The sequence below is a fragment of the Dyella sp. RRB7 genome, from assembly GCF_022761115.1.
In the GTDB taxonomy this organism is placed as follows: Bacteria; Pseudomonadota; Gammaproteobacteria; order Xanthomonadales; family Rhodanobacteraceae; genus Dyella.
The window spans coordinates 112761-168565 of sequence record NZ_JAKWJS010000001.1 but is presented as its reverse complement, the minus strand read 5'-3'; the positions used below and the strand labels follow the sequence as shown (position 1 = coordinate 168565).

At 66.7% G+C, this 55805-nt stretch carries 56 protein-coding genes (2 of these 56 cut by a window edge); 16 read left to right on the top strand and 40 right to left on the bottom strand.

Annotated features, from left to right (window positions below; translation table 11 throughout):
- Positions 1-657: the 3' end of a putative sulfate exporter family transporter gene (locus MJ606_RS00785; protein WP_243047470.1), read on the top strand. Its footprint begins 756 nt before the window's first position; the window shows 657 of its 1413 coding nt (coding positions 757-1413); the start codon falls outside the window, past its left edge; its stop codon occupies positions 655-657.
- 7 nt (positions 658-664) lie between these two features.
- On the top strand, positions 665-868 hold the full coding sequence (locus MJ606_RS00780) for a hypothetical protein (RefSeq protein ID WP_243047469.1): 204 nt from the start codon (positions 665-667) through the stop codon (positions 866-868).
- Between the two features lie 91 nt (positions 869-959).
- On the opposite strand, the gene yjgA is transcribed toward MJ606_RS00780, so the two are convergent.
- Both yjgA and MJ606_RS00770 read right to left on the bottom strand, forming a co-directional pair.
- Positions 960-1529, bottom strand: a complete 570-nt coding sequence (gene yjgA, locus MJ606_RS00775) for a ribosome biogenesis factor YjgA (protein ID WP_243047468.1) — start codon at positions 1527-1529, stop codon at positions 960-962.
- A 38-nt stretch (positions 1530-1567) separates the two neighbouring features.
- Positions 1568-1816, bottom strand: coding sequence for a DUF1653 domain-containing protein (locus MJ606_RS00770; RefSeq protein WP_243047466.1), 249 nt, complete (start codon positions 1814-1816; stop codon positions 1568-1570).
- Between the two features lie 109 nt (positions 1817-1925).
- Here MJ606_RS00770 and pmbA point away from each other — a divergent pair, with 109 nt between their 5' ends.
- Together pmbA and MJ606_RS00760 are read left to right on the top strand one after the other, a co-directional pair.
- The gene (gene pmbA / locus MJ606_RS00765) at positions 1926-3278 is read left to right on the top strand and encodes a metalloprotease PmbA (RefSeq protein ID WP_243047465.1); all 1353 of its coding nucleotides are present in this window, start codon (positions 1926-1928) and stop codon (positions 3276-3278) included.
- Between the two features lie 157 nt (positions 3279-3435).
- Positions 3436-3876: a DUF4870 domain-containing protein gene (locus tag MJ606_RS00760; protein WP_279236585.1), complete on the top strand. Its 441-nt coding sequence runs from the start codon at positions 3436-3438 to the stop codon at positions 3874-3876.
- A gap of 85 nt (positions 3877-3961) precedes the next feature.
- Here the strand turns inward: MJ606_RS00760 and MJ606_RS00755 are convergent, their stop codons facing one another.
- From MJ606_RS00755 to MJ606_RS00715, 9 genes are all read right to left on the bottom strand, one after another.
- Positions 3962-4696 carry a hypothetical protein gene (locus MJ606_RS00755; protein WP_243047464.1) on the bottom strand — a complete coding sequence of 245 codons (735 nt, stop codon included), beginning with the start codon at positions 4694-4696 and terminating at the stop codon, positions 3962-3964.
- A gap of 114 nt (positions 4697-4810) precedes the next feature.
- A complete protein-coding gene (gene ispA, locus MJ606_RS00750) occupies positions 4811-5710 on the bottom strand; it encodes a (2E,6E)-farnesyl diphosphate synthase (protein ID WP_279236584.1) in 900 nt (299 codons plus the stop codon).
- The gene (locus MJ606_RS00745) at positions 5694-5951 is read right to left on the bottom strand and encodes an exodeoxyribonuclease VII small subunit (protein WP_243047463.1); all 258 of its coding nucleotides are present in this window, start codon (positions 5949-5951) and stop codon (positions 5694-5696) included. The genes ispA and MJ606_RS00745 overlap by 17 nt, the downstream gene beginning before the upstream one ends.
- A 98-nt stretch (positions 5952-6049) precedes the next feature.
- Positions 6050-7345: a tRNA lysidine(34) synthetase TilS gene (gene tilS / locus MJ606_RS00740; protein ID WP_243047462.1), complete on the bottom strand. Its 1296-nt coding sequence runs from the start codon at positions 7343-7345 to the stop codon at positions 6050-6052.
- Positions 7338-8093, bottom strand: a complete 756-nt coding sequence (locus tag MJ606_RS00735) for an NYN domain-containing protein (protein ID WP_243047461.1) — start codon at positions 8091-8093, stop codon at positions 7338-7340. Before MJ606_RS00735 ends, tilS begins: the two co-directional genes overlap by 8 nt.
- A 49-nt stretch (positions 8094-8142) precedes the next feature.
- Positions 8143-8535, bottom strand: coding sequence for a VOC family protein (locus tag MJ606_RS00730; protein WP_243047459.1), 393 nt, complete (start codon positions 8533-8535; stop codon positions 8143-8145).
- Between the two features lie 5 nt (positions 8536-8540).
- Complete coding sequence (locus MJ606_RS00725; RefSeq protein WP_243047458.1) at positions 8541-9497, bottom strand: acetyl-CoA carboxylase carboxyltransferase subunit alpha; 957 nt, start codon at positions 9495-9497, stop codon at positions 8541-8543.
- A 108-nt stretch (positions 9498-9605) separates the two neighbouring features.
- Positions 9606-13163, bottom strand: a complete 3558-nt coding sequence (gene dnaE / locus MJ606_RS00720) for a DNA polymerase III subunit alpha (protein ID WP_243047457.1) — start codon at positions 13161-13163, stop codon at positions 9606-9608.
- An 82-nt stretch (positions 13164-13245) separates the two neighbouring features.
- Positions 13246-13794 (bottom strand): TlpA disulfide reductase family protein, encoded by a 549-nt coding sequence (locus MJ606_RS00715; RefSeq protein WP_243047456.1) that lies wholly within the window; start codon positions 13792-13794, stop codon positions 13246-13248.
- Between the two features lie 157 nt (positions 13795-13951).
- Between MJ606_RS00715 and MJ606_RS00710 the strand changes: the two genes are divergently transcribed.
- Positions 13952-15394 carry an amino acid permease gene (locus MJ606_RS00710; protein WP_243047455.1) on the top strand — a complete coding sequence of 481 codons (1443 nt, stop codon included), beginning with the start codon at positions 13952-13954 and terminating at the stop codon, positions 15392-15394.
- Positions 15395-15448: 54 nt separating this feature from the next.
- Here MJ606_RS00710 and MJ606_RS00705 read toward each other — a convergent pair whose 3' ends face one another.
- The 15 genes from MJ606_RS00705 to rpsB form a co-directional block, all read right to left on the bottom strand.
- On the bottom strand, positions 15449-15664 hold the full coding sequence (locus MJ606_RS00705) for a hypothetical protein (protein ID WP_243047453.1): 216 nt from the start codon (positions 15662-15664) through the stop codon (positions 15449-15451).
- Between the two features lie 392 nt (positions 15665-16056).
- A complete protein-coding gene (gene rnhB, locus MJ606_RS00700; RefSeq protein WP_243048547.1) occupies positions 16057-16668 on the bottom strand; it encodes a ribonuclease HII in 612 nt (203 codons plus the stop codon).
- A 40-nt stretch (positions 16669-16708) separates the two neighbouring features.
- Positions 16709-17920, bottom strand: a complete 1212-nt coding sequence (gene lpxB, locus MJ606_RS00695) for a lipid-A-disaccharide synthase (RefSeq protein WP_243047452.1) — start codon at positions 17918-17920, stop codon at positions 16709-16711.
- 83 nt (positions 17921-18003) lie between these two features.
- Positions 18004-18777, bottom strand: a complete 774-nt coding sequence (gene lpxA / locus MJ606_RS00690) for an acyl-ACP--UDP-N-acetylglucosamine O-acyltransferase (RefSeq protein ID WP_243047450.1) — start codon at positions 18775-18777, stop codon at positions 18004-18006.
- Complete coding sequence (fabZ, locus tag MJ606_RS00685; protein WP_243047449.1) at positions 18774-19247, bottom strand: 3-hydroxyacyl-ACP dehydratase FabZ; 474 nt, start codon at positions 19245-19247, stop codon at positions 18774-18776. Before fabZ ends, lpxA begins: the two co-directional genes overlap by 4 nt.
- On the bottom strand, positions 19240-20268 hold the full coding sequence (lpxD, locus tag MJ606_RS00680; RefSeq protein ID WP_243047448.1) for a UDP-3-O-(3-hydroxymyristoyl)glucosamine N-acyltransferase: 1029 nt from the start codon (positions 20266-20268) through the stop codon (positions 19240-19242). The genes fabZ and lpxD overlap by 8 nt, the downstream gene beginning before the upstream one ends.
- A 119-nt stretch (positions 20269-20387) precedes the next feature.
- Positions 20388-22883, bottom strand: a complete 2496-nt coding sequence (gene bamA / locus MJ606_RS00675; RefSeq protein ID WP_243047447.1) for an outer membrane protein assembly factor BamA — start codon at positions 22881-22883, stop codon at positions 20388-20390.
- 216 nt (positions 22884-23099) lie between these two features.
- A complete protein-coding gene (gene rseP / locus MJ606_RS00670) occupies positions 23100-24446 on the bottom strand; it encodes an RIP metalloprotease RseP (protein WP_243047446.1) in 1347 nt (448 codons plus the stop codon).
- Positions 24447-24468: 22 nt separating this feature from the next.
- The gene (locus tag MJ606_RS00665; protein WP_243047445.1) at positions 24469-25659 is read right to left on the bottom strand and encodes a 1-deoxy-D-xylulose-5-phosphate reductoisomerase; all 1191 of its coding nucleotides are present in this window, start codon (positions 25657-25659) and stop codon (positions 24469-24471) included.
- Positions 25656-26474, bottom strand: coding sequence for a phosphatidate cytidylyltransferase (locus MJ606_RS00660; protein ID WP_243047444.1), 819 nt, complete (start codon positions 26472-26474; stop codon positions 25656-25658). Before MJ606_RS00660 ends, MJ606_RS00665 begins: the two co-directional genes overlap by 4 nt.
- Before the next feature lie 13 nt (positions 26475-26487).
- The gene (uppS, locus tag MJ606_RS00655; protein WP_243047442.1) at positions 26488-27228 is read right to left on the bottom strand and encodes a polyprenyl diphosphate synthase; all 741 of its coding nucleotides are present in this window, start codon (positions 27226-27228) and stop codon (positions 26488-26490) included.
- A 22-nt stretch (positions 27229-27250) separates the two neighbouring features.
- The gene (gene frr / locus MJ606_RS00650) at positions 27251-27808 is read right to left on the bottom strand and encodes a ribosome recycling factor (RefSeq protein ID WP_243047441.1); all 558 of its coding nucleotides are present in this window, start codon (positions 27806-27808) and stop codon (positions 27251-27253) included.
- Between the two features lie 118 nt (positions 27809-27926).
- Entirely contained in the window at positions 27927-28649 is a 723-nt protein-coding gene (gene pyrH / locus MJ606_RS00645) for a UMP kinase (RefSeq protein ID WP_243047440.1), read from the bottom strand.
- A 240-nt stretch (positions 28650-28889) separates the two neighbouring features.
- Positions 28890-29768 (bottom strand): translation elongation factor Ts, encoded by an 879-nt coding sequence (gene tsf / locus MJ606_RS00640; protein ID WP_243047438.1) that lies wholly within the window; start codon positions 29766-29768, stop codon positions 28890-28892.
- A gap of 58 nt (positions 29769-29826) precedes the next feature.
- Complete coding sequence (rpsB, locus tag MJ606_RS00635; protein ID WP_243047435.1) at positions 29827-30711, bottom strand: 30S ribosomal protein S2; 885 nt, start codon at positions 30709-30711, stop codon at positions 29827-29829.
- A gap of 345 nt (positions 30712-31056) precedes the next feature.
- Between rpsB and map the strand changes: the two genes are divergently transcribed.
- The 6 genes from map to dapE all read left to right on the top strand — a co-directional run bounded on the left by map (position 31057) and on the right by dapE (position 38107).
- Positions 31057-31824: a type I methionyl aminopeptidase gene (gene map / locus MJ606_RS00630; RefSeq protein WP_243047434.1), complete on the top strand. Its 768-nt coding sequence runs from the start codon at positions 31057-31059 to the stop codon at positions 31822-31824.
- Between the two features lie 134 nt (positions 31825-31958).
- The gene (gene glnD, locus MJ606_RS00625) at positions 31959-34607 is read left to right on the top strand and encodes a [protein-PII] uridylyltransferase (protein ID WP_243048546.1); all 2649 of its coding nucleotides are present in this window, start codon (positions 31959-31961) and stop codon (positions 34605-34607) included.
- Between the two features lie 84 nt (positions 34608-34691).
- Complete coding sequence (gene dapD, locus MJ606_RS00620; protein ID WP_243047433.1) at positions 34692-35519, top strand: 2,3,4,5-tetrahydropyridine-2,6-dicarboxylate N-succinyltransferase; 828 nt, start codon at positions 34692-34694, stop codon at positions 35517-35519.
- Positions 35516-35872, top strand: coding sequence for a Spx/MgsR family RNA polymerase-binding regulatory protein (locus tag MJ606_RS00615; RefSeq protein WP_243047432.1), 357 nt, complete (start codon positions 35516-35518; stop codon positions 35870-35872). Before dapD ends, MJ606_RS00615 begins: the two co-directional genes overlap by 4 nt.
- A gap of 1 nt (position 35873) precedes the next feature.
- Entirely contained in the window at positions 35874-36941 is a 1068-nt protein-coding gene (locus MJ606_RS00610; RefSeq protein WP_243047430.1) for a VIT1/CCC1 transporter family protein, read from the top strand.
- A gap of 32 nt (positions 36942-36973) precedes the next feature.
- Complete coding sequence (gene dapE, locus MJ606_RS00605; protein WP_243047429.1) at positions 36974-38107, top strand: succinyl-diaminopimelate desuccinylase; 1134 nt, start codon at positions 36974-36976, stop codon at positions 38105-38107.
- 55 nt (positions 38108-38162) lie between these two features.
- On the opposite strand, the gene MJ606_RS00600 is transcribed toward dapE, so the two are convergent.
- Positions 38163-40583 carry a penicillin acylase family protein gene (locus MJ606_RS00600; RefSeq protein ID WP_243047428.1) on the bottom strand — a complete coding sequence of 807 codons (2421 nt, stop codon included), beginning with the start codon at positions 40581-40583 and terminating at the stop codon, positions 38163-38165.
- 66 nt (positions 40584-40649) lie between these two features.
- Complete coding sequence (locus MJ606_RS00595; protein ID WP_243048545.1) at positions 40650-41402, bottom strand: phosphodiester glycosidase family protein; 753 nt, start codon at positions 41400-41402, stop codon at positions 40650-40652.
- Between the two features lie 158 nt (positions 41403-41560).
- Between MJ606_RS00595 and MJ606_RS00590 the strand changes: the two genes are divergently transcribed.
- Positions 41561-42049: an 8-oxo-dGTP diphosphatase gene (locus tag MJ606_RS00590; RefSeq protein WP_243047427.1), complete on the top strand. Its 489-nt coding sequence runs from the start codon at positions 41561-41563 to the stop codon at positions 42047-42049.
- The gene (locus tag MJ606_RS00585) at positions 42046-42444 is read left to right on the top strand and encodes an NUDIX domain-containing protein (protein ID WP_243047426.1); all 399 of its coding nucleotides are present in this window, start codon (positions 42046-42048) and stop codon (positions 42442-42444) included. Before MJ606_RS00590 ends, MJ606_RS00585 begins: the two co-directional genes overlap by 4 nt.
- 204 nt (positions 42445-42648) lie before the next feature.
- Here the strand turns inward: MJ606_RS00585 and MJ606_RS00580 are convergent, their stop codons facing one another.
- Together MJ606_RS00580 and MJ606_RS00575 are read right to left on the bottom strand one after the other, a co-directional pair.
- Complete coding sequence (locus MJ606_RS00580) at positions 42649-43863, bottom strand: beta-ketoacyl-[acyl-carrier-protein] synthase family protein (RefSeq protein ID WP_243047425.1); 1215 nt, start codon at positions 43861-43863, stop codon at positions 42649-42651.
- 3 nt (positions 43864-43866) lie between these two features.
- A complete protein-coding gene (locus MJ606_RS00575; RefSeq protein ID WP_243047423.1) occupies positions 43867-44118 on the bottom strand; it encodes a phosphopantetheine-binding protein in 252 nt (83 codons plus the stop codon).
- 220 nt (positions 44119-44338) lie between these two features.
- Between MJ606_RS00575 and MJ606_RS00570 the strand changes: the two genes are divergently transcribed.
- The 3 genes from MJ606_RS00570 (at position 44339) to MJ606_RS00560 (ending at position 47181) form a co-directional block, all read left to right on the top strand.
- Positions 44339-45397: a GNAT family N-acetyltransferase gene (locus MJ606_RS00570; RefSeq protein WP_243047421.1), complete on the top strand. Its 1059-nt coding sequence runs from the start codon at positions 44339-44341 to the stop codon at positions 45395-45397.
- Positions 45384-46259, top strand: coding sequence for an arginase family protein (locus MJ606_RS00565; RefSeq protein ID WP_243047419.1), 876 nt, complete (start codon positions 45384-45386; stop codon positions 46257-46259). Before MJ606_RS00570 ends, MJ606_RS00565 begins: the two co-directional genes overlap by 14 nt.
- Positions 46260-46365: 106 nt before the next feature.
- Entirely contained in the window at positions 46366-47181 is an 816-nt protein-coding gene (locus tag MJ606_RS00560) for a type II CAAX endopeptidase family protein (RefSeq protein ID WP_243047418.1), read from the top strand.
- Here the strand turns inward: MJ606_RS00560 and MJ606_RS00555 are convergent.
- The 10 genes from MJ606_RS00555 to crcB all read right to left on the bottom strand — a co-directional run.
- Positions 47178-48380, bottom strand: coding sequence for a DegT/DnrJ/EryC1/StrS family aminotransferase (locus MJ606_RS00555; protein WP_243047417.1), 1203 nt, complete (start codon positions 48378-48380; stop codon positions 47178-47180). The two genes, MJ606_RS00560 and MJ606_RS00555, sit on opposite strands and share 4 nt — an antisense overlap.
- Position 48381: 1 nt before the next feature.
- Positions 48382-48813: an EamA family transporter gene (locus MJ606_RS00550; protein ID WP_243047416.1), complete on the bottom strand. Its 432-nt coding sequence runs from the start codon at positions 48811-48813 to the stop codon at positions 48382-48384.
- A 4-nt stretch (positions 48814-48817) separates the two neighbouring features.
- Positions 48818-49183, bottom strand: a complete 366-nt coding sequence (locus tag MJ606_RS00545; RefSeq protein WP_243047415.1) for an EamA family transporter — start codon at positions 49181-49183, stop codon at positions 48818-48820.
- 9 nt (positions 49184-49192) lie between these two features.
- Entirely contained in the window at positions 49193-50032 is an 840-nt protein-coding gene (locus MJ606_RS00540; protein WP_243047414.1) for an alpha/beta fold hydrolase, read from the bottom strand.
- A 248-nt stretch (positions 50033-50280) separates the two neighbouring features.
- Positions 50281-50796 (bottom strand): hypothetical protein, encoded by a 516-nt coding sequence (locus MJ606_RS00535; RefSeq protein ID WP_243047412.1) that lies wholly within the window; start codon positions 50794-50796, stop codon positions 50281-50283.
- Positions 50797-50944: 148 nt separating this feature from the next.
- Complete coding sequence (gene parC, locus MJ606_RS00530; protein ID WP_243047411.1) at positions 50945-53185, bottom strand: DNA topoisomerase IV subunit A; 2241 nt, start codon at positions 53183-53185, stop codon at positions 50945-50947.
- Between the two features lie 91 nt (positions 53186-53276).
- Positions 53277-54152, bottom strand: a complete 876-nt coding sequence (locus MJ606_RS00525) for a TraB/GumN family protein (RefSeq protein WP_243047410.1) — start codon at positions 54150-54152, stop codon at positions 53277-53279.
- A gap of 118 nt (positions 54153-54270) precedes the next feature.
- Entirely contained in the window at positions 54271-55389 is a 1119-nt protein-coding gene (gene cfa / locus MJ606_RS00520; protein ID WP_243047408.1) for a cyclopropane fatty acyl phospholipid synthase, read from the bottom strand.
- A gap of 42 nt (positions 55390-55431) precedes the next feature.
- On the bottom strand, positions 55432-55770 hold the full coding sequence (locus MJ606_RS00515; protein ID WP_243047407.1) for a DUF190 domain-containing protein: 339 nt from the start codon (positions 55768-55770) through the stop codon (positions 55432-55434).
- 8 nt (positions 55771-55778) lie between these two features.
- Positions 55779-55805 carry the end of a fluoride efflux transporter CrcB gene (gene crcB, locus MJ606_RS00510; RefSeq protein ID WP_243047406.1) on the bottom strand. The gene runs 360 nt beyond the window's last position, so only the last 27 of its 387 coding nucleotides appear in the window; its start codon lies off the right edge, out of view; its stop codon occupies positions 55779-55781.

Below are 55805 nucleotides of genomic sequence, written 5' to 3'. Positions count from 1 at the left end.
CTGGTGGTGGTGTGGGCGATCGTGATGATCTTCGTGCTGCCGTTTGCCGCGCGTGCGCTGGGTTTGTCGACGGCGGTCGCCGGTGCATGGATCGGTACGTCGGAGTTTGCCGATGCCGCTGGTATCGCCGCGGCGCAGGCTTATGGCGACGCCGCGCGCAACGCGGGCGGGGCGATTGCGGGCGCGCCGGATGCCGCCGTGCAGGCCTTTACGCTGATGAAGGTGGTGGGGCGCGATATCTGGATCGGCATCTGGGCCTTCACGCTGGCCTGGGTGGCGACCACGCGCTGGGACACCGGTGCCGATGGCGTGCAGGCCAAGGCCGAGGTGGGCGAGATATGGGCGCGCTTTCCCAAGTTCGTGATCGGCTTTGTGCTGGCCTCGGCGCTGGTCACCTGGATCGCCAGCCATTATTCGCTGGCCGACTATCGAAAGATCGTCACGCCGGACCTGGTGGCGCCGATCAGCACGTTGCGCACCTGGGCTTTCACGTTCTGCTTTCTCAGCATCGGCCTGACCACGCGGTTGCGCTCGCTCAGTGCCACCGGGTGGCGTCCCCTGCTGGCATTCACGGCGGGCGTGGTGGTGAACATCATCATTGGCTACGTGCTGTCGGTGCACGTGTTTGCGGACTACTGGAATGGGCTGGGGGGATGAGCGGGGCATGCCCGCGCGTGACGTGACCGCGTGTTGCGGGCATTGCCGTCACCGGCTGGATGATCGGCGCGCGACAGAGCAGCGCGTGGCGGGGCTGGCGTCGTTCGGCTCCGCCTATGGCGCGAGCATCGCGGCAAGCCGGCTGTGCGGCGTGCGTGACTGCTGGGTGTCGCCACAGGACGGTTGCGCCAGTTTTACGCCGAAAGGCTGACCTGCCCCTCACCGTCATCCCCGCGAAAGCGGGGATGACGGCTCTGTTGAATGGGCGAAACGATGGTGGGAAACGAGGCCCCAGAGGGCGCTCAGGGCGTTTCTTCTTCCAAGCCATCCACGCCGCCCTGTTCGGCGTCCTCGCCCGGCGCCAGCTCCTTGAGCAGCTGGAAAATCTCCCGGTAGGCCCGCGGCGGCTTGTTCGATTCCTTCTCGGCCTTGGCCTGGCGTACCAGCGAGCGCAGGTGCTGGCGGTCGATGGTCGGGAACTGCTCGATCAGCTCACCCATGGCGACATCGGTATCGGCCAGCAGGCGGTCGCGCGTGGCTTCCAGGCGGTGCATGGCCGCGGTTTCCTGGCGCTGGCGTTCGCGGTTTTCGCCGAGTGCGGCGCGCACGCCGTCGAACACGGCCGTGTCGTGACGACGCATCACCTTCGCCAGGAACGCCAGTTGCCGCTTGCGCGCGATGTGCGCGGTGATGCGGCGGGTCTGCGCGATCTCGCGCTGCACGTCCTCGGGCAGGTCCAGCTTGGCCAGCTTGCTCGGCGGCAGTTCGACCAGTTGGTTGGCCAGCGCCAGCACGGCCAGCGCATCGCGACGCTGCTGCGTGCGGGTCGGGCCGTAGTCGTGCTCGGGATTGTCGGTGTAGGTGCGGTTCACAGGGATTTCCAGGAAGTCGGCCCGGGTGGGCCGGGCCTTCAATGCGTGGCGTCGTGTCGGTCGGCAGGCGCCGGCTCGGCCTGTTCCAGCGCGAAGCGCGGAATCGGTTCGCCGTCCAGTTCCACCGTTTCGCAGAACATCGCCGCCGGGCGCACCCACAGGCCGTAGTCGCCATAGAGCGCCTGGTAGACCACCACTTCCTCCATCGTCTCGCTGTGACGGGCGGTGCCCAGCACGCGGTAACGCTGGCCTTTGTAGTGACGGTAGATGCCGGCTGCCGGTGACATGGCGTTCTCCGTGGGACGCTCTTTGCATTTCGGCCGCGCTACCCCCATGTTGGGAAGTTGCGCGGGTCGGACCGCGTATTCTACCCGCCCGCCTGCAGGAAACCCACGCGTGACCGAATTGAGCCCCACCCAGGACCGCAGCCTTGCCGATCTCGACCGACTGGCCCAACTGGCCGAGGACGTGATCCGCCGCGCCCGCGCCGCCGGCGCCAGCCAGGCCGAGGTGGCCGCCAGCATCGACACCGGCCTGAGCGTGAACGTGCGCCTGGGCGAGGTGGAAACGGTGGAGCACACGCGCGACCGCGGGTTCGGGCTCACCGTGTATTTCGGCCAGCGCAAGGGTTCGGCCAGCACGGCCGACCTCAACCCGGACTCGATCCAGGCTACCCTGGACCAGGCCTGCGCCATCGCCCGCTTCACCGAGGAAGACCCCGCCGCCGGCCTGGCCGACGCCTCGCGGATGGCCACCCAGTTCCCCGAGCTGGACCTGTGGCATCCCTGGCACATCGACACCGCGCAGGCCATCGCGCTGGGCAAGGACATCGAGGATGCGGGCCGGTCGCACGCGGGCATCACCAATTCCGACGGCGCCGGCGTGCAGATGGGCGAAAGCCTGGCGGTCTACGCCAACTCGCATGGTTTTCTCGGTCGCGAGCGCGGCACCCGGCACTCGCTGTCGCTGTCGCTGATCGCGGGCGACGAAGAGGGCATGCAGCGCGACTACTGGTACGACAGCGTGCGCGCGGCCAGTGACTTCATGAGCGCCCAGGCGCTGGGCGACAAGGCTGCGCAGCGTACGCTGGCGCGGCTGGGCGCGCAGCGGCTTTCCACGCGCCAGTGCCCGGTGCTGTTCGCCCCGGAAGTCGCCCGTGGCCTGATCGGCCACCTGGTGGGTGCGGTCAGCGGCGGCGCGCTGTATCGCCGCGCCAGTTTCCTGCTGGACCACGTGGGCAAGCAGGTGATGCCGTCGTGGCTCAACATCGTGGAGCGCCCGTTCCTGCTGCGCGGCCAGGGCTCGGGCGCCTTCGATGCCGAGGGCGTAGCCACCCGCGACAGCTCACTGATCGAGAACGGCGTGCTCGCACGCTACGTGCTGGGCAGCTATTCGGCGCGCAAGCTGGGGCTGGAGTCCACCGGCAACGCGGGCGGCATCCACAACCTGATCGTCGAGCCGGGCCAGGACGATTTCGCGGGCATGCTCCGGCGCCTGGGCACCGGCCTGCTGGTGACCGAGGTAATGGGGCAGGGCGTATCCACCGTGACGGGTGACTACTCCCGTGGCGCAGCCGGTTTCTGGGTAGAGAGCGGGCAGATCGCCTACCCGGTGGAGGAAATCACCATCGCGGCCAACCTGCGCGACATGTACGCGGGCATCGTGGCGGTGGGGGCGGATGTCGACCCGCGCTCGTCCATCCTCACCGGTTCCATCCTGCTGGAACAGATGACCATCGCCGGCGAGTAGGACATCGACGCCCTCCCCGATCTGCAGGGGAGGGGCGAGATTGGCGCGACGCGGCGTAGACTTCTGGCATCGGAAAAAGCGGCCGGCACTTGCTAGGATCGGGGGCGTCGGCAATTTGCCGACCAGGAAAAACCAGGCTAACGACCAGGAGATGCGCATGAGCGTTCCGCCCGAGTCCGTCGTACCGCCGCCGTCGAACGATGCCACCGCCACGCCATCCGGCACGCCCTCCACCCAGGAGCGGCAATGGGCCATGTTTACCCACCTTTCCGCCTTGCTTGGCCTCATCCTCACCGGCCATTGGTTTGGCTGGGGATGTTTCCTGGGGCCCTTGATCATCTGGCTGGTGAAGAAAGACGCGATGCCCTTCGTGGACGATCAGGGCAAGGAAGCGCTGAACTTCAACATCACCGTCGCGATCGTGTTCTTTGCGCTGTTCGTGCTCACGCTGATCACCCTGGGATTGGGGGTGGTGATTGCCATACCCATTGGCGTGGTGGTGGGCATAGCGTGGCTGGTGTTCACCATCATCGCCGCGATCCGCGCCAACGAAGGCGTGCGTTATCGCTATCCGTACACGCTGCGCCTGATCAAGTAGGCGCCGCTGCCGTTCGTGGGAGCCGCTTCAGCCGCGACAGCTGCCGACCCCGTTGGTCGTGACTGAAGTCGCTCCCACACCGGCGCTAGTGCAGGCCGACGTAGGTGCGCTTGAACGACACCGGTTCCTGCAGCGTGGGCACCTTCCAGCTGCCGGTGACCACCAGCTGCTGGCCATCGGGGGACATGGCCCAGTTCTGCACGAGCTGGGTACCGTCGGCATAGGCGATGGAGACGACCAGCTGGCCGCCTTCGACGTGGCCTCGCACCATGGCATTGCCGTTGAGCGTCTGGTGGGGCTGGCCGTCCAGCTTGCCGGTGAGCTGGTCGCCATTGTTCAGGTGAATCTGGAAGGTCTTGGCATCCTGCTGTACCAGCAGTACCGAATCGACGTTCAGCAGGGGCGGCATCGGATAGGTGGCCGTGGCCAGTGGGTCTTTGTCGGTACTGGCCGGCTTGCTGTCGCCATGGTCGCCGCCGTGCTTGCCGCCGCCGCGGCCCATGCCTCCACCGCCACCGCCCATGCCGCCGCCGCCGTGATGGCCGCCACCGGCACGGCCGTTGGCCGGCGTCGAGCTGGTCGATGACGAGGCCGGTGCCTGCTGCGTGGTGGCTTCCTGCTCCTTGCGCGCTTCTACGCGCATGGATGCCGTGAGGGTGTCGGGGGTATCGCTGTTGCGGTCATCCAGGCGCCAGGCGCCGCTGAAGTCCACGTTCTGGGGCGGGGCGGCGTGTACCGCGGCGGCGGCCAGCAAGGTGCCGGCCACGGCGGTCAGCAGTGCAGCGCCGCTACGGCGCGCCAGGTAGCGAAGAGGGGACATGGCTTGGCTGACGAATGGCTGACGCATTGGCTATACAAACGCCCGAGTCTTACGGCTGTTGACGCAAGGAGGTGCCGTTGGCTGCGCATGGAGCGCTGCGGCAACCGGGGCCGGTCAGCGCAGCCGCGCCGCGGCGTAGCGGGCGAGTTCTTCCAGCAGCGCACCACGCTCGCCCAGCGGGGCGATGGCGTCGAGCGCATCGGCGGTGAGCCGGGCAAGGTGTTCGCGCGAGGCGTCCATGCCGATGATCGAGGGGAACGTCGGCTTGTCGGCGGCCGCGTCCTTGCCGACGGTCTTGCCGAGCACGGTCGATTCCCCTTCCACATCGAGGATGTCGTCGCGGACCTGGAAGGCCAGGCCCACGGCGTGCGCGTAGCGGTCGAGGGCGGCCAGGGCATCGTCATCGGCGCCGGCGGCCAGGGCGCCCAGGCGCACCGAGGCGCGAATCAGCGCACCGGTCTTGCAGGCATGCATGTGCTCCAGCTCGGCCAGCGACAGCTTGCGGCCGACCGCGGCCAGATCCAGCGCCTGTCCACCGGCCATGCCCTCGGCGCCGCAGGCGCGGCCGAGCACCCGCAACATTTCCACGCAGCGGGTGGGGGACACGCCCGTCTCGATATCGTGGGCCAGCAGCTCGAAGGCCAGCGCCTGCAGGGCATCGCCCGCGAGAATGGCCATCGCTTCGCCGAACACGATGTGGCAGGTGGGCCGGCCGCGACGCATGTCATCGTCGTCCATCGCCGGCAGGTCGTCGTGCACCAGCGAATAGGCGTGGATCAGCTCCACCGCGCAGGCCGGCGCATCCAAGCGCGCGCCGCTCTCGCCAAAGGCGTGGCCGGTGGCGTACACCAGCAGCGGGCGCAGTCGTTTGCCGCCGCCGAGCACGGCATAGTGCATGGCGCGATGCAGTTCGACGGGGGCGCTTTGTTCGGGCGGCAGCGAGCGGATCAGCGACTGGTCGGCGCGCGCGATCAGCGACTTGAGGTCATTGCCGAGTTTAGAGTTCGGGTTCAAACGGTTCGGCAGTGTCGGGAGCGTCGGGATCGAGCAGCAGTCGCACGCGCAGTTCGGCACTTTCCAGTGCCTGCTGGCAATGACGGTACAGGCCGATGCCGCGCTCGAAGGAGGCGAGGGATTCGTCCAGGCTCAGCTCGCCGCCTTCCATACGCGCGACCAGCTGCTCGAGTTCGTCCAGCGAGTGTTCGAAATCGGCGGCGGGAGCCGGACTGGCGGGAGCGGATGCGGACTTGGCCATGGCCCGCAAAGCTAACGCAGGGGACGTGCGGAATCAATGCGCGGGCGGGCAAACGTCGCGCCGAATGTGCGATGGCGCGAACGCCCATCACGCCAAGGTCAGCAGGCGGGCTGCCAGTAGGGGGTAGCGCCGGCTTGCAGGAACAGGGCCTTGCCGTGCTCGGTCAGCCAGCGATCGCCCACGCCGATCAATTCATCGCCGCTATGCAGCAGCGGGCAGGCAGCGCGGCGCCAGGGCGGCATGCCGCTCTGCTGGAACAGGTCGCGCAGCTCGCGGGTGTGCGCGTCGCCGGCGGGGCGGAGGTGTTCACCGCCCTGGCGCAGGCGCACCAGCAGGGGCTCGGCGAGCCGGGCGGGCGGGTCCAGCCGCAAGCTGCCGCCATCGGGCAGGGCCAGGGGTTCGCCATGCCAGCTGGCGTGCCAGTGCGGGTCGATGCTCCGTTGCGGAGGCAACGCCCACAGCCGCCCCTTCCACACATGCAGCTCGGCGCCGGCCCAGCGGATGCACGGCAACTGGCCGTCGCGGGCTGCGCATTGGCGCTCGATCTGCGCGCGTTGCGCCGTGGTCGGCGCGGGCAGGCCGCGAGCATGCAGCCAGTCGTCGAGCAGCGGATGGCGCAGCGCGGGCGACAACGCCAGCCAGCCTGCGGCGTCCAGGCTGCCGGAGCTCGGGTCGAGCAAACGGGCCTGCTCGGCGCGCCACTGCTGTTCCAGCGCATCGCTGGCGGCGCGGCTGAGGCGGGCGCTGTGGGTGATCGACTCCAGCGCCTGCGGCCAGTGCTGGCTCAGGCGAGGCAGGATCTCGTGGCGAAGGAAGTTCCGTGACAGGCGGCTGTCGGCATTGGATGGATCGTCGATGCACGGCAGCCCCTGAACCTGGACGTAGCCACGCAGCACCTCGCGGGGCAGCTCGAGCAGCGGGCGCCACAGCCGGCCCTGCCCCAGCGGGCGCAGCGCACGCATGCCGCCCAGGCCCTCCGGCCCTGCGCCGCGCAGCAGCTTCAGCAGCACGGTTTCGGCCTGGTCGTCGCGATGATGGCCGAGCAGCAGCAGCTCGCCCTTGCGCAAGGACAAGGCGAAGGCGCGGTAGCGTGCTTCCCGCGCGGCGGCCTCCAGCCCGTAGCCACGGGCATGCTCCACGTCCACTCGCAGCACCAGGCAGGGCACGCCCCACTCCTGGGCGAGCTGCCGGCAGTGTTCGGACCATTGCCGGCTGTCCGGATGCAGGCCGTGGTCGATATGCAGCGCGCGCAGGCCGCGTTGCTGCGCTTCGGGCAGTTGCGCAAGCGCATGCAACAGCGCGGTGGAATCCGGTCCGCCGCTGTACGCCACGCACAGCGGGCCCGGCGGCTGCTCGCGCAAGGCTTGTAGCAGGGTCGCGTCGAGCTTACTCACGGGGTGGCGATTTCCGGGTCTTGTTGCGCACGTAGATGACCTTGGGCCGTCCGTCGCCCGGGCTGCGGCGATCCATTTCGAACAGGGTGGTTGCCGCGATCAACTCACTGAGCTTGTTGTAGCCGTAGCTGCGTGCGTCGAAGTTGGGACGCTGCTTGGTGATGATGGAGCCCACGCCGCCCAGCGCGGCCCAGCCGTCGTCGTCGGAAGCCGCCTCCACCGCGTTGCGCAGCAGGTTGACCAGGCTGGTGTCCTGCTTGAGCTGGGCGGCGGTGCGCGGCTTGAGCGGTTGTTCTTCGTCGGGCTTGGCGACCAGGATGTCGGTGTAGACGAACTTGTCGCAGGCGGCCACGAACGGGTCGGGCGTCTTGCGCTCGCCGAAGCCGTACACGATCAGGCCGGACTCGCGGATGCGCGCGGCCAGCCGGGTGAAATCGCTGTCGCTGGAGACGATGCAGAAGCCGTCCAGGCGCCCCGAATACAGTAGGTCCATCGCATCGATGATCATCGCCGAGTCGGTGGCGTTCTTGCCGCTGGTGTAGCCGAATTGCTGGATCGGCTGGATCGACTGGGTGAGCAGTTGCTCTTTCCAGCCTTTCAGGTGCGTGCTGGTCCAGTCGCCATAGGCACGCTTGACGTGCGCGGTGCCGTACTTGGCCACTTCGGCCAGCAGCGCCTCGGCGATGGCCGGCTGTGCGTTGTCGGCGTCGATCAGCACGGCGAGCTTGGTAACGTGTTCGTTGGCCATGGCGCATGTTCCTGGCGGGGATGCGCCGATGGTAGCGCCGCCTGTGTGGTCAGCGCTGGTCGGTGCGGAAATTCAGCTCGATGCCGACACCGGCCGGATCACTCAGGAACAACTGCACCTGGCCCGGCGCATCCACGATCTCGACGCGGTACGGCACGCCGGCCGCATCGAGTCGGGCACGCATGGCCTCCAGGTCGTCACAGGCCAGCGCAACGTGGCTTAGCCAGCCGGTGCGCTGCGGTTGGCCGTCGCCGTCCGCGGCGATCCCCAGGTGGATCAGCGCCCGCTCGCCGGCATACAGCCAATGGCCGCGCGAGCCCGAGCGCGGGGTAGGGCGCGGACCTTCGCGCAGGCCGATGAGGTCGGTATAAAAGCGACGCAGCCGCTCAACGAGGTCGGCGGGTGCGCGCAGGTTCACGTGATCGATCCCGCGCACGCCCATGGTGCTTATTCCTGGTAGGAACCGTAACCGCGCAGGCGCTTGTAGCGCAGTTCGAGCAGGTCGTTGATGGGCAGCGCTTCCAGCTCGTCGAGCTGGTTCAGCAGCACCGCCTTCAGGCGCACCGCCATCGAATGCGGATTGCGATGGGCGCCGCCCAGCGGTTCGCGCACCACCTTGTCGATCAGGCCCAGCTCCAGCAGGCGCGGTGCGGTCAGGCCCAGCGCCTCGGCGGCATCCTTGGCCTTGTCGGCGCTCTTCCACAGGATGGACGCGCAGCCTTCCGGCGAGATCACCGAATACGTGGAGTACTGCAACATGACGGTGCGATCGCCCACACCGATGGCCAGCGCGCCGCCCGAGCCGCCTTCGCCGATCACGGTACACACGATGGGCGTCTTGAGGTCGGCCATTTCCAGCAGGTTGCGGGCGATGGCTTCGCTCTGGCCGCGCTCCTCGGCGCCGACGCCGGGGTAGGCGCCCGGGGTGTCGATCAGGGTGATCAGCGGCAGGCCGAAGCGCTCGGCCATCTTCATCAGGCGCAGCGCCTTGCGGTAACCCTCGGGGCGCGGCATGCCGAAGTTGCGGCGCACCTTGCCCTTGGTGTCGCGTGCCTTCTGGTGGCCGATGATCATCACCGAGCGGCCGTTGATGCGGCCCAGGCCACCCACGATGGCGGCGTCGTCCGCATAGGCGCGGTCGCCGGCCAGCTCGTGGAATTCGTCGCACATCACGCTGATGTAATCGAGCGTGTAGGGGCGCGCGGGATGCCGCGACAGCTGGGTCACCTGCCACGGCGTGAGGTTGCGGAAGATCTCGTTGGTCTTGAGCTTCAGCTTCTCGCGCAGGCGGCCGACTTCTTCGTCGATGTTGAACGCCTGCCCATGGCTGGCGTGGCGAAGCTCTTCAATCTTCGCGTCCAGCTCGGCAATAGGTTGTTCGAAATCGAGGAAGTTAGGGTTCATTCGGTGCTATTCGTGACACGGAAGCGGGCCAGTATACCGATCCGCGAAAAAAGGCGGGAACGGCGGCGTATGGGAAGTGTGAAGGCGGCCGCGGACGCCCCGCTGGCGCTAGTCGCCGCGCGGCCTGTCGTCGGTCTTGACGATGCGCAGCCTGGCCGCCTCTACCCCGGGCACGGCGCGGATGGCGCGCAGCAGCTCGGGGATGGCATCCACCCGCCACTCCTCGCCCAGCTCCAGGTCGGCCTGGGCCACGCGGTTGTGGTAGCCGTACAGCACCACGCTGGCGCGGCCGCCGCGATAGCCGGCCAGGGTGCGACGCAGGTCGTCGACAAAGCCGGGGCCGACCCCATTGAGCTTTAGACGCAGCAGGCGGGCGAAGCGGCGGCAGGCGTCGCCGAGGGTATAGGCGCTGCGGGCACGCAGGGCGAAGCCGCCGCCGGAGAAGTCGTCGATGCGCAGGCCGCCCTCGACCACCAGCAGCGCGTCGCGCGTAAGCATCGGCGCGACCTGCTGGTACAGCTCGCCGAAGAAGCTCACCTCGATGATGCCGGTGCCGTCTTCCAGGCGCACGAAGGCGTCGCTGTCGCCGCGTTTGCGGATGGCGGTGACCATGCCGGCCACCGTCCACGGCGTATCCGGGCCACGGCGGAAACGGTTGTTGTCGCCGTCGTCGTTCTTGCGCGGCTTGGGGGGCTGGTAGCGCTCGGCGATCTCGCCCAGCGGGCAGGTCGACAGCTGGGCCAGCTCGTCCTTCCATGGGTCGGTGGGATGGCCGGAAAGGTAATGGCCAAGCGTGTCGCGCTCGCCTTGCAGGGTTTGTTCCAGCGGCCAGTCGGGCACGATGGGCAGGTCCACCTGCACGACCGGGGCCACGCTCCCCATCATGGCGCCGAACATGTCGTTCTGGCCCGACTGCTTGTCACGCAGGTGCTGCTCGGCCACCTTCATCGCATTGGGCAGCTGGGCCATCAGGCTGGCGCGGTTGGGCGCCAGCGCGTCGAGCGCGCCGGACAGGATCAGCGCTTCCAGCACGCGGCGGTTGAGCTTGCTCGAGTCGACGCGGCGGCAGAAGTCAGGCAGGTCCTTGAACGGGCCGCCACGCTTGCGCTCGTCGGCGATCGCTTCGCAGGCGCCCTGGCCGACGCCCTTGATGGCGCCCAGGCCGTAGCGGATCACCTTGGGTTCGACGGCGACGAACATGAACTCGGAGGCGTTGACGTCCGGCGGCAGCACCGTGAGGCCGATCGCCTTGGACTCGTCGATGAAGGTCACCGCCTTGTCGGTGTTGTCCATGTCCGACGAGATCGTCGCGGCCATGAACTCGGCCGGGTAGTGCGCCTTCAGCCAGGCGGTCTGGTAGGAGACCAGCGCGTAGGCGGCGGCGTGCGACTTGTTGAAGCCGTAGCCGGCGAATTTTTCCATCAGGTCGAAGATGGCATCGGCCTTGTCGCCGCTGAGCCCGTCCTTGGCGGCGCCCTCGCGGAACTTGGCACGCTCCTTCGCCATTTCCTCGACTTTCTTCTTGCCCATCGCGCGGCGCAGCAGGTCGGCGCCGCCGAGCGAATAGCCGCCCACGATCTGCGCCATCTGCATCACCTGCTCCTGGTAGACCATGATGCCGTAGGTCTCTTTCAGGATCGGCTCGACGCGCGGGTCGGGGTATTCCACTTCCTCGCGGCCGTGCTTGCGCGCCACGAAGCTGGGGATCAGGTCCATCGGGCCGGGGCGGTACAGCGCCACCAGCGCGATGATGTCCTCGAAGCGGTCGGGCCTGGCGTCCTTGAGCATGCGCTGCATGCCGGAGGATTCGAGCTGGAACACCGCCACCGTCTGCGCTTTCTTCAGCAGCTCGTAGGTGGGCACGTCGTCCAGCGGCAGCGCGGAAATATCCAGCGCCTCCTCGCCGCTCGCCGCGCGGCGGGCGTTGATGGCCTTCACCGCCCAGTCGATGATGGTGAGCGTGCGCAGGCCAAGGAAGTCGAACTTCACCAGGCCGACGGCTTCCACGTCGTCCTTGTCGTACTGCGTCACCACACCGCCGCCGCCCGGTTCGCAGTACAGCGGGGCGAACTCGGTGAGCGGCCTGGGGCCGATCACCACGCCGCCGGCGTGCTTGCCGACGTTGCGGGTGAGGTTTTCGAGCTTGAGCGCAAGGTCGATCAGCGTGCGCGCTTCCTCGTCCTGCTCGTACAGCTCGCAGAACTCCTTGACGATGCGATCGGGTTCTTTCTTGGCCTTTTCCGAACGGCCGAGCGCGCACGACAGGGTGAGGTCGAGCGGGCGCGCGGGAATCAGCTTGGCGATGCGGTCGACCGCGTTGTAGCCCATGCCCAGCACGCGGCCCGAATCGCGCAGCACCGCCTTGGCGGCCATGGAGCCGTAGGTGATGATCTGGCTGACGTGCTCGCGGCCGTACTTGCGCGCCACGTAGTCGATCACCTCGTCGCGGCGATCCATGCAGAAGTCGATGTCGAAGTCGGGCATCGACACGCGTTCGGGGTTGAGGAAGCGCTCGAACAGCAGCTCGAACTGGATCGGGTCCAGGTCGGTGATCTTCAGCACCCAGGCCACCAGCGAGCCGGCGCCCGAACCACGGCCCGGGCCCACCGGAATGCCGTTCTGCTTACCCCAGTTGATGAAGTCCGCCACGATCAGGAAGTAGCCGGGGAAGCCCATCTTGATGATGACGTCCAGCTCGCGCTCCAGGCGCGCTTCGTATTCTTCCCGCGTGCGGCCCGGCGCCAGCGGCGCGTGGGTAAGGCGTTCCTTCAGGCCTTCGCGCGCGATCTCGCGGATATAGCTGGCCAGGTCGTGGCCTTCGGGCACCGGGAAGTCGGGCAGGTAGTACGTGCCGAAGCTCAGTTCGAGCGTGCAGCGCTTGGCCAGCTCGATGGTGTTTTCCAGCGCCTCGGGCAGGTCGGCGAACAGCGCCGCCATTTCCTCGGGCGTCTTGACGTACTGCTGGTCGCTGTAGTCGCGCGGGCGCTTGGGGTCGGCCAGCACGCGGCCCTGGTTGATGCATACGCGTGCTTCGTGCGCCTCGAAGTCGTCCTGCTTGAGAAAGCGCACGTCGTTGGTGGCGATCACCGGCAGGTCGAGCTCGGCTGCCAGCGCCAGCGCGGCGATGTTCCAGTTTTCCTCGCCATCGCGGCCGCAACGGGTCAGCTCCAGGTAGAGCCGGTCGGCCATCTGCCGCGCGTACGGGCGCAGGCGTGCGGCGGCCGCGTCGATGCCCTGGTTGACCGCGATGCGGCCCGCCTCGCTTTCGCGGCCGAGCATGGCGATCAACCCGCTCGTCGCCTCGGGCGTGAGCCAGCTGGCATCGACCAGGGCGCGGCCGCTGTGCTGGCCGTCGCGCCAGGCGCGCGACACCAGGCGCGACAGGTTGAGATAACCCTCGTGGTTCTGGCAGAACACGGTGAGACGCCACGGGCGCGGATCGTCCGGCGCGCTGACCCACAGGTCGCAACCGCCAATCGGCTTGATACCGGCCGCGCTGCACGCCTTGTAGAACTTCACCAGGGCGAACATGTTGCTGTCGTCGGTCAGCGCTACCGCGGGCACGCCCTGGCGCACGCAGGCCTCGACCAGCGCCTTGATGCGGATGGTCGAATCGACCAGCGAATATTCGCTGTGCAGATGAAGGTGGGCGAAGCGGACGGACATGGCGCACGCGCAGAATGGAGCATCAGCCTACCGGTGCGGCGTGGGGCGGGCAAGAATTGACATTGCCGCCGAGGCCGCGCCTTCAGCTGGCTGGCGTGGCGGGCGCAGGTGCGGCGGGGGCCGGAGCGGGCTGGTCGAGCAGTTCGTCGACTTCATCGAGGATCTGGCCCACCATGTCCTCGCCATAACCGACGTGCACATGGGCGATGCGCCCGTCGCGGCCGATCATCACCATATGGGGGATCCCGTCGACCGCATAGGGATTGGCGATGCGATGGTCGCCCGCATCGTAGGTGAGGATGACGTCCAGGTTCTTCCAGCGACTCCGGATCTTGCGGAAGGTATCCAGGTTGTCGTCGTGGCTGACACCGATCACCTGCAGATCGGCAGGCCCCTTCATTTTCTGGAGAGCAGCCAGTGTCGGCAATTCTTTCATGCAGTAGCTGCACCACGACGCCCAGAAAGAGACAATCACCACCTTGCCGCGCAGCGCCGAGACACGAACGTCATGGCCATCGCGATCACGCCCCAGGTAATCCGGCGGCACATCGCCCACGCCGGGGCGGGCATGGCCGATGGATGCAGCGGCCAGTGCAAGAACGGCCAGCGTATGCCGGATAGAGCGTTTCATGGTGGTTCCCCCTGGACGGCAGGTTAGCGCAAGCGGATGTTGCCGTCAGTCCCGGGCAGCCATCTTGTGGCGGTTGCGGGGATGGGCGATGACTGGCATGGTCGGGCGCTTTACCTGACTCGCACGGCCGCCGCGTCGCGCTGCCCGGATACCGCCCATGTCCCTGATCCGTTCGTTGTTCTCCCTCAAGCCCATCGAATCGTCGCTTTCCGCCGGTGATGCGCTACGCCGCACGCTGGGCCTGAAGGATTTGATTGTGCTGGGCGTGGGAGCGGTGATTGGCGCCGGTATTTTCGTCATCACCGGCCAGGCGGCGGCCGAGCACGCGGGTCCGGCGCTGACTCTTTCTTTCGTGCTGGCAGGTTTGGCGGCGGCGCTGGCGGCGCTCAGCTATGCCGAGTTCGCGGCCATGTTGCCGGTATCGGGCAGTGCCTATGTGTATGCCTATGCCACTTTCGGCGAACTGCTGGCCTGGTTTATCGGCTGGAACGTGGTGGCCGAGTACTTGCTGGCGGTGTCGTCGGTGGCGGTGGGCTGGTCGGGCTACGGCGTGGGGCTGTTGCATAGCCTGGGCATCGATGTGCCTGCCGTGTTGGCGAATGCGCCGCTGAGTTTCCGCGACGGCCATTTCGTGGCCACCGGCGCCTGGATCAATCTGCCGGCGTTGCTGGTGGTGGCGGCGATCACGGCGTTGCTCTATTCGGGCACGCGCCAGTCCACGCTGTTTGCCAGCGTGGTGGTGGCGCTCAAGGTGCTGGTGGTGATCCTGTTCGTGGTGTTCGGCCTGCAGTATCTCGATACCTCGCTGTGGCATCCCTACGTGCCGGCCAGCCAGGGCGGCGACCACTACGGCTGGAGCGGTGTGTTCCGTGCGGCCACCAGCGTGTTCTACGCCTATATCGGTTTCGATGCGGTGGCGACGGCGGCGCAGGAAACGCGCAATCCGCAGCAGAACGTGCCGGCGGGCATTCTCATTTCGCTGGCGATCTGCACGGTGCTCTACATCATCGTGGCGGCGGTACTCACCGGCCTGGTGCCGTATCCGCAGCTGGCCACCGCCGAGCCGGTGGCCACCGCGCTGGCGGCCCATCCGGGGCTGGCGTGGCTGAAGCTGCTGACCCAGGTCGGTGCGGTGGCGGGCCTTACCTCGGTGATCCTGGTGATGCACATGGGGCTGGCGCGCATTCTCTACAGCATGGCGGGCGATGGCTTGTTGCCGTGCCTGTTCGGCGCCGTGCACGAGCGGTTTCGCACGCCGCATCGCACCACCTTGCTGGTGGGCATCGTGGGCGGCGTGCTGGCGGCGGTGTTTCCGCTGAGCCTGCTGGGCGATCTGCTTTCGATGGGCACGCTGCTGGCTTTTGCCACGGTCTGCATCGGCGTGCTGGTATTGCGTCGCACGCGCCCCGAGCTGCCGCGTGGCTTTCGCGTGCCGGCGGCGCCCTTCGTGTGCACGCTGGGCGTGATCGTGTGCCTGTTCCTGCTGGCGCAGATGAACGCGGCGAACTGGGCCTTGCTGGCGGGGTGGACCGCCCTGGGCATGCTGATCTACGCCGGTTACGGCTATCGGCATAGCCGCTTGCGCGAAGGCGCCCGATAGCTGCCCTCCTGCGACGACGGATGGGTGTTCCCGTCGTCGCTAACGCTCATGTCGTCATGAGATATGGAATCGCTCGTCACCTGGCGGTGCGTCGATGTAGTGATCGAGCCCCTGCACCTTGAGCGGGTGCCGGTCGTAATCGACGTGCTGGTATTCCGCGTCGACGATGGTGTTCAGCTCCTCGGGGGGCAGGAGCGGCGCTGGCGACACGGTGGCCTGGCCGGTACGGCCAGATGGCGTGGCGTTCTGCGGGCGGTGGCGAAGCGTCATGACACGACTCCTGCGGTCGAATGCGCGCGTGGGCGTCTCAGGGCCGCATGATCGATGGGATCACACGGGATGGCTCGTGCGTCCATGCCTTTGCTTGAAGCACACCGCGCCGTGGCATCGGGCGTTTCGGTGGTTTGGCGTGGGCGGGGTGGCCCGGCGACTTCGCTTCCTGTATCTGTTCAGATGCAGCGGTATCGGAAATGGTTGCCTCGACGAAAAATCCATGCGCCCATGGCGATAACGGGATCTCTCGTGGCTGCTGCATTCTAGTCCCACGATTGCTAAGTGAGCGTGGGTCATTGGGCATGCACGGACGCGCCGCCGTTGGCCCCTTTGATGCTAGGGGCGGTGGCCCAGCGGTGTTGATATGGACGTCTATCCGATCGCTGCGATCAGAACAGTACGCCCTGGTCCACCAGCAACTTCACCGGCGCAAAACTGCGCCGGTGGTGGGAGCAGGGGCCGAGCTGGCGCAGAGCCTCCAGGTGCCCGGGCGTGCCGTAGCCCTTGTGTTCGGCGAAGCCATAGCCCGGGTGCTCGCGGTCGAGCGCGACCATCCAGCGGTCGCGGGTGACCTTGGCGAGGATCGATGCCGCGCTGATGGCCGGCTCCAGCGCGTCGCCACCGACGATGGCGCGGCCCGCGCATGGCAGCTCGCGCGGCAGGGCATTGCCGTCGATCCAGGCTTCATGCGCCGCGGGGTTGAGGCCCGCAAGGGCCCGGCACATGCCGGTCATGGTGGCTTGGAAGATGTTGATGCGATCGATCTCGTCCGGCATCACCAGCACCACGCAATGGGCCAGGGCGAATTCGATGATCTGCGGATAGAGCGCCTCGCGGCGCGCCTCGCTCAGCTTCTTGGAATCATTGAGGCCCGCGATGGGGCGTGCCGGATCGAGGATCACCGCGGCGACCGCCACCGGGCCGGCCAGCGGCCCGCGTCCGGCCTCGTCGACGCCTGCGATAAGCACGTGGGCAGGGTTTCCCTCGCGTGTCGCCAGCAGGGACGGCGATGCGCGTCGAGGGCGCGTCGGGGCCTTCCTGTCAGCCACGCCCGACCTCCACCAGTTCGGCCACCGCGGCGGCGGCGAGGTCGCCCGCATGGCCTTCCAGGTCGCCACGCAGCGCCATGTGCAACTGCTCGAACGCACCCACGATGGCGCCGCGCCGTTCGCTGTCCTGGAACAGGGCCAGGGTGGCGGCGGCAAGCTTGTCGACGGTGAAATCGTCCTGCATCAGCTCGGGAACCAGCACGATGTCGTCACCCATGCCGCCCGCGCGGGCGAGGATGTTGGGCAGCGAATAGACGTCCGTCTTGAGCATGTTCAACGCGCGCGCAATGCGATAGCTCACCGGCGAGACGCGATAGCCCACCACCATCGGTCGCTTGGCCAGCATCGCCTCCAGCGTGGCCGTGCCGGAGGCCAGCAGCACCACATCGGCGGCGAGCATGGCCTCGTGCGCATGGCCATGCAGCAGCAGTGGCGCATCATCGCCCCTGGCTTCACCAAGGATGGCCTGCAGGCTGGCGTGTACGCGCTCGTTGGCCGCGGGGATCACGATGCGCAGGCCCGGCAGGCTCGCGGCGACCTTGCGGGCGGCCTCGATAAAGGTCCGTCCCAGCATGGACAGTTCCGACCCGCGGCTGCCCGGCAGCACGGCCAGCACCGGTACGTTTTGCGGCAGCTGCAGGAATTCGCGCGCGCCGGCGCGATCGGATACCAGCGCAAACCGATCGGCCAAGGGGTGCCCCACGAAACGCGCATCGATGCCGTGCCTGGCATAGATGGCCGGCTCCATGGGAAACAGGCACAGCACGCGGTCGGCGCTGCGGCCGATCTTTTCCGCACGCTTCTCCCGCCAGGCCCATACCGACGGACTCACGTAGTGCACGGTGCGGATGCCAGCCTCGCGCAGTCGCTTCTCCATGCCCAGGTTGAAGTCGGGTGCATCGATGCCAACCACGACCGCGGGCTTGGCGGCGATCAGCCGTGCGACGAGTGCCTTGCGCAAGCGCAACAGGCGCGGCAGGTGCGACACCACTTCGGCGAAGCCGAACAGCGAAAGCTCCTTGATGTCGTACCAGGAGTCGAAGCCTGCCGCCTGCATGCGGGCGCCGCCGATGCCGACGAAGCGGGCCTCGGGATAGCGCCTGCGCAGTGCGCCGATCAGATCGGCACCGAGCTGATCGCCGGAATCTTCGCCGGCGATCAGGGCGATCAGGGGAGCCTGGTTTGTCGCTTCGGTCTGAGGCATGGTTGTGGGTTACCGACGCCAGCAAAGGCAAGAGCGAGCGTTTGATTCGCCGATAGGAGCGAAGCCCCTATCGGCGGTGCATGTCAACGCGCCAGCGATCGCTCGCTGCGATCGAGGAACTCCAGCATGGCGCGCACGTCTTCACTGCCCTCAGCCTGTGCCGTCAGTTGCTCGCGTGCGTCAGCCAGGGTAAGGCCCGCCATGTACAGCGTGCGATACGCGCGCTTGATCGCCGAGATCCGCGCGGTATCGAAGCCGCGACGCTTGAGGCCCTCGCTGTTGATGCCGCGTGGACGCCCGCGCTGCTCGTTGGCCATCGTCACGAACGGCGGCACATCCGAACCCAGCAGGCAGCCCATGCCGATAAAGGCATGCGCGCCGATCTTGCAGAACTGGTGCGCACCGGAGAACCCTGCCATCACCACCCAGTCGCCGACTTCCACGTGGCCGGCCAGCGCCGAGTAGTTGGAGAACACGGTGTTGTTGCCGATATGGCAATCATGGGCCACATGCACGTAGGCCAGCAGCCAGTTGTCGTTGCCGATGCGGGTGGCGCCGCCGCCGTCGCCGGTGCCGCGGTTGATGGTGACGAACTCGCGGATATGGTTGCGGTCGCCGATGATCAGCTCGGTGCGCTCGCCGGCGAACTTCTTGTCCTGCGGCGCGCCGCCCAGCGAGGCGAACTGGCTGATGCGATTGTCACGGCCGATACGCGTGGGACCTTCGATCACCACGTGAGGGCCCACCACCGTGCCGTCGCCAATCTGCACCTCGGCACCGATCACGCTGAAGGCGCCGATGCTGACGTTGTCGCCGATAACGGCAGAAGGATCGATCTGCGCGGTGGGATGGATCATTTGTCGGACCTCGCGGCGCACATCAGTTCGCAGCTGGCCACTTCCTTGCCGTCGACCATGGTGCGAGCCTCGAACAGGCCCATGCTGCGCAGCAGGCGCTTGAGCGTCACTTCCAGGCGCAGCTGGTCGCCCGGCACCACCGGCGCATTGAAGCGCGCGTTGTCGACCTTGGCCAGATAGAACAGCGGGCTGCCGGTGTTGCCCTGCAGGCGGCTGGAGATCTGCGTCAGCAGGCCTGCGGTCTGCGCCATGGCCTCGACGATCAGCACGCCGGGCATCACCGGATGGCCGGGGAAGTGACCCTGGAAGAACGGCTCGTTGATGGTCACGTTCTTCAGCGCCACCACGCTTTTGCCGGGATCCAGTTCGATGACGCGGTCGACCAGCAGAAACGGGTAGCGATGCGGCAACAGCTGCTGGATGTGTTCCACGGTCACCGGAAGGTGGAAGGGCACGGTGAGGTCACTCATTATTGCGGTCCTTCTCCAGCGCCGAGAGTCGGCGCGCGTATTCGTCGAGATGTTTGAAGCGGGCTGCGTTGCGCCGCCACAGGCGGTTCTCCTGCAACGGCACGCCCGAGGAATATTCGCCGGGCTCGCGTATGGAGTGCGTGACCAGGCTCTTGGCGGTAATGGTAACCCGGTCGGCCACTTCCAGATGGCCCAGCACGCCCGCGTTGCCGCCGATCATGCAGTAACGGCCGATCTTGGCGCTGCCGGCCACCGCGGCGCAGCCTGCCAGGGCCGTGTGCGCGCCGATATGGACGTTGTGCGCGATCTGGATCTGGTTGTCCAGCCGCACATCCTCTTCCAGCACCGTGTCGTCGAGTGCGCCACGGTCGATGGTGGTGTTGGCGCCGATCTCGCAGTCGTCCCCGATGCGCACGCCGCCGAGCTGGGGCAGCTTGATCCAGTGGTCGCGGTCGAAGGCGAGGCCGAAGCCATCCGAGCCGATCACGGCGCCCGGATGCACCAGCACGCGCTTGCCCAAAGTGACGCGGGTGACCAGGGTCACGCGTGCCACCAGGCGGCACTGCGCACCCACGACACAGCCCTCGCCGATGATGCAGTGGGGGCCTAGCACCGCGCCGTCCTCGATGGTCGCGCCGTCCTCGATGACGCAGCCAGGGCCAATGCTGGCGGTCGGCGCTACACGTGCGCCGGCAGCCACCACGGCGCTGGCATGGACGCCATGGGGCGCGGCGGGCAGGCGTTCGAACAGGGCGGCGATCTTCGCGTAGGCCACATAGGGGTCTCGCGCGACGAGTGCCGTCACGGGGCTGTCCGCCACGTTCTCCTCGCGCATCACCACCACGCCGGCTTGCGTGCCGCTCAATTGCGAGGCGTACTTGCTGTTGGACAGGAAGCTCAGCTGGCTCGGGCCAGCGCCTGCCAGCGTGCCGACGCCATCGATGACGCGAGTGCCATCGCCATGGAAGGAAAGGGCGAACCGCTCGGCGAGTTCGGCCACCGTGATTTGGAAAGCGCTCATGCCTGGCTCCCTAGCCATCGGGCCATTGTAGGACGTGTATCTCTTGCGGGTATCCGGAAAAAGAAAGCGCGGCATCGCCGCGCCCTCTCCTTGCCTTCAACCCTTTGCTATTCAACGCATCAGAACTGGCTGCCGAAGGTGAACTGGATGCGTTCTTCGTAATGGCCGTCATCCGCCTGGGTACGCAGCGGAATGGCGAAGTTGATGATCAGCGGACCGATCGGCGCCTGCCAGTGCAGCGAAATACCGGTCGACACGCGCAGCGTGCTGGCGGTGAAGGCCGAGTAGCTCGAGTACGCGTTGCCGACGTCGACGAACCACGACACGCGAGCCGTGTTGATGTCCTTCAGGAACGGCAGCGGCAGGTACAGCTCGGCCGTGCCCAGCACCTTGAACGCACCACCCAGCGGCTGCGCGTAGCTGTACACGCTGCCGGTACAGGTGCCATCCGGGTTCGGCGTGATCGGCACCACCTTGCCCGCGGCATTGGTCGTGGTGCCTACGCAGACGCGGGGACCCAGGGTGTTGTCCTGGAAGCCACGCACGTCGCGCACACCACCGGAGTAGTAGTTTTCCCAGAACGGGAACGGGATCTTCTGGCCGGCCTGGTAGAGGCCATCGTCGCTGCTGTTGTCGAAGGTCTGGCCGTAGGTCTTGCCGTAGCCGACCTGGCCGTCCACGTACAGCACGAAGCCCTTGCCGATCGGCCAGTAGTGGTTGGCCTCGCCGAAGATCTTGTAGTACTGCACGGTGGAGCCGGGCAGGGCGATATCGGTCGACAGCGAGATCAGGCCGCCGCGGGTCGGCGCCCAGTAGCCGTTGCGGGTGTCGTGGTTCCAGCCCAGCGTGGCGTCCCAGGTGTGGATGGTCTCGTGGCCAAGCGCGTTCTGATAATCGATCAGCACCTGCGGCGAGTAGTTGACCGTCTGGGTTTCGGTGTTGCCGTTGGCGTCGATGACGGGGTTGCCGTTCTCGTCCAGAACGGCTTGCTGGTAGCTGAGATTGATCTTGTTGCTGCTCAGGCCCAGGCCGGTGCGGATGTTGTCCGTTTCCGAAATCGGGAAGCTGAGGAAGGCGGAGAACGACTTCATGCTGCTTTCGTAGTTCACGAAGTCGCTGTTGGTATCGCCGTAATTGCTCTTGGTGAAGCCCGCGTTGTAGCCGATGCCCACGCCGCTGTCGGTCAGGTACGGGTTGAAGTAGCTGGCATTGATCGCCGTGGAGTAATCGCTGCGCGACGCGCCCACGGTGAAGCTGTCACCCGTGCCCATGAAGTTGTTCTGCGACACCGACGCGGACAGGATGATGCCCGAGTACTGCGAGTAGCCCACGCCGAACATCAGGCTGCCGGCGGACTGCTCTTCCACCTTCACGGTCAGGTCGACCTGGTCCTCGGTGCCGGGCACCAGGGCCTTGTCGATATTGACGGTCTTGAAGTAGCCCAGGCGCTGCAGGCGGATCTTGGAGCGGTCGATCGCCGGCTGCGAGAACCAGCTGCCTTCCAGCTGGCGCATTTCGCGGCGCATCACGTCGTCTTCCGTGCGGGTGTTGCCCTGGAAGATCACGCGGCGCACGTACACGCGCTTGCCCGGCTCGATGTAGAGCGTCAGGTCGACCGTGCGCTTGTCCTTGTCCAGCTTCGGCACCGGTGTCACCTTGGCGAACGCGTAGCCGATGCTGGCCAGGATGCTCTTGATCGAGTTCGAGCTTGCTTCGATGGCCTTGCGGTTGAAGGTGTCGCCCTTCTTCACGTACACCAGCTGCCTGAGCGAATCCTCGGGGAGGATCAGCTCGCCGAGCAGATGCACGTCGGAGATGGTGTAGATGTCGCCTTCCTTGACGCTGGCGGCGATGTACATGGAGCGCTTGTCCGGCGCGATCGTCACCTGGGTGGAGTCGACGCCGAAGTCCGCATAGCCACGGTCCATGTAGTACGACTGCAGCTTTTCCAGGTCGCCGCTGAGCTTCTCGCGCGAGTACTGGTCGTCCTTGGAGTACCAGGACAGCCAGTTGGACGTGCTCGACTCGAAGCCCTTGCGGATCTCCTTGTCGGTGAACGCCGTGTTGCCGACGATGTTGATTTCCTTGATCTTGGCAACCTTGCCTTCGCGGATCTCAATGTCGATGGCCACGCGGTTGCGATCGAGGTTGGTCACATGCGGGTCGACCGAGACGTTGTACTTGCCGCGGTTGTAGTACTGGCGGATCAGTTCCTGCTGCACGCGGTCCAGCGACAGGCGGTCGAAGGTCTCGCCCTCGGACAGGCCGATCTCCTTCAGGCCCTTGCGCAGGTCGTCTTCCTTGATGTCCTTGTTGCCGCGCAGCGACAGCTTGGCGATCGACGGACGCTCGACCACCTTGATGACCATGATGTCACCCTCGCGATCGATCTCCACGTCACTGAAGAACTTGGTCTGGTACAGGGCACGGATGGCGCGCTGGGCAGCATCGTTGGTCAGGCGGTCGCCCTTGTTGATGGGCAGGTAGTTGAGCACCGTGCCAGTGGAAATACGGCTGAGGCCATCGATACGGATGTCGGAAACGACGAACGGCTCGAATGCAAGTGCATTGGCGGACAGGGAGGCAAGCAGGATCAGGGCGGCGATACGCTTCATCGTCGATTCCGTTGGTTTATTCCGATGAGGCGGCCGAAACCGCCCCGATCAATACGTGAAGCCAGGACAAGCCCAGCCTTGAAAGGGTGCTTGCATCTTCCCCAGATGCGTCGGGTAAACCACCGCCGTGTCCGACGGGCTTGCGCATCGATGCGCAAGCCCTGGACAGGCCATTACCCCCGGACACCGTGCGACTTTCGGCAAAGTCAGCACGTATCACGAGGGCAAGAAGCGATGGATGTCGTTGTAGAAAGCCAATCCCATCAACGTGAACAGCAGCACCAGGCCGACATACTGACCGGCCATCATGGTGCGTTCGCTGACAGGGCTGCCCTTGACCAACTCAATAAGGTAATACAGCAGGTAACCCCCGTCCAAGACGGGGATGGGCATCAGGTTGAGAATCGCAAGACTGAGCGAGACCATGGCCAGGAAGCTCAGGAACCAACCGGCGCCCATATGGGCGGACGCGTTGGCGACCTGGGCGATGCCGATAACGCCGGACAGATTCTTGGTGGAAGCCTGTCCGGTCAACATCTTGCCGATCATGTTGAAGGTCGAGGCGGCCGTGTTCCAGGTGGTCTGCAACGAGGCGCTGGCGGCCTTCAACGGGCCGTAGCGCAGCACGGCGGGTTCGCGTTCCAGCGGCGAGACGCCGATGATCCACGTGGTGGGCTGACCTTCCAGCGACTCCATGCGCGCGGTGATCGTCAGCGGCAGCGTCTTGCCGTCGCGCTCGACCACCACATCCAGGGCGGGCGACTTGGCCGCGTCGAGCGGGATCGCGTGCTGGAAGTCGTCATAGCTGCTCATGGCCTGGCCATTGATGGTCAGGATCCGGTCGCCACCCTTCATGCCGGCCTCGGCGGCCGGCTTGCCCGGCAGCACCGTCGCGGCGACGGGGGGCAGGGGAGCCAGCTTCAGGCCCAGCTTGTCGAGGTACTGCCCGATGTCTTCACCGGCAGGGAGCTGATTGAGCGGCAACACCAGCTTGCGCTCGGCGCCATCGGTGCCGCGCACTTCGACCGGCAGCGGGTCGCGGCCGAGCATCGCGTTGACCACGGCATCCATGGCGTCGCTCCAGGTCGCCACCGGGCTGCCGTCGATGGCCAGGATGCGGTCGCCGGTGCGGACGCCAGCCTCGGCCGCGATGCTCTGCGGCACGGCGGCGATCACCGGGGCGACGTCCGGCTTGCCCACCATGAACATCGCCCAGAACGCCACGAGGGTGAAGATCAGGTTGAAGCCCGGGCCCGCTGCGACGATGGCGATGCGCTGCCACACCGGCTTGCCGGTGAATTCCTGGTTGACCAATGCAGGGTCGACCTCGCCTTCGCGGGCGTCCAGCATCTTCACGTAGCCACCGAGCGGGATCATGGCCACCTGGTATTCGGTGCCGTCCTTGCCGATGCGCTTCCAGATCGCGCGGCCAAAGCCCACGGAGAAGCGCAGCACCTTGACGCCGCAGCGTCGCGCTACCCAGTAGTGGCCGAATTCGTGAAAGGTCACCAGCACGCCAAGCGTAACCAGCAACCAGAACACGGAACCGAAGAGACTATTCATCTGTAAGAGCTTATCAGGCTTGTCAGCACGCGTTGCGGAGGAGGCGTCGGGCGGCGTCGCGGGCTGTCCGGTCGCGTTCATTCAGGGTCTGGACATCGACCACAGCTTGCGGCGGCAGTTCCGTAAGTACGCTCTCGACCAGATCGGCGATGCCGAGGAAGGGCAGGCCGCCCGTGAGAAACGCTTCCACCGCCACTTCGTTCGCGGCGTTGAGGATGGCCGGCGCATCCCCGCCGGCGCGCAGGGCCTGGAAGGCCAGCGCGAGGCAGCGGAAGGTGGCCAGGTCGGGCGACTCGAACGCCAGCGGTGCCGAGGCGGCCAGGTCGAGCGGCGACACGCCGGCTTCGATGCGGGTGGGCCAGGCCAGCGCGTGGGCGATCGCCGTGCGCATGTCCGGATTGCCCAGCTGGGCCAGCACCGAGCCGTCCACGTATTCCACCAGCGAGTGCACCAGGCTTTGCGGATGGACCAGCACGTCGATGACGTCGGGTGATGCGCCGAACAGATGATGCGCCTCGATCACTTCGAGGCCCTTGTTCATCAGCGTGGCCGAATCCACCGAGATCTTGCGCCCCATCACCCAGTTGGGGTGCTTGCAGGCCTGCTCCGGCGTCACGCCCGCCAGTTCGGCGCGGCTGCGCCCGCGGAACGGGCCGCCGGAGGCGGTGAGTATCAGGCGTCGCACACCGCTGCTGGCCAGCGCGGGGCGCCCGCCTGGCAGGCACTGGAAGATTGCGTTGTGCTCGGAGTCCACCGGAATCAGCTCGCCGCCACCCTCGGCCAGCGCGGCCAGCAACAGCGGGCCGGCCATCACGATGGATTCCTTGTTGGCCAGCAGCAGGCGCTTGCCGGTGCGCGCGGCGGCCAGGGTGGAGTCGAGTCCGGCGGCGCCGACGATGGCGGCGACCACGGTGTCGCAGAACGTGCCCGCCACGGCCGCCGTGATGGCGTCGTGGCCGCTGGCGACCTCGCAACGGACGCCCGCGGCAGCCAGCCGACGGGCCAGTTCACCTTCCAGCGCGGGATCGGCGATGACGGCCAGCTCGGGCCGATGACGGACACACAAATCGGCCAATGCCGCCACGTTGCTATGCGCGGTAAGCACGCTGGCGCGGAAGCGCGCGGGGTGACGGGCAATGACGTCGAGCGTGCTGCCGCCGATGGAGCCGGTGGCCCCCAGGACGGCGACATGGCGGAGGGTCGACGTGCTCATAGGCCCAGCAGCAGCTTGCCGATGGCAAACACGGGCAGGGCGGCGAACACGCTGTCGAGGCGATCGAGCAGGCCGCCATGTCCCGGGAACAGGCTGCCCGAGTCCTTTACGGCGGCATGCCGCTTCATCAGGCTCTCCAGCAGGTCGCCGACGATAGAGGCGACCACCGTCACCACGGACAGCACCAGCAGGCCTGCCAGCTGGCCGCCGTGCACGCCCAGCAGCAGGCCGCCGCCCAGCGCCACGGCGGCGCCGGCCACGAACGCGCCATAGACGCCGGCCCAGGTCTTGCCCGGGCTGATGGTGGGGGCAAGCTTGCGCCGGCCGAACTGGCGACCGCTGAAATAGGCGCCGATATCCGCCGCCCACACGATGAACAGGGCCAGCAGGGTCCACCAGTGGCCGTATGCGCCCGAGCCGTGGATGGCCACGGCCGCCACCCAGGCCGGCACGATCACCAGCAGGCCGGCACCCAGCTTGAACAGGAGGTTCTCACGCGTCGGCGCGGCAGCAAAGGCGAAGTGGCGCAGCCACTGGCCGGCCGCGACCCACCAGAGCACGCCCAGGCCGATCAGCGCCGGCCACCACGCGGTATCGCGCACCCACCAGCACAGCGCCAGCAGCACGGCCGTGAAGACCAGCAGGGCACCGCGTACCGCCAGGTCCTGCAGGCCCGACAGGCGGGTCCATTCCCACATGGCGGCCAGGAAGGCGATGGCGATGATCGGTGCGAACAGCCAGGTCGGCGTCAGCAGGATCAGGCCGATCACCAACGGAGCAAGTAGCAGAGCGGTGAGGGTGCGCTGGAGCAGCATGCAGATCCTTGGGTTACGCCTTTTGGGCGACCTGTTCGCCGGTGCGCCCATAGCGGCGCTCACGGCGGGCGTAGTCCTCGATCGCGCTCTTCAGGCACGCGTGGTCGAAGTCAGGCCAGAGGGTATCGGTGAAATGCAGCTCGGCATAGGCCAGCTGCCAAAGCAGGAAATTGCTGACACGGCACTCGCCACCGGTGCGGATGAACAGATCCAGCGGCGGCAGGTCGGACAGGCACATCCAGTGACCCAGCAGTTGCTCGTCGATCTCCTCGGCACGCAGTTCGCCGCGCGCGACCGCCTCGGCCGCCTTGCGCGCCGCCTGCACGATGTCCCAGCGGCCGCCGTAGTTCACCGCCACGTTAAGGTGCAGGGCATCGTTGCCGGCCGTACGCGCCATGGCGGCGAGCATGCGTTGACGCAGGCCGGCATCGAACGCATTCAGGTCTCCGACGAAGCGAATGCGCACGCCGTTGCCATGCAGCTCGTCCACTTCCTTGTCCAGCGCACGCAGGAACAGCTCCATCAGCGCGCTGACCTCGTCCTCGGGACGCCGCCAGTTTTCACTGGAAAAGGCGAACAGGGTGAGCACCTTCACGCCTTCGCGCAGGCAGCTTTCGACCACGGCGCGAACCGCCTTGCGTCCGGCGTTGTGGCCAAACGTGCGCGGGCGGTGACGAAGTTTTGCCCAACGGCCGTTGCCATCCATCACGATGGCGATGTGGCGCGGCAGCCGCGCGATATCGGCGCTGGTCATGGAACAGGCTCTCTGATGGCGCTTAGAGCGCCATCAGCTCCTCTTCCTTGTGCTTGACCACGCTGTCGACGTCCTTGACGAAGCGATCGGTGAGCTTCTGGATTTCATCCTCGGCCCGGCGCTCGTCGTCTTCGGTGATCAGCTTTTCCTTGAGCAGGTCCTTGACCTGCTGCAGGGCGTCACGACGCACGTTGCGGATGGCGACCTTGGCGTTCTCGCCTTCATGGGCCACGTGCTTGGCCAGCTCACGGCGGCGCTCTTCGGTGAGCGGCGGCATGTTCAGGCGAATCACGACGCCGGCGGTGGTCGGCGTGATGCCGACGTCCGAGGCCATGATGGCCTTTTCGATCGGGCCGATCAGGCTCTTCTCGAACGGCGTGATGATGATGGAGCGCGAATCGCCCAGCGCGATCGTGGCGACCTGGTTCAGCGGCATGTCCGAACCGTAGTAGGGCACCTTGATGCCTTCCACCAGGGCGGTGCTGGCGCGGCCGGTGCGCAGGCGGGTCAGGTCGTGCTTGAGCGAGTCGATGCTCTTGCCCATGCGGGTCTGGGCATCGTTCTTGATGTCATTGAGCATGGGTACTCCCCGTAATCCGTGCAAGCCGGCGAGTATAGCAGGGGGTGGTGTGGGCGCGGGATGGGCGGCGGTGCTTCCTCTCCCCCGCGGGTCATTCGAGGGGAGGGGAAGTAACGGCTCAGTGGTCCGACACCAGCGTACCGATGTGCTCGCCGCCCATGATGCGCATGAGGTTGCCGGCCACGGTCATATCGTAGATGCGCAGCGGCATGCGGTGGTCGCGGCAAAGCGCGATGGCGGCGGTGTCCATCACGGCCAGCTTGCGCTCGATCACTTCGTCGTAGGTGAGGTGGTCGTAGCGCGTGGCGTCGCTGTGGCGGGCCGGGTCGGCGGTGTACACGCCGTCGACCTTGGTGGCCTTGAGCAGCAGGTCGGCGCCCACTTCCACGGCGCGCAGCGCGGCGGCGGAGTCGGTGGTGAAGAACGGGTTGCCGGTGCCGGCCGCGAACAGCACGATGCGGCCCTTTTCGATATGGCGGATGGCGCGGCGGCGGATGAAATCCTCGGCCACGTCGTGGATCTGGATCGCGCTCATCACGCGGGCGTAGCCGCCCTTGCGTTCGATGGCGTCCTGCATGGCCAGCGCGTTCATCACGGTGGCGAGCATGCCCATGTGGTCGCCGGTGACGCGATCCATGCCGGCGGCGGCGAGGCCGGCGCCGCGGAAGATGTTGCCGCCGCCGATGACCACGCCGACCTGGATGCCGGCGCGCTGTACTTCGATGATTTCGTCGGCGAGGCGGCCGATGACCTTGGGATCGATGCCGTAATCGGCCTCGCCCATCAGGGCTTCACCGGAGAGCTTGAGCAGGATACGGCGGTAATTAAACGGTGCGCTCATGGGGTCTCCGGATTGTGTGGGGCAAAACGTGCGCATTGTAACGACAGCGACGCGAGCGGGTAAGGGTTTTATGCCGTGGTGGCAGGGGAAAAGCGCCGCTTGGTCGAGGGGGCGCCGACATCCGGCGCACGGTCGCGACCCGCTTCGCAAGGAGGCGGGTTGGGCCGGAACAGGGCTTTCATAAAACAAAAGAGCCGCGGTCTCCCGCGGCTCTTTGGGCGTACGAGGACGGCGAGGTGGTTAGACCTGCATCGCCTTCTGCACTTCGGCCAGATAGTCTTCCTGCACCTTCTCGATGCCTTCGCCCACGACCAGGCGAGCCACGGCCACCACGTCCGCGCCTTCCTTCTTCAGCGCGTCGCCGACGGTGACGTTGGTGTCCAGCACGTACGGCTGGCCGACCAGGGTCACTTCCGAGACGATCTTGTTGATCTTGCCGGAGATGATCTTTTCCAGGATTTCGGCCGGCTTGGCCTTGTCCTTGTCGGTCATCTGGCTCAGCGCGATGTCCTTTTCCTTCGCGATGAACTCGGCCGGGACGTCTTCCGGCTTGATGTGCGGCGGGTTCATGGCCGCCACGTGCATGGCGATGCCTTTGGCCAGCTCTTCCGAGCCGCCCTTGAGCGCCACGATCACGCCGATGCGGCCGCCGTGCAGGTAGGTGGCCAGCGGGCCGTCGTTGGCGATGCGCACCATGCGACGAACCTGGATGTTCTCGCCGATGGTGGCGATCTGGGCCTTGGTAGCCTCTTCGACCGAGCCGCCGGCCGGGTGGGCGGCGGCCTTCAGCGCGTCGACGTCGGCAGCGCCGGACTTCAGCGCCACGTCGGCGACGGAGTCGGCGAATTCCTTGAAGTTCGGGGCCTTGGCCACGAAGTCGGTTTCGCTGTTGATCTCGACCAGCACGGCCTGGCCGTTGGCCGAAGCGGCGGCGATCAGGCCTTCGGCGGCGACGCGGCTGGCCTTCTTGTCGGCCTTGGCCAGGCCGGTCTTGCGCAGGTACTCGACAGCGGCTTCGATGTCGCCGTTGTTCTCGACCAGGGCCTTCTTGCAATCCATCATGCCGGCGCCCGAACGCTCGCGCAGTTCGCTAACCAGTTTTGCGGTAATGGCAGTCATCTGGGTTCCTCAGAATCTTTGAAGCGCCCCGGCCGGTGAAGGCCGGGGCGGGTAAGGCTTACTCGCCGTCCGACGAAGACTCGTCGGCGCGACCGCGGCCGCCACGGCCGCCGTCACGACGCGGTGCGCCGGCACCCTTCTTGGCCGGACCGCGGTTGTCGCGGCGCGGCGGGGCAGCCTTGCGCTCGTCCTTGGCCACCGGGTTGCCTTCTTCGTCCAGCTCGACGAACTCGTTGGCGTCGCCCTGGGCGGCAGCCGGGGCAGCGGCCTTGCCTTCGAGGATGGCGTCAGCGGCAGCGCGGGCGTACAGCTGGATGGCGCGGATGGCGTCGTCGTTGCCCGGGATGGCGTAGTCGACCAGTTCCGGGTTGTAGTTGGTGTCGACCACCGCGATGACCGGGATGCCGAGCTTCTTGGCTTCCTGCACGGCGATGTCTTCGTGGCCGATGTCGATGATGAACAGCGCGTCGGGCAGACGGTTCATGTCCTTGATGCCGCCCAGCGAGTTCTCGAGCTTGTCGCGCTCACGGCGACGGGCCAGCACTTCGTGCTTGACCAGCTTCTCGAAGCTGCCGTCGGTCTCGGCGGCTTCCAGCTCCTTCAGGCGGGCCACGGACTGCTTGACCGTGCGGAAGTTGGTCAGCATGCCGCCGAGCCAGCGGGCGGTGACGAACGGCATGCCGGCGCGTGCGGCTTCCTCGGCCAGCGGCTCACGGGCGGAGCGCTTGGTGCCGACGAACAGCACGGTGCCGCGCTTCTGCGCGATCGCCGAGAGGAAGTTCATCGCGTCGGTGAACAGCGGCAGGGTCTTCTCGAGGTTGATGATGTGGATCTTGCCGCGGGCGCCGAAGATGTACGGGGCCATCTTCGGGTTCCAGTAACGGGTCTGGTGACCGAAATGGACGCCAGCTTCGAGCATCTGGCGCATGGTGACTTGAGCCATGGGGTAACTCCGATTTAAATGGGCCTATTGAAGACCCGGGGGTTGGGACCTCCACGCATCCCCGGCTTCGACCGTGGCAGCCCTTATCATGTGGTGGGCGTACCACGGCACCCCGAAGGCGGTGCCGATGCGTGTGTGGCGTTTAAGTGTCCAATCAAGGACTTGGGGGCTTGTACCGCAACGCGGTTACAATCTCCTCCGCTTTGCGACTACCGGTGGAATCGATCAAATCGGGCACAGGTGGTCAGCAAAACTTCGAAATTGTAGCCGGTACGCCGGCGACGCGGCAAGTTGCCTGGGATTTCACGTTGAACCCGGCCAATTTGTCGCCATGTGAGTGGAACTATGGCAGTCACCCTGAAAACCCCCCAAGACATCCAGGCCATGCGCGAGGCCGGCAAGCTGGCGGCTGAAGTGCTGGCCATGCTCAAGGAGCACGTCAAGCCCGGCGTCACCACCGAGGACCTGGACCGGCTCGCCTACGAGCACATCGTCAACGTGCAGAAGGCGATTCCCGCCAACGTGGGCTACAACGGCTTCCCCAAGACGCTGTGCACCTCGGTCAACCATGTGATCTGCCACGGCATTCCCAGCCCGGGCAAGGTGCTCAAGGACGGCGACATCATCAATCTCGACGTCACCGTCATCAAGGACGGCTGGCACGGCGACACCAGCCGCATGTATTTCGTCGGCACCCCGTCGGTGCTGGCCAAGCGCCTGGTGGACACCACCTACGAGGCGATGATGCGCGGCATCGAGGCGGTGCGTCCCGGCGCCACCCTCGGCGACATCGGCGCGGCCATCCAGAAGCACGCCGAGGCGGCGGGTTTCTCGGTGGTGCGCGAGTACTGCGGCCACGGCATCGGCAAGGTCTATCACGACGAACCGCAGGTGCTGCACTACGGCCGGCCGAGTACCGGGCTGGAACTGAAGAAGGGCATGACCTTCACGGTCGAGCCGATGGTCAATGCCGGCAAGCCGCAGACCAAGCAGTTGCCCGATGGCTGGACGGTGGTCACCAAGGACCATTCGCTCTCGGCACAGTGGGAGCACACCATCGCGGTGACCGACGATGGCTTCGAGATCCTGACGCCCTGGCCTGACGCGGCCTGAGGCGCGTTGCCGTGGTGGTGCTGGGGCTGTTCGAGTCCTGGCGTCAGCACGTGGTTGTCCTTGAGGGCCCCGTGGGACCCTGATACGGCGCGCGCATGGCAGACTTGTCATGTCGCCCCAAGCGCTTCCAGCCCATGCCTGTCGCCCCCATCGTGCTTCCCCCCTTGCCGCGCCTGCCGCCGGTGGTGCCGCGCTCGGGCGTGTCTAGCGATGCGCGGCGGGCGCTGCGGCAATTGCTGGGCGACGTCGATCGCGCGTTGGCCACGGCCTTTCGCGACGGCGCTGACGCCACCGCGCTGGCGCGTCGTCGCAGCGAGTCGGTGCAGCGCGTCGTGGTGCACGTGTGGACGGCCTGCCTCGGCGAGGTCAGCGACGCGGCATTGTTCGCTGTGGGCGGCTTCGGCCGTGGCCTGCTGTTTCCGTATTCGGACGTCGACCTGCTGGCGCTGGTGGGGCCGTCCGAACCGGCGCGCCTGCGCGCGCTGGAACAGTGTTTCGCCACCCTGTGGGATATCGGCCTGAAGGTCGGCCATGCGGTGCGCGACCTCGCGCAGTGCCGCGCGCTGGCGGCGCAGGACGCCAGCGTGTTCACCAGTCTGCTCGATGCGCGGCGGCTGGTGGGCGATGCGGCGCTGGAGCAAGGCCTCAAGGCGATCATCGACGACCCCGCACTATGGCCGCCGGCCGCGTACCTGGCGGCGCGCCTGGCCGAACGCGATGCGCGCCATGCGCGCTACAACGACACCGCCTACAACCTGGAGCCCAACCTGAAGGACGGCCCCGGTGGTCTGCGCACGCTCGATTCATTGCGCTGGCTCGGTCGTCGCCTGGCGCATGCCGACGACTTCGAGGACATGGTGGGCGAGGGTCTGCTCGATCCGGCCGAGAAGGACAGCCTGGAACAATCCGAGGCTACCCTGCGCCGTTACCGTTTCGCCTTGCACCTGGAGGCCGGCCGGCCCGAGGAACGGCTGCTGTTCGACTACCAGCGCGCGCTGGCCGCCCGGCTGGGCTTCCAGGACGAGCACGCGAAGAATCTCGGCGTCGAGCAGTTCATGCAGGGCTATTACCGCGCGGCCAGCCAGGTGGAACGACTGGGCGTGCAGATTGCCGAGCGCTTCGAGGAAATGCTCGAAACGCCGACTGCCGCGCAACCGGTAGGCGAGGATTTCATCCGCTACGGCCACCGTCTTGCCGTGCGCGATGGCGAGCTCTTCATGCGCCACCCGGCGGCGCTGGTGGAGGCGTTTATCGTGCGCCTGGGCGAACCGGGCATCACCGGTTTCACCGCCGACACCATGCGGCGCATTCACCAGGCCACCGCGGCGCTGGGGCCCACGCTGGCCGACGATGCCGAGGTGCTGGCCGCCTTCCTGCGCCTGCTGCGGCTGGGCGCGCCCGCGGTGGAGGCATTGTGGCGCATGAATCGCCATGGCTTGCTCGCCGCCATCCTGCCGGCGTTCGGCAAGGTGTTCGGTCGCATGCAGTACGACCTGTTCCATGTCTACACGGTGGACGAACACACGCTACGGGTGCTGCGCAACGTGGCCCGCTTCGCCGAGCCGGCCGCGGCCGCCGAATTTCCCATCGCCTGCGAGATCTGGCCCACGCTGGCCAAGCCCGAGCTGTTGCTGCTCGCTGCGTTGTTCCACGACATCGCCAAGGGGCGTGGTGGCGATCACTCCGTGCTCGGCGAGGAGGAGGCGCTGGCCTTCGGTCATCGACTGGGCCTGCCCGAGCAAGACACGCAACTGATCGCCTGGCTGGTGCGCTGGCACCTGTTGATGAGCACCACAGCGCAGCGCCAGGACATCACCGATCCCGACGTGGTGCAGCGTTTTGCCGAAACCGTGGGCGAGGCCGAGCGGCTGGACCTGCTCTACCTGCTGACCATCGCCGACATCATCGGTACCAGCCCCAAGCTATGGAACGGCTGGAAGGATCGCCTGCTGGCGGACCTCTACACCGCCACGCGCTACGCGCTGCGCAGCGAGGACCAGTTGCCCGCGGACGCCGAGGCGCGCGTGCGTGCCTGTCGTGAAAAGGCACTGGCGCTGCTGCAAGTGGACGGCTATACGGCGGACGACTGCCGGCGCATCTGGCGTGGTTTTCCGGAGTCGAGTTTCCTGCGCCATCATCCCGAGCAGATCGCCTGGCAGACCGCGGCGATCCTGCATGCGCGCGGCGCCACGCCGTTGGTGGAAGTGCACCCCAAGTCGGTGCGCGGCACCACCGAGCTGTTCGTCTACGCGCCGGATCGCGACGGCCTGTTCGCGGCGGTGACGGCCATGCTGGACCGCTTGCACTTCTCGGTGATGGAAGCACGCGTGCTCAGTTCATCCACCGGCATGGCGCTGGATACGTTCCTGTTGCTGGAATCGGACACCCAGCAGCCGGCCAGCGCCGAGCGCGCGGACGAACTCAAGCAACGCCTGCATCGCGCGCTGTCGCAGCCCGGGCATGCGCACCAGCCGTCGCGGCGCAGCATGTCGCGCCATCTCAAGCATTTCCAGGCGGCGCCCAAGATCGCCTTCAGCACGGTGGGCGGACGCACGCGCCTGGCGCTGGTGTGCAGCGATCGCCCGGGCCTGCTGGCGGCGGTCGCGCAGGCCATGATGGATGCCGGCGTGCGCGTGCACGACGCGCGCATCGCCACCTTCGGCGAGCGCGTGGAAGATTTCTTCCTCATCACCGACCGCCACGACGCGCCGCTGGGCGTGGAGCAGCAGGACCGCCTGCTGCACGCCCTGCTGGACCGGCTGGGGACGGCCAGACGGGCTTAGGCGCGGGCAGGCGCGTGATGCCTCGCCCTGAATACGCCGGTTCCGTTAGCATGCGTGGCTGTTATCCCCTCGCATCCCAACGCCATGCAAAGCATCGAATCCCTCATCAATGACGCCTTCGAGCGTCGCAACGAGTTGACCCAGGCCGAGATCGAAACCCATCTGCGTCCCGCCGTGGAACAGGTCATCGACCTGCTGGAATCGGGCGAGCGCCGCGTGGCCGAGCCCGATGGCAACGGCGGCTGGACGGTCAACCAGTGGATCAAGAAGGCCGTGCTGCTGTATTTCCGCATCAACGGCAATCGCGTAGTCGATGGCGGCCCGGCGCTGGCGTTCGACAAGGTGCCGCTGCGCTTCGCCCATGGCAACGACGCCGAGCTGCAGGGCCTGGGCGCGCGCGTGGTGCCTGGCGCGCTGGTGCGCCGTGGCGCGCACGTGGCGAAAGACGCCGTGCTGATGCCCAGCTACGTGAACATCGGCGCCCATGTGGGCGCGGGCAGCATGATCGACACCTGGGCCACGGTGGGGTCGTGCGCGCAGATCGGCGCGGGCGTGCATCTTTCCGGTGGCGTCGGCATCGGCGGCGTGCTGGAACCGCTGCAGGCCAACCCCACCATCATCGAGGACCACTGCTTTATCGGCGCACGCTCGGAAGTGGTCGAGGGCGTGATCGTGGAGAAGGGCAGCGTGATCGGCATGGGCGTGTTCCTGGGCCAGTCCACCCGCATCTACAACCGCGCCACCGGCGAGATCAGCTACGGCCGAGTGCCGGCCGGCAGCGTGGTGGTGGCCGGCAGCCTGCCGTCCAAGGACGGCACGCACAGCTTGTACGCCGCGATCATCGTCAAGCAGGTGGACGAGAAGACGCGCAGCAAGACCGGCATCAACGAACTGCTGCGGAGCGCCGAATGAGCGTGACGCTGTACGGCCTCACCACCTGCGATACCTGCCGCAAGGCGCGCAACTGGCTGGATCGCTTCGAGGTGCCGTTTACCTTTGTCGACTATCGCGCGAACCCCGTGCCGGCCGCGACCTTGAAGGTATGGGCGCAGCAGCTGGGCGGTTGGGAGAAGCTGGTCAACAAGGCTTCCACCACCTGGCGCGGCTTGCTGCCGCAGCGCAAGAACCCGGGCAGTGATCCGGAGTGGACGTTGCTGCTCAAGGAATACCCGGCCCTGATCCGCCGCCCGGTAGTACTGCAGGAGGATGGAGCGGTCAGCGTGGGTTTCAGCGACAACGGCTTCAAGAAGCTGTTCGGCAAGTGACATGAGCAAGCCACGCTCGGCCAGACACTATCGCGGCAACCTGCGCATCGAGCGCGACAACGCCGCGCTCTACGACAACCTGGCCGAGCTGGCGTCGGACGAGCGCCTCAGTCGCGCCTATCGCCGCATTGCCGATGGCGAGCGCGCCAATGCGCTGTTCTGGGAAGCAAGGCTCAAGCAGATGGGAGCGGCCGTGCCGCCACCGCGAGCCGGTGCGCGCGTGCGCGTGCTGACCTGGTTTGCGCGCCAGTTCGGCACTGAGTTCGTGATGCCCACGGTGGTGCGGCTGGAGCATGCCGATCATCTGCCGACGCCGGTGGACCGCAGCGGCCATCGCGATCATTTCCTCGAACCCCAGGCGCCGACCACGCGCAGTGGCCGCCATCGCACGCAAAGCGGCAATACGCTGCGTGCCGCGGTGCTGGGAGCGAACGATGGGCTGGTTTCCAACGCCAGTCTGGTGATGGGCATGGTCGGCGCCGCCTCGGGTGACCATGCCATTCTGCTGGCGGGTTTCGCCGGACTGGTTGCGGGGGCGTGTTCGATGGCGTTGGGCGAGTGGCTGTCGGTGAACAGTTCGCGCGAGTTCTATCAGGCGCAGATTGCCGCGCGCGCCGAACGCCTGGCGGTGGCGCCGGAAGACGGCACGCGCAGCATCGCCGGCATCTATCGCGAGAAGGGCATGGAGCCCGGCACGGCGGAAGCCTTGGCGGAGCAGATTTCCGAGCGCCCCCGTACGGCGCTCGACACCCTGGTGCGCGAGGATCTGGGTATCGATCCAGAAGAGCTGGGTGGTTCCGCCTATGGCGCCGCCATCTCGTCGTTCTGCCTGTTCGCGCTGGGCGCGTTCTTTCCGGTGGTGCCGTACCTGTTCCTGCACGGCCATGCCGCGTTCCTGGCCAGCATGGGTTCCACCACCGCCGGGCTGGTGCTGATCGGCATGGGCACGGCCTTGTTCACCGGGCGTAGCATGGCGTTTTCCATCGCGCGTCAACTTGGCATCACCGTGTCCGCCGCCGCGATTACCTATGCCGTGGGTCATGTATTGGGTGCGGCGCTGGTCGGGTGACGGCGCGCCGTTCGCTTATCTGAGGAAAACCGATGTCCGCCGTATTCGATCTCGCCTGTGAACTGATCAGCCGCCGCTCGGTAACGCCCGATGATGCGGGTTGCCAGGCTTTGATCGCGGCGCGACTGACCCAGGCCGGGTTCCGTTGCGAGCACTTGCGCTTCGGCGAGGTGGACAATCTCTGGGCCACGCATGGCAGCGGTGGCCCGTTGCTGGTGTTCCTGGGGCATACCGACGTGGTGCCCAGCGGCCCGGTGGAAAACTGGCAGGGCGACCCGTTCGAGCCGGTCGTTCGCGATGGACGTCTATATGGCCGTGGCGCGGCCGACATGAAAAGTGGCGTGGCCGCGATGGTGGTGGCGCTGGAAGCGTTCGTGACGAGGCATCCGCATCATCGGGGGCGTGTGGGCCTGCTGCTGACCAGCGACGAGGAAGGCCCTGCCAACCTCGACGGCGTGCGCCGCGTGGCGGAGCATTTCCGCAGCACTGGCGAGCGCATCGACTGGTGCGTGGTGGGTGAACCGTCGTCGAAGGAACGCCTGGGCGACCTGATCCGCGTCGGACGTCGCGGCTCGTTGTCGGGCACGCTCGTCGTGCGCGGCGTGCAGGGGCATGTGGCGTATCCGGAGAAGGCCAGGAACCCCATCCACGCCTTCGCGCCCGCGCTGGCCGAACTCGCCGCCGAACGCTGGGACGAGGGCAACCAGGATTTCCCGCCCACTTCGTTCCAGGTGTCCAACCTCAACGCGGGCACCGGCGCCAACAACGTCATCCCCGGCACGCTGACCGCGCTGATCAATTTCCGCTACAGCACAGCCAGCAGCGCGCAGGACTTGCGTGCGCGCACCGAAGCCATCCTCGACCGGCACGGGCTGGACTGGCAGGTCGACTGGTCGTTGTCCGGCGAGCCGTTCCTCACGCCGCCGGGCGGTGCCGTGCGCGAGGCGGTGGTCGCGGCCTGCCGCGAGCTATGCGGCATCGCGCCGGAAGAAAGCACCGGCGGCGGCACTTCCGATGGCCGCTTTATCGCCCCGCTGGGTGCGGAGGTGGTGGAGCTGGGGCCGGTCAACGCCACCATCCACAAGGTGGATGAATGCGTGGCGGTGGATGATCTGGAAAAGCTGCCGTCGCTGTACCTGGCGGTGTGCGAGCGGCTGCTGGGCTGACCTTTTCGGCAGGGACCGGAAGCCGGTCGGGCTTCCGGTCCGCAGCGATGCCGGCTCAAGGGGCGGCCGGCACCAACGTCAGCGTGTGCTGCTCCGGTCCCGGCAACAGCGGGGTGGGGCGGCCATTGACCCAGTCTTCCTCGCCGGCGCCGTGATAGGGCGACAGCGGGTTGTCGCTCTGGCCTCCGGGCATGTGCAGGATGCTTTGCGCCTCGTGGCCGGGCATGGCGTCCAGACGTTCGGAGGCGCCGAAGCCCGGCGAGACGACGCGCGGCATGTTGTGGTCGCCGGCCACCGCTTCGTCAGGCATGTCGAGGAAGCGGGCGACGAAGGGCGGCAGTGCACGCGACAACGGATCCCGGATGCCTGTGCGATTGATCTCGCCCCAGTTGCGTGCGGCCAGGCCACCCGGCTGCTTGCCCAGTTCGTCGACCACCTGGCGCGCGCTGGCCAGCAGCAGGGCATTCCAGTTGTCGTACTTCGCATCGAGCAACTGGATCGGGCGGTCGCGCACCAGGGTCCATACGGCGGCTTCGGCGTCGATCATGCCGGGCCAGCTGAAATCGTCGTATTTCTGCTTCACCCGCGCCACGAACGGTGACAGCACGTTCTCCTTCACCTTGTCGCGGAAGGCGCGCACCAGCCGGTAGTCGACGCTGCTGGGGTCGGCGCGTCCGGTCCAGCTGGCGGTGAGCTGGCGCAACTGTTCCAGTGCGGGATCGTTGGTGCCGGCCAGGGTGTCCTGCAACAGGCGTTGCCAGCGGGTGAGCAGCACCGCGCGATCGTCCAGTTGCACGTCGAGCAGGTTGCCGGGCGTGAAGCTGCCGCGGGCGCGCAGGTCGTCGCGGATCTGCTGGGCGCGTGCGCCCAGGTCGTGGCCGCCATTGCCCAGCAGGGCAAGGTCGTCGCCATCGACGGTGCGATTGTTGGCGGTCCACAGGCGGCCATCGGCGGGATCTTCGATGCGCGGATACTGCGAGGCATCGGCGCAGCCCACCCAGCCGGTGTCCGCGCTGGACCAGTCGGCCGGCAGCTGCGGATCGAAGCCCTTGCGCAGCGGAATGCAGTCGCCGGTGACGGTCCAGCCGATATGGCCGGCGCTGTCGGCCGCCAGCAGGTTTTGCGGCGGCATGCCCATGGTGTGCGCCAGGTCCAGCGCGGCGTGGGCGCTATCGGCATGTTCCAGCTGCATCACGCCCAGGTTGTAGCCCTGCGCACGATCGCCGATCCACGCCAGCGCCATCGGCGTGCCGTCGGTGTCCTTGCCCATGATCGGGCCCCAGCGCGTGTCTTCGACCTTCAGCGTGTGGCTGGGGGCGTCCTTGATGCGGATGACCTCGTCGTGCGATTCGATGCTGGCCCAGCCTTCCGGCACCTTGTAGCGGCTCGGGTCGTTCGGGTCGCGCAGCACGCGCACCCAGTCCAGCCAGTCGCCGTAGCTGTTGGTGAAACCCCAGGCCACCTGGCCATTGGAGCCGACCACCAGGGCCGGCGTGCCGGGCAGGGAGACACCACTGGCATCGCGCTGGCCCGCCGGGGCGGTGGGATCGGGATAGCGCAGGCGCACGCGGAACCAGATGTTGGGCACGCGCAGGCCCAGGTGCATGTCGTTGGCGAGAATGGCCGCGCCGTTTTCGGTAAGGCTGCCAGCCACCGCGAAGTTGTTGCTGCCAGGGCGCGCCTCGTCCAGCGCGGGCAACAGGGCCGCGGTGAGGGCGCTGCTGTCCGTGGCTGTCGACGGTTGCGCCTGGCGCAGGTTGAGCACGTCGGGCCCGGGGATCACCGGCGGATGCGAAAGATCGCCTTTCAACGGCGCTTCCCAGTTGGGATCGGGCGACAGCAGGAAATCCGCCACCGGCGCCGGCAAGGCGGAGCGCAGCTCGGCGATATGCAGCTCGCGCTCGTTGCGGCCGTCGCCGTTGAGGTCCAGGTACATCGCGGCGATCACCAGGAAGCTGTCTTCGGGGCGCCACGGCTGCGGCTTCTCGTTGAGCAGCAGGTATTCCCACGGTTTCACGTGCAGATCGGCCAGGCCGGCGTTGACGCCCGCGGCATACAGATCGAGCGCGTGCTTTTGCGCCGGCGCCAGCTGCGCATAAGCGGCTTCGGCCACGCTGCGCAGGCGATGGCGACGATGGTTGATGTCGGTATCCAGCGCCTTGGCGCCCACCAGTTCGGACAGCTCGCCGGCCGGCAGGCGGCGCATCAGGTCCATCGCGAAGAAGCGTTCCTGGCCGTGCACGTAACCCAGCGCGAAGCTCACGTCGTCGCGGCTTTGCCCCTTCAAGGTCACCGTACCCAGCGCGTCGCGGGTGATCGACACGGCGTCCTTGAGGCCGGCCAGGCGCACCTCGCCGTCGAGTTGCGCGCGACTGCCGGCGATCAGGTACCAGCCGGCGAGCAGCACGCCGACCACCAGTATCAGCAGCGTGCCGATGAGATAACGAAGCCAGCGAAAACGTCGTGCTTGGGTCATGGCGTGCGGAACCAGGTTCGTCGATGGAGGTGGAAGATCAAGACCGGCCGCATGAGCGCGTCGGCCTTATGGCGTGGGTTGGGCGAATACCGCGAAAATGCCGGCGTAGGGTTTCACCATGAACGTGGGCGCGCCGGCGTAGCCTTCGCCATCCACATAGAACTGCGAGATGGTGCCATCCAGGTACAGCGCGTCGCGGCAGCCCAGTTCCTCCTTGAACAGCCGCGCGAAGGTATGGAAGTTCACCGGCGCCTCGCTCACCGCGAACACCACCTGGTGCGGCGTCTTGGCGCAGACGCCGCTGCGCCACTTGAGGCTGTTGGAGTCGTCGATGAACTGTTCGTTGAGCTTGCCATCGATCACCAGCATCGGTCCCGACTGGCTGGCCCATTGCACGGGCTTGCCCTCCGCCTTGAAGGCGGCGCTGGTACGCACGGCCGCATGGCCATCGGGATAGATGGCGAAGACACCGTTGGGCAGCAGCGAGAAATTGCCCGAGGCCGGGTTGCCATGGGCAAGATTGAGCGGGACCACCGTTTTGCCGCCTTCCACGTACAGCCCCAGTGGCGCGAACTGGCGGTCATAGATGCCCGCGTTGGCGGCAAACAGCATGCGTCGGCCGTGCGACATGCCCCACTGGCGCAGCGCATTGATGGTGCCGTAGGGCTCGCCGCTCTGCGGGTCCTTCCAGTGCAGGCTCAGCGTCTCGCGCTTGAGGTCGATGCTGACCACGCGGAAGTTCTGGTTCTCGAACACCCGCTCGCTGCTGTCCACGGGCGGCGCCTGCCGCGCGCAACCGCTCATGCCGCCCAGCAGCATCAGCAGCGCTAGCAGTGGCCATGTCAGGCGGCGCAACGGCGAATGTCGGTTCGAAGACGTGGACATGCCCCCGATGGTCGCCGGGTCGGTGTGATCTGCGCAAGCCCGGCCGCAGCATGTCTTAAACTCGCGGTTTTCCCCTCAGGTGTCACGGACCCATGCCCTACACACCCATTGTCGCCACGCTCGGCTACGTGTTGTCGCCCGATCGCCGGCAGGTATTGATGATCCATCGCAACTCCCGCCCGGACGACCTGCACCTGGGCAAGTACAACGGCCTGGGCGGCAAGATGGAGCCGGGCGAGGACATTGCCGCCTGCATGCGCCGCGAAATCCTCGAGGAGGCGGGCATCACCTGCGAGTCGATGAGCATGCGCGGCACGCTCAACTGGCCCGGTTTCGGCAAGCAGGGCGAGGACTGGCTGGGCTTCATCTTCGTGATCGACCGCTTCAGTGGCACACCGCTGACCGCCAACCCCGAGGGCACGCTGGAGTGGGTGCCGCTGGACCGGCTGATGGAACTGCCCATGTGGGAAGGCGACCGCCATTTCCTGCCGCTGGTATTCGACGACGATCCGCGCCCGTTCCACGGCGTGATGCCGTACAAGGACGGGCGCATGCAGTCCTGGGCGTTCTCGCGGCTGTGAGTGACGCGCAATACATCCGCATCGTCGCGGCGGTGATCCGCGACGCGCAGGGATGCGTGCTGATGGTGCGCAAGCGCGGTGCCGTCGTGTGGCAGCAGCCGGGCGGCAAGCGTGACGCGGGCGATGCGGATGATCTGCATACGCTGTCGCGCGAACTGGCCGAGGAGCTCGGTTGCCGCATGCATCGCGAAGGCGCGCGCTGGCTGGGATGCTTCCGTGCGCCGGCGGCCAATGAGCCTGGCCATGTAGTGGAGGCGGAGGTCTATGAGGTGGCCGCTGAGGGGCCTTTTGAGGCGAAGGCGGAAATCGAAGAGGTGTGCTGGATCGATCCGGCGGCGCCGGGTGATGTGGCTATCGCGCGGCTGAGTCGCCAGCAGATATTGCCGAGGCTCTAGCTTTCTCTCCCGGTTGGGACGGAAGGCGCTCTTATTAGTCATCCCTGCGGAGGCGGCACCCTGGCGACCACGCCAACAAAAGCGACAGTCCCCGGGTCCTCACTTTTGCAGGGATGACGAACCAAAACCAACGCCGCCTATCGAATCGCGCCACTGCCCAAACAACATCCTGGCGAAGCCATCGCCACCCGGCGCGAGCAAACCCTACGGCCCCCGCCGAATCGCCACCACCGCATTGAGCCCGCCAAACGCAAACGAATTGCTGATGGCCGCATGCACGTTGATTTCGCGCGCCACATTGGGCACATAGTCCAGGTCGCAGGCCGGGTCGGGGCCCAGGTAGTTGAGCGTGGGCGGCACGATGCCGTCACGGATCGCACCGATGGCGGCTACCAGTTCCAGTGCGCCGCCCGCGCCCAGGGCGTGGCCATGCATGGGCTTGGTCGAGGTGACCACCAGCTCGCGCGCATGCGCGCCGAACACGCGATGGATCGCGCGCGTCTCCGTGCTGTCATTGGCGACGGTGCCGGTGCCGTGGGCGTTGATGTAATCCACCTCGTCGGGGGACATGCCGGCATCGCGCAAGGCCATGTTCATGGCGGCGGCGGCGCCGATGTCGGAGGGCGCGGCGATATCGCCTGCGTCCGAACTCATGCCGGTGCCGGCCAGCTCGCACAGGATGTTAGCGCCGCGTGCCTGGGCGGACTCCAGCGTTTCCAGCACGTACATGCCGGCGCCTTCGCCGAGTACGAGTCCTCGACGACCGGCGCTGAAGGGGCGGCAGGTATCCGGGGCCAGCACACGCATGGCTTCCCATGCACGCAAGGTACCCAGCGTGATGCAGGCTTCGGTGCCGCCCACCACGGCGGCGTCGACCATGCCCGAGCGGATCATCATGGCGGCCTGGGCAAAGGCATGGTTGGACGAGGCGCAGGCACTGGCCACCACGAAGGCGGGACCGGTGATGCCATGCACGATGCTCACCTGGCTGGCGGGCGCATTCGTCATCATGCGCACGATGCCCAGTGGGTGGAAACGACCCTGGTGTTCGCCGTAGAGGCGCTGGTACATCTCATCGCGGGTGTTTTCGCCGCCGGCGCCGGTGCCGATCACCACCGCGGTGCGCGCAGCGGCCTCGCCGGCGAAGCTGATGCCGGACTGGCGGATCGCCTCGTTGGCCGCGATCAGCGCGTACTCGCTGAACGGATCGAGCAAGGCGCGACGCGCTTCATCGAAGAAGCTGGCCGGATCGTAGTCGGTGATTTCGGCGGCGATGCCGCCATTGCGCAACTGGCCGGGCTGGATGTGATGGATCGGACCGATGCCGGAACGGCCCTCGGTCATCGCCTTCCACACGGACGGCGCGTCATGGCCCAGGGCGCAGATGGCGCCCATGCCGGTGATGACGATGCGACGCATGGCTTATTCGCTGGTCTTCTGGGCGAGTTGGCGCTCGATGGCTTCGACGAGCTGGCCCACCGTGCCGTTTTCCAGGTCGGTGTCCTCGTTGGGGAGGTTGATGTTGAAGTGCTCTTCGATGTCGAAGATCACTTCGATGGCATCCAGCGAGGCAATGCCCAGGTCCTTCAAGGTGGATTCCGGCTTGATCGTATCGAGCTCGATCTTGGCCTGTTTGGCGATGATGTCGAAGGTTTCCTGTTGCACTGTGCTCATGTTTGCTTTCCTGGATGCCATGGCGCCGGAGTGACAGGCATCCACCTGATGCCCTTGAGCAAGACTGACGAACGATCGTTGCAATGTCCAGAATGCCGGCGCTTGCCGAGCGTGCGCCCGATCGTCCGCCGGCTGCCTTTCATCCAGCTTATCGACTCAGGATGCACCGGCGGACCGTGCGGGGTCGTATCCTATGCACTTGTATCCAGTGGAGTGCGGTGTGCGGTACCTGAACCAGCTTGAGCCGGATGCGCTGATCGCCCGGTTCGCGGAGCATCCCCCCATCGATTTCCGTGTGCTGGAGGCTGCCGGCACCCCGGCGTTCGTGGCGCCCTTCGATCTGCTGACCACGGCGGACGCCGAGGTGAGGGATAAGGTCGTGCACGCTCCCGGCTACCGTTGGTGGGGGCGCCTGTTGCGTTGGCGCACCGCGTTCGTGGGCACCACCGTGTCGGAATACGCGCTGTTTCCGCGCGGCGCGGAGCCTGCACCATTGGCGACGGCGCTGCGCGACCAGTTGGGGCGTGGTCAACGCCTGTTGATCGTCAAGGACATCCCGCAGGCTTCGCCGCTGTTCGACGCGGCGACGGGCGAATGGTGCAAGCGCTTTGCCGAGGCCTGCGATGCGGCCGGCTTCCTGCTGTTGGAAGGACAGGCGCTGGCCTATGTGCCGATCGACTTTGCCAGCGAGGACGACTACCTGGCGCGGCTCTCGTCCGGCCGACGCAAGGACATCCGCCGCAAGCTGCGCAAGCGCGATGAGGTGGCGGTCGAATCGGTGCGTTGCGGCGACGCCTCGTTTGCCGATGACGCAGTGGTGGATGCGTACTACGCGCTCTACGAGAACGTGTATGCGCAAAGCGAAATCCATTTCGACAAGCTCAGTCGCGGCTTCTTTGCCGCCGTGCTGCGTGATGCCGGCAATGGCGGCGTGGTGTTCGTCTACCGTCATCAGGGTGACATGATCGGCTGGAACCTGTGCTTTGCGGTGGATGGCAAGCTGATCGACAAGTACGTGGGCTTTGCCTACCCGCAGGCACGCGAGCAGAACCTTTATTTCACCAGCTGGTTCCACAATCTGGCGTGGGCGCGCGAGCACGGCCTTACCCATTACGTGGCCGGCTGGACCGATCCGCAGATCAAGGCCTATCTGGGTGCACAATTCACCCTGACCCGGCACGCCATCTACCTGCGCAATCCGTTGCTGCGGATGCTGGCGAGACGGTTGGGCAAATTCTTCGAAAGCGACAGCCAATGGGCGGCGCATGAGCAAGCGTGAAGCGTTGATTCTGGATTTCGACGACTCGGTAGGCCAGATACCGGGCGCCACCACGCTGGCCCTGTCCGACTGGCAGGAGGCCATCCGTTTCGGCTGCACGCTGCGCACGTTCAACCGGCTGCGCAATTATCTCGATGCGCAGATGCCGTCCAGCTATGGCACCGTGCTGATGGGCTCGGGCGACTATCACCACCTGACCTGGCCGCTGGTGGAGCGCCAGCGCGCGCGTGGGCCTTTCCAGCTGGTGGTGTTCGACAATCATCCGGACAACATGCGTTTTCCCTGGGGCATCCATTGCGGCTCGTGGGTGCGACGCGTCGCCATGCTGCCCTATGTCAGCCATGTGCACGTGGTCGGCATCACCTCCGGCGACATCGGCGCCAGGCACGCCTGGGAGAATTACCTGCGTCCGCTGCAGGCCGGCAAGCTCAGCTATTGGTGCATGGACGTGGACGTGGGCTGGGCCAACCGGCTCGGACTGGCCGATGCCTTCCGTCGTTTCGACGATCCCGACGCGCTCACCACGGCCTTCGTCGCGCAACTGCGCCAGGCGCCGCAGGCCACCTACCTGTCGATCGACAAGGACGCCTTCAGCGTGGATACCGCGCGTACCAACTGGGACCAGGGCCGGCTGGAAGAAGTGCACGCCATGGCCATCATCGAGGCGCTGCGTGGCCGTATCGTGGCCAGCGACATCAACGGCGAGGTTTCCGCGTACCGGTACCGTACCTGGTGGAAGCGCCTGCTGAGCGGCATGGATGGCCAGCAGCCGATCCCGCAAAGCGAACTGGATGCCTGGCAGGCGCAGCAGCGTGCATTCAATACACGCCTGCTGGCGGCCATCGCGGCCAGCAGCACATAGGCGACCCATCCGTGGCAAGGTGCCGGCGGGATGCCGGTACGGATGGAGGCGAGTGAGGCAAGAGTGCCGGCTCGTTCCGGCGATCGTCAGAGTTGATGCCATCGTCATGACCACTGCCTTTCCCAGCAGCCGTCGCGTGCTTATTTTCCTGGCCGCTGCCTTCGCCATCACCTGGGTCGCCTGGGGCACGCTGATCGTGCTGGCCCGCGCGCAGGCCACGGCCTACGGTCAATGGCCGTACATGACGCTGTACGTGCTGGGCGGCCTGGGGCCGACCATCGCCGCCTATCTCGCCGTATGTCTCACCACCGCCCAGGCGCCGCTGGCCGAATTCCACCAGCGGCTGCTGCGGTGGCGCGTGCCATTGCCCTGGTATGCGCTGGCGCTGGGCCTGCCGATCATGCTGGCCTTCATGGCCCTTGGCGTGGCGGTGGCGCTGCGTCCCACCCTGTCGGGCCTGGTGGCGATCAAGCCGTGGTCGGCGTTTCCCTTGCTGTTCGCCATGACGATCGTCGGCGGCGGCCTGGAGGAGCTGGGCTGGCGCGGCATCGCCCAGGAAGAGTGGGGGCACGCCATTGGCCAGGGCCGCGCCGCGCTGCTGATCGGGCCGATCTGGGCGGTGTGGCATCTGCCGCTGTTCTTCCTGCCGGGCGTCAGCCAATACCATGCGCATTTCCCGCTGTTCCTGCTGGGCGTGATCAGCAACGCATTGCTGTTCGGTTGGCTCTACAGCCGCACGCGCAGCATCCTGCTATGCGTCTTCATGCATGCCGCAACCAATGCGGTCATCGTCATGGGCGTGATGATTCCCGCCCGGCAGGGGCTTTCGCTGATCGCGCCATGCCTGTCCCTGGGCGTGGGTGCGCTGCTGTTTCTTTCCAGCGGAAAGCGCGGGGTTCAGGCCGATTCGGCGATGCATTAGGCGCCGGCGGCGCGCTCCAGCACCGTGCAGATCGACGCGAAGGTCGCCTCATCCAGCCACAGGCTGTTGCTGATGGTGAGCGAGCGTGCGGCGAAGTCGCGCGCGTTGGGCAGCGGCGTGTCGGGCACGATGCCGCGCAGGTAGGCGTAGTCGGGCAGGGCGTGGATAAACAGCCGGCTGACGCCGACACCAGCGGTCCACAAGCTGCGCAGCGCGTCATCGCGAGCGGCTTCGCTGGGCAGCGTCAGCAGCAGGAACGGCCACACGCCGCGCTGGCGCGGGGCATCGTCGAACACCGTGACGCCGGGGATTCGGCACAGTCGCGCCACGCGCGCCAGCGCCTGGGTCCGCGTGGCATCCAGAAAGGCCGGCAGGCGCTTCAGGGCGCGACTGCCCACCGCCTGGCGCCAGGGGCTGACGGTATGCAGGGGAATATCCGGCCCGAAATCGTCGCCCACGGCGGCGACCGGATCATTGGCCGCCAGCGCCTTGCGCAGTGGACGCCCATAGGCGAGCGACAACAGCGAAGGGCGATAGGCCAGCGTATAGCCGATCAATTCCAGTGCGCGTTGCCAGTCCATGCGTGCATCGGGTCGGATGGTGGCGTCATGGCTGACGGCGAAGGCGTCGCGCAACACCGGGTCGCGAGTGAGCAGCAGGCCACCTTCGAACAGGGTGAGGCCCTTGCCCACCGCCAGGCTGAAGAAGCCGGCATCGCCGAGCAGGCCCACGCTGCGCCCGTCCTGCTGCGCGCCCAGCGCTTGCGCGGCGTCTTCCAGCACATAGGCGCCCACGCGATGGGCCACATCGAGCACCAGGTTGACGTCGGCGATGCGGCCGGCCAGATGCGTCGGCACGATGGCCAGCGTGCGCTCTCCCGCCAGCGCGCCAAGCTGGGCGGCGTCCATGTCGAAATGGTTGGGAGTGAGATCGCACAGCCGCGGCTTGAGGCCGGCGCGATGAATCGCCAGCGCCACCAGCGGGCACGTCCACGCCGGCACGATCACTTCATCACGCTGGGGACGCAGGCGGTGCATGGCGCGCAGTGCCACCACCATCGCGGCGGTGCCGGAGCATTCCAGTTGCAGCGGGTCGACGCCCAGCCACTGCGCCACGCGCTCGGCGAACGCTGCGCGACCGGGCCAGAGATCGGTCAGGCGAAGCGGCAGTCCTGCGGTGGGCGGCAGCTCGCGGGCCATGTCAGTCGCCCGCGGCGACGCCCAGCGCGCCCTTGGCTTCGGTGGGCGCGTCGTGTTCCGGATGCGCGCCGCTTTCGGCAAAGGCAAGGCAGATGATGCCGGCCACGATGGTGGTCGCGCCCAGCACGCGCGGCCAGGTCAGCGGTTCCTGGAACAGCCACGCCGAGAACAGCATCACGCTGACCACTTCCAGATGGGTCACCGCGAACGCGGGGCCGATCGGGGCGTGCTTGAGCAAGGTCATCCAGGTGAAGAAGTTGCCGACATAGCCGACCACCGCGAAATAGATCCACGGATGGCCAAACACGCGCACGATCCACGCCCAGTTGGCTTCGGGCGGAAACGCGTGGTTGCCGGCGTACTTGAAGCTCAGCTGCACAATGGTGTCGAACAGCACCAGGATGGTGAAGCCGAAGAAGTAAAAACGTTTCATCCGATCAACCTCCGCCCGCGATGCCGACCATGGCCACGCCAGCGGTAACCAGCAAAATGCCGGTCACGCGCAGTGGCGTGAGCTTCTCGCGGAACAGGATGCGCCCGGCGATCATGATGACGACGATATTGATCGAGCCCAGCAGCACGCCTTCGGAGAGATCCACCAGCGACAGGAAGGCGATCCACACCAGGAACTCGGCGACGTAGGAGACGATGCCGATCCAGATCCATGGCCGCGCCGCCATGTACTTCCAGCGCGCCAGGCCGTCACCCGCGCGCGGATCGCCGGCCGCGGCCTTGAAGGCAAGCTGGCCGACGGTATCCAGGGTGACGTTGAGCAGCCACAGCGTGACGACCAGGGGACTCATGGCGAGTCCTCAGGCCGCAGCGCGTGCAGCGGGCTCGTAGGCGGCGGCAACCTTGCGGAAGAATTCCGCCGAGCGATCCGTCAGCAGGCGGCGCTGGCGGTCCACCGTGATCATGTGGTAGCTGTCTTCCAGCCACAGCGTTTCCACCGGACCGGATACCGAACGCTGCACCAGGTAGGCATTCTCGAGGCTGGCGACGTCGTCTTCGGTGGCGTGGGCGATCAGGCACGGCGCGTTGACCTTGGGCAGTTCGCGCTTCACCACGGCGGCCATGTTGTACATCTCCGCCAGCGATGGCCACGGGTTGCCGGGCAGGCCCGCCGCCGCGCTGTCGCCGCCCAGCATGGCCGAGCTGATCTGCGCGCGCAGGCGCTCGTCGCGAATGCCATAGGGCTCGCTCTCGTGCACCATGCGGTGCTTGCCAATGCCGAACTTGTGCAGGAACGGCAGCAGGAAAGAGAACTTGCCGAACCACGGAATCGCCCAGCCGTCGTACTGGAAGGTGGCGCCGTACACGCCCACGCCCTTGATCCAGTCCGGATGGTCGGCGGCCAGCTTCAGCGCCAGCACGGCGCCCATCGACAGGCCGGCGACGAACAGATGATCCACTTCGTGGCGGTACTGCTCGGCCGCCGCTTCCACGCTGGCGTACCAGTCGCGCCAGCCGGTCTTCAGCAGGTCGTCGACATCGCCGCAATGCCCTGCCAATTGCATGCCATAGACGCTATAGCCGGCGCGGTTGAGGCCCTTGCCGAGCAGACGCATCTCGGTGGGGGTGCCGGTCAGGCCATGAATAAGCAGCACGCCACTGCGGCCGCCCTCGTAGCGGAACTCAACGTTCTGAATCACTCGGAAGCTCCGGTACAGCGGGCGGAATGCGGAAAATGGCGCGGCAGGCGCAGGGAAAGAGTGCAGTAAACCATGCTGCCAGTGTGGCCGCTGACCCTTTCCAAGAACTTTCGACCTTTTCGAGGTGGGGACCTATAGGCTCCCTCCCTTGCTTGTTGGGGAGGGTTGGGGAGGGGTAAAGCTCTTGCCCGTATGAAGAGCCCCCACCCCCATCCAGCCTCCCCCTGCAAGCAGGGGGAGGAGACAAGTCAGCGCCCGAAATGGCCCTGGGTACCGCCTACCGAGATGCTCATGCCGCCGGTGGGATGCTCACAGCTGCCAAAGGCCTGGCTGAGGGTGACGCCGCCGCCGGTATAGCCGCCACTGAAGTGATTGCCGGACACCACGCCGGTCGTCACCGAGCCGTGCACCTGGGGCTGGTTGTAGGTGGCGTCATCACAGGTGACCACGGGCTGGCTCACCGCGGCCTGCGTGTCGCCCAGGGCGCCGCTGGTATCGCCGTAGTAGGTACCCGGCGGGTCCTTGGAGCCATTGGCATTGGCAGGGGCGGTGCTGGCCGTCGCGCCCTGGCTGGGCGGCGTGGCGGCTTGGCCCGTCGTGCTGGCCGGCTTGGTGTCGGTGGTGGCCGGCGCGGCGCTGCTGGCGCTGGCGGCCGGTACATTGGCGGGGAGTTTGAGATTGAGTGGCTGGCCGCTGTCCTGCGCCCAAACCGGCGCAGTCAGCAGGCAGGCGGCCATGAGGCTGGTGATGCGGATGATCTTCATGGAAAACTCCGGGGACATGCTGCCTAGAACGCGCGACCGTCGCCGGTGTGCACATGTTTCCATTCGATGCCTGCCAGGGCAGGGAAGTTCCCTGCAGCCTCAACCGTAGGCGCGCAGCCCAAGGATACGCGCCTGCAGCTTTCTTCGTTCAGCCGGTGGTCTCGATGCGCTCCACCCGGCGCAGGCCGCGCGGCAGCACGCCGCCGCGAGTGGCGCGGTTGCCACCGTACTCGACCAGGTCGGACCACTTGAGCGTGAGCTTGCGCTGGCCGGCATAGAGCGTCACCTCGCCCTTGCCTTCGGCGACCACCGCCACGCCGACCACGCGCTCCTCGCCGGAGGTTAGCTTGGCCTTGGGCACGTCGATCAGCTTGTTGCCCTTGCCCTTGTCCAGCTCCGGCAGCTCAGCCACCGAGAACATCAGCAGATGGCCTTCGGTGGTGACCACCACGATGCGGTCGCGGGCCGGATCGGCGCTGACCTGCGGCGCCAGCACCTTGGCGCCGTCGCCCAGCGTGATGATCTGCTTGCCGGCCTTGTTGCGCCCGGTGAGCGCCTCGAAGCGGGTGACGAAGCCATAGCCGTGGTCGGTGGCAAGGATCAGCCGCGTGTCGTTGTCGCCCGCGGCCAGCGCGTCGAAGCTGGCGCCCGATGGCGGGCTGAAGCGGCCCGTCAGCGGCTCGCCATTGCCGCGCGCCGAGGGCAGTGTATGCGCCGGCGTGGAATAGCTGCGGCCGGTGGAATCGATGATCGCCACCTGTTGCGTGGTGCGTGCCTTCACCGAGGCGAGCAGGCTGTCGCCATCGCGGTAGTTCAGCCCTTCGGCGTCGACGTCGTGGCCCTTGGCGGCACGGATCCAGCCCTTGGCGCTGAGCACCACGGTCACCGGCTCGCTGGCCACCAGCGCGCTTTCGTCCAGCGCCTGAGCCGCGCCGCGCTGCACCAGCGGCGAACGGCGGTCGTCGCCGAACTTGGCGGCGTCGGCGCGCAGTTCTTCCTTGATCAGGCCCTTGAGCTTGGCCGGCGACTTCAGCAGCACGTTGATGCGCGCGCGTTCTTCCTCGAGCTGGTCGCGCTCGGCGTTGATCTTCATTTCCTCGAGGCGGGCCAGCTGGCGCAGCTTGGTCTCGAGGATGTAGTCGGTCTGCTCCTCGCTCAACTTGAAGCGTGCCATCAGCACCGGTTTGGGCTCGTCCTCGGTGCGGACGATGCGGATCACCTCGTCCAGGTTGAGGTAGGCGATGCGCAGGCCTTCCAACAGGTGCAGGCGACGCTCGACCTTGGCCAGGCGATGCTCCAGGCGGCGGGTGACCGTGGTGGTGCGGAAGCTCAACCATTCGGTGAGGATGCGCTTGAGGTCCTTCACCTGCGGCCGGCCGTCCAGGCCGATCATGTTGAGGTTGATGCGGAAGCTCTTTTCCAGATCCGTGGTGGCGAACAGGTGCTGCATCACTTCATCCGCATCGACGCGGTTGGAGCGCGGCACCACCACCAGGCGGATCGGGTTTTCGTGATCGGACTCGTCGCGCAGGTCCTCGATCATCGGCAGCTTCTTGGCGCGCATCTGCGCGGCGATCTGCTCGAGGATCTTGGACGGGCTCACCTGGTGCGGCAGCGCGGTGATGACGATGTTGCCCTCGTCCATGTGATACACGGCGCGCGCGCGCAGCGAGCCGGTGCCGCCCTGGTACATCGCCAGCAGTTCCTGGCGCGAGGTGATGATCTCCGCCTCGGTCGGGTAGTCCGGACCCTGGATGTGCTCGCACAGGTCCGCCACGGTGGCGTCGGGATCGTCCAGCAGGCGGATGCAGGCGCTGGCCACCTCGCGCAGGTTATGCGGCGGAATGTCGGTGGCCATGCCCACGGCGATGCCCATGGAACCGTTGAGCAGCACGTGCGGCACGCGGGCGGGCAGCCAGCTGGGCTCGTCCATGGTGCCGTCGAAGTTCGGCACCCAGTCCACCGTGCCCTGGCCCAGCTCGCCGAGCAGGGCTTCGGCGATCGGGCTGAGCTTGGACTCGGTGTAGCGCATCGCCGCGAAGCTCTTGGGGTCGTCCGGCGAGCCGAAGTTGCCCTGGCCGTCGACCAGCGGGTAGCGGTACGAGAACGGCTGCGCCATCAGCACCATCGCCTCGTAGCACGAGGTGTCGCCGTGCGGATGGAATTTGCCGATGACGTCGCCGATGGTGCGCGCGGATTTCTTGGGCTTGGCGCTTGCGGCCAGGCCCAGCTCGCTCATGGCGTAGATGATGCGCCGCTGCACCGGCTTGAGCCCGTCGCCCACGAAGGGCAGGGCGCGGTCCAGCACCACGTACATCGAATAATCGAGGTAAGCCCGCTCGGCATATTCCTTGAGCGGGATCTGTTCAAAATTGGCTTGCAGATTCATGCGGTTACGTCGATGGGGTGCGCGCGGGGCGGCGCGCTTAGCCGGGCGATGGTGCCAGAAAGCAGGGGTGGCGGGCGAGCCCGGCGCTGCCTCAGTCCTTCACTTGCGTGGTTTCCACGCCCAGCTTGCGCAGTTGCGCCTGCACGCTGTCCGGCCCGGCCAGGTGGCCGGCACCCACCGCGATAAAGCTCACCCCTGGCTGCTGCATGCGCTCGGCGATGAGCTTGGCCCAGGCCTGGTTGCGATCGACGATCAGGCTCTGGTAGAGCCTGGTGCTTTCCTTGCGCACATCCTCGTCCTCGATGCGCGCGATGGCGGCGGTGTCGCCGTCGCGCCAGGCGTCGATCAGCTCGCGCAGCTTGGATGGGCCCTCGGCCACTTCCTTGAAGGACTGGCGCAGGAAGGCCAGCTGCATCGATTCGGGCAGATCGGCCAGCATGCGGATCTGCTGCTCGGCCGTCTCCAGCCCATCGACCGGCTTGCCGGCTTCGAGCATGCGTGCCTTGAGCAGCTTGTCCACGCCGAGGTTCGGGTCCATGCCGGCCTGCACCAGGGGCGCCATGGTGAGCGTGAGCGCCGCCAGCCAGGGCTGCATGGGCTGCAGCGTGGCGACGCCGCCGGGGAGCTTGGCCGTTTCCGCCGCCTGTTCGAGGGCTTGCCGGTCGTCGCTGTCGAGCTTGCTGGATAGTGGGTGCTCGACATCGATACCGTGCTGCATCACCAGGGCCTGCATCGAGGCGGTGTCGTCATCGACGATCTCGATGCTCAGTCGCTGGCTTTCGTCCAAGGCCTTGTCCAGCGCGGGCGAGCGCCAGTGGGTATCGGATGGCAACAGGTGCACGGTACCGAACAGATAGATCGTGGCGTGGTCGTTCCTGGCCACCCACAGGCCGGGCTGCGCCGCGACGGTGGTGACGAGCAGCAGGCTCAGGCAGAGCGCGGCGCCGATGTGTTTGAGCAGCTTCAAAGGGCATTCCAGGCGAAGGAGAAGGCGGCGTCCACCACGGCGCTATGCGCATCGGTGGAGCCGCCCGGCCTCGCTATCATGCAGAAAACCGGCGGGCACGTCGAAGGTGGCGGTGTGTTCAGCGTGGCACCCGATAACCGCCGGGAACGCCGCGGGGGCTCAGCGTGAGCTGCCAGAGCTGATCGCGCCGGCTGCGAAACACCGCGGCCGATACCGCCAGGTAGAAGTGCCACATGCGGCGGAAACGTTCGTCGTAGTCCACCGCCAGTTGCGGCCAGGCGGCATCGAAGTTGGCGCGCCAGGCGGTCAGGGTGAGGTCGTAGTCGGCACCGAAGTTGTGCCAGTCCTCCACCACGAACAGGCCCTGCAACGCCTCCGCTACCTGGCTGGAGGCCGGAATGACCGAGTTGGGAAAGATGTATTTCTCGATCCACGGATCGGGCCGGCTCGGCGAACTGTTGGTGCCGATGGTATGCAGCAGGAACAGGCCCTCCTCGCGCAGGCAGCGCCGCGCCACCTCGAAATAGGTGCGATAGTTCAGCGGCCCCACGTGCTCGAACATGCCGACCGAGAAGATCGCATCGAACGGTTCGTTGAGGTCGCGATAGTCCTGCAGGCGTATCTCGACGGGCAGCCCCGCGCACAGCTCGCGCGCGAATTCGGCCTGCTCCTGCGACACGGTGATGCCCACGCCCTCGACGCCATAGTGCTCGGCGGCGTATTTCAGCGCCTCGCCCCAGCCGCAGCCGATGTCCAGCACGCGCTGGCCGGGCTGCAGGCGCAGCTTGCGGCAGATCAGGTCAAGCTTGGCCACCTGCGCCTCGTCGAGCTGGCTGGCCTGCGCCCAGTAGCCGCAGGAATACACCAGCCGCTTGCCCAGCATGGCCTGGAACAGGTCGTTGCCGAGGTCGTAATGGGCCCGGCCGATCTCGAACGCGTGATCGCCCCGTTGCAGGTTGATGAAGCGCGCCTTGAGGTGGGCGATGAGCGTATCGAGCGTTTTCAGCTCATCGTCCAGCTGCGCGCGCAGCATGCGGGTGAACATGCCCGGCAGGTCGTCGGCATCCCACCAGCCGTCCATGTAGCTTTCGCCCAGCCCCAGCGATCCATGCGCGAAGACGCGTGCGTACAGGCGTTCGTCGTGCACGCGCAGGTCGGTCGGCGCAGGGCCGTCGATATGGATGCCGGCGTGTTCGAGCAGCTGGGTGGCGCGCTGCTTCAGGGAATCCTGGCTCATGCATTCCTCGCTTGGTTGGCAACGACGTTGCCGGACAACGGCTCAGGCCTTGCCCAGCTTCGCAAAGCTTGCAGGGGCGATTGCATAGACAACGTCGACACCACAGGCGCGCACCGCTTCGAGCAGCACTTGCGCCTGGGCTTCGGTGAGCAGGAACTCCACCTTCACCGCCAGGTCGTCCGCCAGCTCGAAGAATTGCTCCTCATGCAGCACGCCATGCCGCCCGAAGCCGCACATGGCGCGAAACGCCGAGCCGCCGCCGATGCCGGTTTTCTTGGCGCGTTCGAGCAGCCACTCGTACATCAGCACGCCGTCGTGGCGCGCACGCGTGTGGCAATAGAAGGACAGTTGTACGCCTTGATGCAGGGTTTCCCGTTCCATAAGGTCTCCTAGCCGCGCAGCACGGCGCGGGTGAG

Coding starts and splice junctions, on each gene's coding strand:
- MJ606_RS00780 (WP_243047469.1), top strand. CDS start 665: ATGCCCGCGCGTGACGTGACCGCGTGTTGCGGGCATTGCCGTCACCGG.
- MJ606_RS00770 (WP_243047466.1), bottom strand. CDS start 1,816: ATGTCACCGGCAGCCGGCATCTACCGTCACTACAAAGGCCAGCGTTAC.
- MJ606_RS00760 (WP_279236585.1), top strand. CDS start 3,436: ATGAGCGTTCCGCCCGAGTCCGTCGTACCGCCGCCGTCGAACGATGCC.
- MJ606_RS00755 (WP_243047464.1), bottom strand. CDS start 4,696: ATGTCCCCTCTTCGCTACCTGGCGCGCCGTAGCGGCGCTGCACTGCTG.
- MJ606_RS00745 (WP_243047463.1), bottom strand. CDS start 5,951: ATGGCCAAGTCCGCATCCGCTCCCGCCAGTCCGGCTCCCGCCGCCGAT.
- MJ606_RS00735 (WP_243047461.1), bottom strand. CDS start 8,093: ATGGCCAACGAACACGTTACCAAGCTCGCCGTGCTGATCGACGCCGAC.
- MJ606_RS00730 (WP_243047459.1), bottom strand. CDS start 8,535: ATGGGCGTGCGCGGGATCGATCACGTGAACCTGCGCGCACCCGCCGAC.
- MJ606_RS00725 (WP_243047458.1), bottom strand. CDS start 9,497: ATGAACCCTAACTTCCTCGATTTCGAACAACCTATTGCCGAGCTGGAC.
- dnaE (WP_243047457.1), bottom strand. CDS start 13,163: ATGTCCGTCCGCTTCGCCCACCTTCATCTGCACAGCGAATATTCGCTG.
- MJ606_RS00715 (WP_243047456.1), bottom strand. CDS start 13,794: ATGAAACGCTCTATCCGGCATACGCTGGCCGTTCTTGCACTGGCCGCT.
- MJ606_RS00710 (WP_243047455.1), top strand. CDS start 13,952: ATGTCCCTGATCCGTTCGTTGTTCTCCCTCAAGCCCATCGAATCGTCG.
- MJ606_RS00705 (WP_243047453.1), bottom strand. CDS start 15,664: ATGACGCTTCGCCACCGCCCGCAGAACGCCACGCCATCTGGCCGTACC.
- lpxB (WP_243047452.1), bottom strand. CDS start 17,920: ATGCCTCAGACCGAAGCGACAAACCAGGCTCCCCTGATCGCCCTGATC.
- lpxA (WP_243047450.1), bottom strand. CDS start 18,777: ATGATCCATCCCACCGCGCAGATCGATCCTTCTGCCGTTATCGGCGAC.
- fabZ (WP_243047449.1), bottom strand. CDS start 19,247: ATGAGTGACCTCACCGTGCCCTTCCACCTTCCGGTGACCGTGGAACAC.
- lpxD (WP_243047448.1), bottom strand. CDS start 20,268: ATGAGCGCTTTCCAAATCACGGTGGCCGAACTCGCCGAGCGGTTCGCC.
- bamA (WP_243047447.1), bottom strand. CDS start 22,883: ATGAAGCGTATCGCCGCCCTGATCCTGCTTGCCTCCCTGTCCGCCAAT.
- rseP (WP_243047446.1), bottom strand. CDS start 24,446: ATGAATAGTCTCTTCGGTTCCGTGTTCTGGTTGCTGGTTACGCTTGGC.
- MJ606_RS00665 (WP_243047445.1), bottom strand. CDS start 25,659: ATGAGCACGTCGACCCTCCGCCATGTCGCCGTCCTGGGGGCCACCGGC.
- MJ606_RS00660 (WP_243047444.1), bottom strand. CDS start 26,474: ATGCTGCTCCAGCGCACCCTCACCGCTCTGCTACTTGCTCCGTTGGTG.
- uppS (WP_243047442.1), bottom strand. CDS start 27,228: ATGACCAGCGCCGATATCGCGCGGCTGCCGCGCCACATCGCCATCGTG.
- frr (WP_243047441.1), bottom strand. CDS start 27,808: ATGCTCAATGACATCAAGAACGATGCCCAGACCCGCATGGGCAAGAGC.
- pyrH (WP_243047440.1), bottom strand. CDS start 28,649: ATGAGCGCACCGTTTAATTACCGCCGTATCCTGCTCAAGCTCTCCGGT.
- tsf (WP_243047438.1), bottom strand. CDS start 29,768: ATGACTGCCATTACCGCAAAACTGGTTAGCGAACTGCGCGAGCGTTCG.
- rpsB (WP_243047435.1), bottom strand. CDS start 30,711: ATGGCTCAAGTCACCATGCGCCAGATGCTCGAAGCTGGCGTCCATTTC.
- map (WP_243047434.1), top strand. CDS start 31,057: ATGGCAGTCACCCTGAAAACCCCCCAAGACATCCAGGCCATGCGCGAG.
- glnD (WP_243048546.1), top strand. CDS start 31,959: ATGCCTGTCGCCCCCATCGTGCTTCCCCCCTTGCCGCGCCTGCCGCCG.
- dapD (WP_243047433.1), top strand. CDS start 34,692: ATGCAAAGCATCGAATCCCTCATCAATGACGCCTTCGAGCGTCGCAAC.
- MJ606_RS00615 (WP_243047432.1), top strand. CDS start 35,516: ATGAGCGTGACGCTGTACGGCCTCACCACCTGCGATACCTGCCGCAAG.
- MJ606_RS00610 (WP_243047430.1), top strand. CDS start 35,874: ATGAGCAAGCCACGCTCGGCCAGACACTATCGCGGCAACCTGCGCATC.
- dapE (WP_243047429.1), top strand. CDS start 36,974: ATGTCCGCCGTATTCGATCTCGCCTGTGAACTGATCAGCCGCCGCTCG.
- MJ606_RS00600 (WP_243047428.1), bottom strand. CDS start 40,583: ATGACCCAAGCACGACGTTTTCGCTGGCTTCGTTATCTCATCGGCACG.
- MJ606_RS00595 (WP_243048545.1), bottom strand. CDS start 41,402: ATGCTGCTGGGCGGCATGAGCGGTTGCGCGCGGCAGGCGCCGCCCGTG.
- MJ606_RS00590 (WP_243047427.1), top strand. CDS start 41,561: ATGCCCTACACACCCATTGTCGCCACGCTCGGCTACGTGTTGTCGCCC.
- MJ606_RS00580 (WP_243047425.1), bottom strand. CDS start 43,863: ATGCGTCGCATCGTCATCACCGGCATGGGCGCCATCTGCGCCCTGGGC.
- MJ606_RS00575 (WP_243047423.1), bottom strand. CDS start 44,118: ATGAGCACAGTGCAACAGGAAACCTTCGACATCATCGCCAAACAGGCC.
- MJ606_RS00565 (WP_243047419.1), top strand. CDS start 45,384: ATGAGCAAGCGTGAAGCGTTGATTCTGGATTTCGACGACTCGGTAGGC.
- MJ606_RS00560 (WP_243047418.1), top strand. CDS start 46,366: ATGACCACTGCCTTTCCCAGCAGCCGTCGCGTGCTTATTTTCCTGGCC.
- MJ606_RS00555 (WP_243047417.1), bottom strand. CDS start 48,380: ATGGCCCGCGAGCTGCCGCCCACCGCAGGACTGCCGCTTCGCCTGACC.
- MJ606_RS00550 (WP_243047416.1), bottom strand. CDS start 48,813: ATGAAACGTTTTTACTTCTTCGGCTTCACCATCCTGGTGCTGTTCGAC.
- MJ606_RS00545 (WP_243047415.1), bottom strand. CDS start 49,183: ATGAGTCCCCTGGTCGTCACGCTGTGGCTGCTCAACGTCACCCTGGAT.
- MJ606_RS00535 (WP_243047412.1), bottom strand. CDS start 50,796: ATGAAGATCATCCGCATCACCAGCCTCATGGCCGCCTGCCTGCTGACT.
- parC (WP_243047411.1), bottom strand. CDS start 53,185: ATGAATCTGCAAGCCAATTTTGAACAGATCCCGCTCAAGGAATATGCC.
- cfa (WP_243047408.1), bottom strand. CDS start 55,389: ATGAGCCAGGATTCCCTGAAGCAGCGCGCCACCCAGCTGCTCGAACAC.
- MJ606_RS00515 (WP_243047407.1), bottom strand. CDS start 55,770: ATGGAACGGGAAACCCTGCATCAAGGCGTACAACTGTCCTTCTATTGC.